Raw genomic sequence first — 55,525 nt, forward strand, 5'->3', positions numbered from 1 at the left:
GGTCGATCTCTTTCGCCCCGCCACGCGATGTGACGGGGCCCGGAAACCGACACGGTTTCCCCGAATGGAATTGCAGCCATGGGCAGCCCTACCCACAGTCATTTTTCGAGACTCCAGCGCGCCTTTTCGCGCGCCCACATCGCCGTCGACTACCGCGACGGCATCTATCACCTGCGCAACGAAGCCGCGCAGGCGACCGTGCTTCTGCCGCAGAGCCTGCCGCTGGAAGAAAAAGCCGTGAACCAGCTGCTGGCCTTCGCCAGCGTGCGCTCGCCCGACGGCGCGCACGGCGTGTGCAAGGCCTGCGCGACGCCGGACTTCCATCCGGGCTCGGTCGCGCCGGTGGGCAGCGTCGTCGCGACCGATGGCGACTTCGTGATCCCCGCCGCGGTCGGCACCGACATCAACTGCGGCATGCGCCTGCTGACCACCGGCCTCACGCTGGACCAGGTGGCGCCGCACAAGACGCAGCTGCTCGCGCGGCTCACGCGCAGCCTGCTCGACAACGGGCGCGACGTGCCGGTGCACACGGCGGCGTTTCGCGCGCTGTTCGACGAAGGGCCGGCGGCGTTCTTGGACGCCGTGCGCAACGACGGGCTCTGGGCGGCCTGCGACCGCGACCGGCTGCAGGCCGAGATCGGCGCGTGCATCGGCCTGGCGAGCTTCGGCGGTCAGTCGCGGCACGCACCGCCGGCCTACACCGGCGCGCGCCACGAGGTGTTTCGCGACCCGTGCCTCGGCACGCCGGGCAGCGGCAACCACTTCGTCGAGCTGCAGGTGGTCGACCAGGTGATGGACCGGCACGCGGCCTACCGCGCGGGGCTCAAGGCCGGCGAAGTCGTGGTGATGATCCACAGCGGCTCGCGCGACATCGGGTTCCATGTCGGCGGCCGCTGGATGGGCCGCGCGCGGGCTGAATGGCCGCAGGGCCTGCGCCATCCGAAGAGCGGGCTGTACGGGCTGGCCGGGCCGCTGGCGCAGGAGTACCTCGAAGCCATGGGCGTGGCCGCGCGCTATGCGTGGGCCAACCGGGTCGTGCTGGCCGAGCTGGTGCGCAAGGACTTCGCCGAGCTGCTGGGCGCCACGGCGTCGACGCTGGTGGTCGACGTGCCGCACAACGTGGTGCTGCGCGAGCACGGCATGAACATCCATCGCAAGGGCGCGACGCCGGCGCATGCGGGCGACCTCGCGCTGATTCCCGGGTCGATGGGCGATCACTCGTACCTTGCGACCGGGCTGGGGCATGAGGACTGGCTGTGGTCGTGCAGCCATGGTGCCGGCCGGCGCATGCGTCGGCAGGAAGTGCGCGCGATGCGGCCTGCGCCCGGCGACACCGAAGCCAGCTGGCAATGCGTGACGCTGCGCGAAGAGCGCCGCATCGAGGAGGCGCCGCAGGCCTACAAGCCGATCGGCGTGGTGATCGAGGCGCAGGAAAGCGCGGGGCTCATCCGCTGCGCCGTGCGGCTCAAGCCCTGTGTCACGTTCAAGGCATGACCCGGGGCGCGTGGCGTGTCAGCCCAGTGCGGGCTGCACGGCGCGCGGCGCGGGCGCCGGCATGCCGGCGAACGCGAAATCGACCTCGGGCGCCAGCCCGCTCACGATGCGCGCGATCGACTTGCCCGAGCCGCAGGCGTGCGTCCAGCCGAGCGTGCCGTGGCCGGTGTTGAGGAACAGGTTCGGCAGCTTGGTCTTGCCGATCAGCGGCACGTTGCTCGGCGTGGCCGGGCGCAGGCCGGTCCAGAACTGCGCGCGCTCGGTGTCGCCGGCGCCGGGGAAGAGCTCCTCGACGCGCCGCACGATGGCTTCGCAACGCACGCGGTTCAGGTCGCGGTCGTAGCCGTTGAGCTCGGCCGTGCCGGCGATGCGCAGGCGGTCGCCCGATTCGGAGGTGTAGCGCGAGAACACCAGCTTGTATTCGTCGTCGGTCAGCGAGACCTGGTGCGCCTTCGACGCGTCCTTCACGGGCAGCGTCACCGAGTAGCCCTTGGCGGGGTAGATCGGCAGGCGGATGCCCAGCGGCGCGGCGTACAACGGACTCAGCGAACCCATCGCGAGCACGAAGGCATCGCCGCGGATGCGCTGGAAGCGGCCTTCGTTGTCGGTCGCCTCGACGTGGTCGATGCTGCCGCCGGCTTCGCGCAGCGCGGTCACCGTGTGGCTCATGAGGAACTTCACGCCGGCCGCCTCGGCCAGCTTCACGAGTTCGCGCGCGAAGCGGTTGGCGTCGCCCGATTCGTCTTCGGCGGTGTACGTGGCGCCGGCGAGTTGGGGGCGGATGTGGGCGAGGGCGGGTTCGATCTTGATGGCCTCGTCGGCGGAGATGACCAGCCGCTCGCAGCCCAGGGCGCGCATCTGCTCGGCGGGCGCGAGGGCGCCGTCGAATTCTTTTTGCGTCGTGTAGAAGTGCAGGATGCCTTGCGTGCGCTGGTCATAGTTCAGGCCGGTGTCTCGACGCAATTGCTGCAACATTTCCCGGCTGTATGTACCGAGACGAACGATCTGTTCGATGTTGTGGCGGGTGCGCGCGGGGGTGCATTCGCGCAGGAACTGCAGGCCCCAGAGCCATTGGCGCATGTCGGCGCGGATGCGAAAGAGCAGCGGCGCGTCTTCCTTGCCGAGCCATTGCAGCACCTTCAGCGGCGCGCTCGGATTGGCCCACGGTTCGGCATGGCTGACCGAGATCTGGCCGCCGTTGGCGAAGCTGGTTTCGGCGGCCGGGGTGGCCTGCCGGTCGATCACGGTCACCTCGTGGCCGAGTTGCTGGAGGTAGTAGGCCGAAGTCACGCCGAGCAGGCCGGCGCCAAGAACGATCACACGCATTGCAAGTACCTTTGAGTTTGCAGCGCTTGAACGGCGGGCGTGGAGTGCTATTGAAAAAATAGCAAGCAACCGGACGACCGATGTCCAAGTTGCCGCTCCCCCTGTCCTCGGTACCTGAGAGATTCACCCTGCTGCACCCGCAGCGGGTTTGCTCCTTCGGTGCGCCACATGGCGTGGCGGCTCTCCAGACGGCCGTATCGATGAGTGCAGTACTGACCCCTTGCCGAAGTTCCTGGGCGTTGCCTGGAATTTCGTCGGGCCGACCTGAGCGTTTATGGGAGTTTGCGCCTTCGGTAGGGCCTCCGTGGAGGCCCGCTCTCCTGCAATTGTTGGCGATTGTAGGCGGGCCCCGCAAGCCGGCCAAGCCCTGTACATCGGCACTTCACACCGATGGGATAATTGAATGTTGATTTTTGGTAAAGCAAACTTTTTTCTACATGCAGGGGACTCCATGATCCTGGTTACCGGCGGCGCAGGCTTCATTGGCGCCAATTTCGTGCTCGACTGGATCGCGCAGGGCAACGAGCCCGTCGTGAACCTCGACAAGCTGACCTACGCAGGCAACCTCGAGACCCTGGCGTCGCTCAAAGGCAACGCGAACCATGTCTTCGTGCAAGGCGACATCGGCGACAGCGCGCTGCTCGATCGCCTGCTGGCCGAGCACAAACCCCGTGCCGTCGTGAACTTTGCCGCGGAATCGCACGTGGATCGTTCGATCCACGGTCCGGAAGACTTCGTGCAGACCAACGTGCTCGGCACTTTCCGCCTGCTCGAATCGGTGCGCGGCTACTGGAACGCCTTGCCGGCCGACCAGAAGGCCGCCTTCCGCTTCCTGCACGTGTCGACCGACGAGGTCTACGGCTCGCTCTCCAAGACCGACCCGGCCTTCACCGAAGAGAACAAGTACGAGCCCAACAGCCCGTACTCGGCCAGCAAGGCCGCCAGCGACCACCTCGTGCGCGCCTGGCACCACACCTACGGCCTGCCGGTGGTCACCACCAACTGCTCGAACAACTACGGCCCGTTCCACTTCCCCGAGAAGCTGATCCCGCTGATGATCGTCAACGCATTGGCCGGCAAGAACCTGCCCGTGTACGGCGACGGCATGCAGGTGCGCGACTGGCTCTACGTGAAGGACCACTGCAGCGCCATCCGCCGCGTGCTCGAGGCCGGCAAGCTCGGCGAGACCTACAACGTCGGCGGCTGGAACGAGAAGCCCAACATCGAGATCGTCAACACCGTGTGCGCGCTGCTCGACGAACTGAGCCCCCGCGCCGACGGCAAGCCGTACAAGGAACAGATCACCTACGTCACGGACCGCCCGGGCCACGACCGCCGCTACGCCATCGATGCACGCAAGCTCGAGGCCGAACTCGGCTGGAAGCCCGCCGAGACCTTCGACACCGGCATCCGCAAGACCGTCCAGTGGTACCTCGCCAATGGCGAGTGGGTGCGCAACGTGCAAAGCGGCGCGTACCGCGAATGGGTCGAGAAGCAGTACGACGCCGCACCCGCAAAGGCTTCCGCATGAAGTTGCTGCTGCTCGGCAAAGGTGGACAGGTCGGCTGGGAGCTGCAGCGCAGCCTCGCGCCGCTCGGCGAAGTGGTCGCACTGGACTTCGACAGCACCGACTTCCACGCCGACTTCAGCCGTCCCGAGCAGCTGGCTGCAACCGTGCTGGCGGTGCGCCCCGACGTCATCGTCAATGCCGCCGCGCACACCGCCGTCGACAAGGCCGAGAGCGAGCCCGACTTCGCGCGCAAGCTCAACGCCACCTCGCCCGGCGTGGTGGCCGAGGCGGCGCAGCAGATCGGCGCGCTGATGGTGCATTACTCCACCGACTACGTCTTCGACGGCAGCGGCACTAGGCCCTGGAAAGAGGAAGACGCGACCGGCCCGCTCAGCGTGTACGGCCAGACCAAGCTCGAAGGCGAGCAGCTGGTGGCGCAGCATTGCGCGAAGCACCTGATCTTTCGCACCAGCTGGGTGTACGCCGCACGCGGCGGCAACTTCGCCAAGACCATGCTGCGCCTGGCCAAGGAGCGCGACAAGCTCACGGTCATCGACGACCAGTTCGGCGCCCCCACCGGGGCTGAGTTGCTGGCCGACATCACTGCGCACGCCATCCGCGCCACCTTGCAAGACCCGACCAAGGCCGGGCTGTACCACGCCATCGCCGGCGGCGAGACCACGTGGCACGGCTACGCGCGCTTCGTGCTCGAGATGGCGCAGCAGGCCGGCGTCGAACTCAAGGCCGGCCCGCAGGCCGTGGAGGCCGTGCCCACCAGCGCCTTTCCGACGCCCGCGAAGCGCCCGCACAACTCGCGGCTCGACACCACCAAGCTGCAGACCACCTTCGGCCTGCGACTGCCGCCCTGGCAGGAAGGCGTGGCACGCATGCTGCGCGAGACGCTCTGACCGACTGATTTTTCCTGCCCCTCACAGAAGAAGACTCCCATGACGCAACGCAAAGGCATCATCCTTGCCGGTGGCTCCGGCACCCGCCTGCACCCGGCCACGCTCGCCATGAGCAAGCAACTGCTGCCGGTGTACGACAAGCCCATGATCTATTACCCGCTGAGCACCCTGATGCTCGGCGGCATGCGCGACATCCTGATCATCAGCACGCCGCAGGACACGCCGCGCTTCCAGCAGCTGCTGGGCGACGGCAGCCAGTGGGGCATCAACCTGCAGTACGCGGTGCAGCCGAGTCCCGATGGCCTGGCGCAGGCGTTCATCATCGGCGACAAGTTCGTGGGGAACTCGCCGAGCGCGCTGGTGTTGGGGGACAACATCTTCTATGGGCATGACTTTGCCCATCTGCTGGGCGGCGCCGACGCGCAGGACGCGGGAGCCACTGTTTTCGCGTACCACGTGCATGACCCGGAGCGGTATGGAGTGGTCGCATTCGATGCACAAGGCAAGGCCAGCAGCATCGAGGAAAAGCCGCTCAAGCCCAAGAGCAACTACGCCGTGACGGGCCTGTACTTCTACGACAACCAGGTCATCGACATCGCCAAGGCCGTGAAGCCGAGTGCACGAGGCGAGCTCGAGATCACGGCCGTCAATCAGGCGTACCTCGATCTTGGCCGGCTCAACGTGCAGATCATGCAGCGCGGCTATGCATGGCTGGACACCGGCACGCATGAAAGCCTCCTTGAGGCCGGGCAGTTCATCGCGACCCTGGAGCATCGGCAAGGGCTCAAGATCGCTTGCCCCGAAGAGATCGCGTGGCGCCATGGGTTCATCGACAACGAACAACTGGCCAAGCTTGCAGCACCGTTGCAGAAGAATGGCTACGGCAAGTACCTCAGTCATTTGCTGGCCGAAGGTGTGCGCTCATGAAGGTCACGCAGACGGCCATCGCCGACGTGTTGCTGATCGAACCCAAGGTGTTCGGCGACGCACGCGGGTTTTTCTTCGAGAGCTTCAATCAGAAGGCTTTCGACGAAGCCGTCGGCCAGCGCGTCGACTTCGTTCAGGACAACCACTCGCGCTCCACCAAGGGGGTCTTGCGAGGCCTCCATTATCAGGTGCAGCAACCACAGGGAAAACTGGTGCGCGTGGTTCGAGGGGCGGTGTTCGACGTGGCGGTGGACATCCGTCGGTCGTCGCCGACCTTCGGGCAATGGGTGGGCAGTGAACTGTCGGAAGACAACCATCGGCAGTTGTGGGTTCCGCCGGGTCTCGCGCACGGCTTCCTGGTGCTCAGCGAGTCGGCTGATTTTCTGTACAAGACGACGGACTACTACGCACCGGCGCACGAGCGCTGCATTGCGTGGAACGACCCCACGTTGGCGATCGAGTGGCCTGACACGGGCATCGCGCCGAAGCTGTCCGCCAAGGACGCGGCAGCGCCGACCTTCCTGAGCGCCGAAATTCCCGGCTGAACACAGGTCGACCAGCAGCCGGTTTGCGGCGTTTTCTTCAGAGCCCTTCCCACGCGGGCCATCTCAAAAATATTCCGATTCCAGATGAGACAACTTGCTGACTTCAACGGGCTGGTCGCGTACGGGTGCCTGTGCAAGGGGATCGCCATCGGTCGTCCGGACGACATCAGGGCCGCGCAGCCGTGAAAAGTTCGCCTTCCATCAAGGAAAAGAAAGAGAGCTTGCTGGACGCCGCAAAAGGGGCGCTTCGCAAGCGGCTGCCGCGCAAGACGCCGCAGCTGGTGGAGCTTTTCGACGCAGCCTGGTACCTCAAGGGGCTGCCGGACCGTGCACTGATCGCCAACCCGTGGGAGCACTATCTGGGAGGGGGATTCCTGAGGGGAAATCCCAATCCCATGTTCGATACCACCTGGTACCTGGATCGCCATCCCGAATTGCGTGCGGCGGAAAAGAACCCGCTGGCCCACTATCTCGAAATTGGAGAGCGTGCAGGGGACGCGCCCAGCGTGAGGTTCGATCCGCAGTGGTATCTGGATGAATACCCCGATGTCGCCGCCACGCAATTGAGCCCGTTGCTGCACTATTTGAAATTCGGTGCGGCCGAGGGGCGTTTGCCGGCACGGCTGGCGCATTTTGATTCTGTTCCCGCCTTGTCCGAATTCATGGGAGCGTTGGCACCTTCCTATGCAGCTCGGCCTTGCTCCATCGATCTGCCGGTTGGCTCGGTATTTTCAGTGGCGTCTCAGGCTGGCGGTGCGGGACGGGTTCTTCATCGCGTTGCGCCCGAGTTTTGCGAGGGCCTCGATGGCCCCCCGGATTATCCGAAGGTCGGATTTGTTGCCGAAATCAATGACACGACCGCCATTGCCGGAACCCGCTATCTGATCGGTCCGACGAATTTTTTGCTGCATGACGAAAATGCGCATTTCCTGTGCAGAGAAGACGCCGCCATCAAATATGGAAAGGCGAAGCGCTCTGCGGAACCTGGACATCTGCACATAGAGGTGAACGCTCGGCAGGCTGCCTGGATAGAGCGCGGGTTTCACATCATGCATGAGTATGAAAATAATTACTTTCATTTCATTGCAGAAACGCTTCCAAGAATGCTGCTGGCGGAAGAGGCTGATGTGCCTTTGAATGTGCCTTTTCTTTGTACAGAAGGTCTTCACCCCAACATCGCGAAGCTGCTTGAGCTGGCCAATCTTGAGCAACGCCCGGTCATCCTGCTGGAGTCGGGGACTTTGTATCGCGTGAAGCAGATGTACTATCCCTCTGACATGACTTCGGTTGTGGATGCCTACCATGGCGGTGAGATGGCTCGCCAGACGGGACTCGATGTCAATCGAATTCGTGCGGGGGTGGAAAGATGTCAACGCGCTTTTGCGACGAAAGATTTTTCGCGAGGGCGAAAGATTTTTGCAGCACGCAATGGCAGCTATCGAAAGCTATTGAATCAGCGAGAAATAGAAGCCCGCGTCGAGAAACTCGGATTCGAGGTGGTGCACACCGATGAATTGGATCTCGAGGCGCAAATCCGGGCCTTCCAGGACGCTGAAGTGATTGTGGGGCCGACGGGGGCGCAGATGACCAACATGGTCTGGTGCAAGCCAGGAGCGAAAGTGGTCGTTCTCGCTTCCGATCATCCCAGCCATCAGCTCTATTTTTGGGAGCTCTTGGGTCGGGTTTCTGGCGCCAAGGTGAAAATTGTGCAGGGGCCGCGCGCACACGTGCGAGATGACATTTACAGCGTACACGATGACTACCATGTCGATGAAGATGCAGTGATTGCTGCAATTTCCGACGGGGAATAAAAGAGCAAAGGGACTGCCGATGAAAGAAACCAAAACTCCTGAATTTTCGCTGGACAATGCTGTAGAAATACTCGACCTGGAGCGGTTGACCGATCCACGGGGAAATTTGACGTTCGTCGAAGGAGGACGTCACATTCCTTTTGATGTTCAGCGGGTTTACTATTTGTACGACGTTCCCGCGGGCGAAGCTCGGGGCGGACATGCACATCATCAATTGCAGCAATTGATCATTGCTGTTGCGGGTAGTTTTGATGTCGTTCTTGACAATGGGTACGAAAGAAGAACAGTTACCTGCAACAGGCCATTCCAAGGGATTTTCATGAAGTCCCTGGTCTGGCGAGAGTTGAACAATTTTTCTTCTGGTGCCGTCTGTCTGGTTCTTGCCTCGATGAGGTACGAAGAATCCGACTACATCAGAAACTACGAAGAATTCATTTCAGTGGCACGAAAAGGTAAATAACATGACTCCATTTTTTGATATTCATGCTGGCCATGCCGAGTTGGCGGACGATTTTCAGCAGGCCTTTTCGAGGGTCATGAACAGTGGCCACGTCATCATGGGCCCTGAGGTCGCGGCCTTCGAGAAGGAGTTTGCGGCCTACTGCGGCGTCAAGCACTGCATCGGCGTGGGCAACGGACTCGATGCGCTGGCGCTGACCCTGCGTGCGCAGGGCATCAAAGCGGGTGACGAGGTCATCGTTCCTTCGCAGACATTCATCGCCTCGTGGCTGGGGGTTTCGATGGTCGGCGCCACGCCGGTTCCGGTCGAAATCGATCCGGCGACCTACCTGATGGACCCGGCCCGGATCAAGGAAAAGCTGACGAGCAGGACCAAGGCCATCATGCCGGTGCATCTGTATGGCCTGCCTGCTGCAATGGATGCCATCAACGCGATTGCGCGACCGCTCGGACTTTTTGTCCTGGAGGATGCGGCCCAGGCGCACGGTTCGACCCACAACGGCAAGCGGGCGGGCTCGCTCGGCGATGCAGCGGCGTTCAGTTTCTACCCGACGAAGAATCTCGGCGCGATGGGCGATGCAGGCGCCGTGGTGACCGACAACGATGAACTGGCGGCCAACCTGCGCATGCTGCGCAACTACGGCTCCAGCCAGAAGTACGTGCACGAGGTTGCGGGCGTGAACTCTCGCCTGGACGAGTTGCAGGCTGCACTGCTGCGCGCGAAGTTGGGCCGCCTCGACGCATGGAACGACCAGCGCCGTGCGCTGGCCGCGAGGTATTCGCAAGGGCTGGAAGGTGTGGGCGACCTCCGCACGCCGTTCGTGCCTGCGGACAGCACGCACGTGTTCCACCTGTACGTGGTCAGCACGGGACGCCGTGCCGAACTGTCGGCCTACCTGACGGCCCAGGGCGTTCAGACGCTCGTGCACTACCCCATTGCACCGCACATGCAGGGCGCCTATGCCGAGCTCGGCCTGCCGGCCGACAGCCTGCCGCTGGCGACCGCCGCGGCGAACGAAACCTTGTCGCTTCCTATCTGGCCGCAAATGAAGCCGGAGCAGGTGGATGCTGTGGTCGGACACATCCGCAAGTTCTTCTCCTGACAGAGCGCGTTGCATGTCTTCGGCGCTGGTCACTGTCGTCATCCCCATCTTCAACCAGGCGAAGTTCGTCGTTGAAACGGTGGACAGCGCCTTGAGGCAAACCCACCGGAATCTTCAGGTGGTCGTCGTGGATGACGGTTCGACCGATGGCGGGGCCGAACTGCTGGCCACCGAGTTCGGCAACCGGATCGTGTTGCTGCAGCAAAGGAATGGCGGTCCCTCGTCGGCCATCAACAAGGGACTTGCGGCGGCCGATGGGGCGTTCATTGCGCTTCTGGGGGGCGACGATGTGTGCGTCGAGGACCGCATCGGCACCCAACTGGAACTCCTGCACGCCACGTCGAACGACATCGTGTTCTCGAAGCCGTTCCTCATCGACGCCGAAGGCGGACCCTTGGCCGACGAGTCGTTTCCGGTGTTCTTCGACGAACGGCCTGTACAGCCGCTGCTGCGTACCTTGTTGCTGGAAGGCAATTTCCTGTGCGCGCCTACCGCGTTCATGCGTCGCGAGGCGGTTCGGAAAATCGGGACGTTCCGCCCCGGCCTCATCCAGTTGCAGGACTACGACTATTGGCTGCGCGCCGCGGCCTCCGGATTGAAGCTCGCAGAAGCAGGGCCGCGTGTTGTTCGCTATCGCCGGCATTCGGCCAACCTCTCGTCGACGCGCGCAAGCTTTGCCTCGACGGCGGAGTCCATCCCGATCTTCAGGTCGCTTCTGGAGACCGGGGCGCCGGCAGAGCTTCGGCGCGCGTTTCCCAGCCTCTTCGAACCGGTGGCCAACCCTGACACGCCATTGACCTCGTTCGACAAGGCGCTCTTTCTCCTGTCTCATCCTCGGGAAGAAATACGCATGATGGGGGTCGAACATCTCGTGACCTTGGCGGAAGACCCAGTCTTCCTGGCCAAGGCCGAGCGTTTCGGCCTCAACCTCACCCGATTCGCCCTGACCGCGGTGTGAGGGGGCGATGCTGAAGAAAACCGCCGTGACCGAGGATGAGCGATCGGCCTGAAGGCGCCGAAGCAGTCTTCAACGTGCTCGCACGGATTGACGGGTTTCTCCGGTGATCGCCGGGCTCCCCAACGCAGGAACAATCTCATCTCATGCTGTCCAGAATCATTCGAAGGTTGACGGGCCGATCCCCCTCGGTGGTGGATGCGCGCCAACCGCTCGGCCCGGCGCCTGTCGCCGCGCCTCCTGAGGCTGTGCGGAAGGTCGACATCTACGCCGAACACGCCAAGTGGATGGCGCTGGCCGGAGAGCGGCGATTCGGCGAGGCCATCAGCCTTTGTCGCACCGTGATCGACGTGCCGGAATCGAATTTCGTGGCGTCGCTTTTTCTGGGGCATGCCTACGCCCAGATGCAGCAGCACGCGGATGCACGGGAGTACCTCCGTGCCGCAGTGGCCTTGAATGGCAACGACTACTACGCCCACCTGTTGCTTGCGCACACCGAGAGCGCCATGGGGCATTCCGGGGAAGCTTTGTCCCTGTACATGAGATGCTGCGAGCTGCCCGCAGAGTCGATCGTCGAGCCGTTCGAGGCTGCGATGAGGATGGCGATGGCGCGGGCAGACAGCGGCGAAGGCGCAGCGCTCTCCAGGCTCTTCGACATGTTGTACGCCAAGGACAAACTGCCATTGCCACTGGCCTTGAAGTTCCTGTTCTTCTGGCGCCGGGATGCCGACTTGGCGCGCATGCTCGAGCAAATGGATGAGGGGGCTGACGAGGGGCAAAAGCCGTCGTTCAGGCGCATCCGGTCCGTGAAGGACTGGGCGCTCGAAAACCGGGAGGGTTACCAGAGCCTCGGAGCGCCGCCTTCGATACGCCTCGTCGCACCGACCGAGGTCTATGCGAGCGACCCGCACGAACAGCAGGTGCTCGCAAGCCAGCCCTATCTCGCCGAACTGCGCAATGCGCGGATCGTCAGCGCGTCCAGTCTGGTCTATGTGGGCGATGACTGCGTGGTGTCCGATGTGCTGGCAGACGAGCTGTATGGAGACCAGGTCAGCCTGGCGTACGACAAGACCGTGCTGGCGCAGCGGCCGGATGCGTTGCTGTTGGCACCCATTGGCACTACTGCGCATCTCGACGAGGGGATCATGTTGTCCGGCCTCGCAAGCAATGCGTATGGCCACTGGTTCGCCGAGTTTCTCCCGAAGCTTCGCCATTTCGAGAAACATCCGCGCTTCTCGAACCTGCCGATCATCGTTGACGCCGAGATGCCTGCATCTCATTTCGACTTCATCGCCGCGCTGGTCGGGAACCCGCTGTATCGCCTGGAGACCGCGCGCGCGCTGAACGTCGGGCGCCTTCATGTGGCGCCGACGACGACTTTCTTTCCGGTCGAGCTGTTTCGCGACCATACGGTCCCCCCGGAGCGCCAGGCGTCATGGTCTGCGGAGTCGATGCAGTACATCAAGGACAAGATGGCAGCGCGGTATCCGCTGCCCGCCCAGCGTTCACGCAGGCTGTTCCTGTCGCGAAAGAACAGTGCCTGGCGGCTGTTGCGCAACGAAGCCGAAATTATCGAGCGGCTGCAGGACCTGGGCTTCGAATCCATCTTCCTGGAGGAGTACGACTTCGCGCGCCAGGTGCGAACCTTCGGCGAAGCCGAGTTCATCGTCGCGCCGAACGGTTCTGCGCTCAACAGCCTCATCTTCGCGGCCACCGATGTGAAGGCATTGATCCTGGGCCAGCAGAACAGCTTCAACTGGGGGGGCTGGCTGGGCCCCATCCTTGATCTCGGCTTCAAGCCCGAGTTCATGGAAGGTGAAGCCACCGAAAGCACCAGCTTCAAGCATTCCGACTATGTCGTCCCGGCGGACAGGGTGCGCACGAAAGTGCTCGCCATGCTGGGCTCCTGAGGTTCAAAAGAAGAAACGCCCATGACCAAGCCTGTGTATGTGACCCAGCCCTATCTGCCGCCGCTGGACGAGTTTCTGCCCTATCTGCAACAGATCTGGGACAACAAGATCCTCACCAACGGCGGGCCGTTCCATCAGCAGTTGGAGAAGGCGCTGTGCGAGTACCTGGGCGTGGAGCACATCGCGCTCTTCACCAACGGCACGATCGCGCTGGTCACGGCGCTCCAGTCGATGCGCATCACGGGCGAGGTCATCACCACGCCGTATTCGTTCGTGGCCACTTCGCACTCGCTGTTGTGGAACGGCATCAAGCCCGTCTTCGCAGACGTCGATCCGCGCACGTTGAATCTCGATCCGGCGCGCATCGAGGCGCTCATCACGCCGCAGACGACGGCGATCATGCCGGTGCATTGCTACGGCCATCCTTGCGACACCCAGGCCATCCAGACGATCGCCGACACCTACAACCTGCGCGTGATCTATGACGCGGCACATGCCTTCGGCGTGCAGGATGAGGGCGGCAGCATCCTGCGACATGGCGACATGTCGGTGCTGAGTTTTCACGCGACCAAGGTCTTCAACACTTTCGAGGGCGGCGCCATCGTCTGTAAAGACGCGACCACCAAGACCCGTATCGACCAGCTCAAGAACTTCGGCCATGTGGGCGAAGTCACCGTGGTGGCGCCCGGCATCAACGGCAAGATGAGCGAGTTCAATGCCGCGTTGGGCCTGCTGCAGTTGAAGCACCTGCACACCGCGCTGGATCTGCGCCGGGCCATCGACGGCGCCTACCGGCGTTTGCTCGCCGGCGTGCCGGGCATCGTGTGCCTTCCCGATGCCGGCGAATCGGTGGCCAACTTCGCGTACTTCCCGATCCTCGTGGGACCGGAGTACCGCCTGTCGCGTGACGAGCTCTATGCCCAGCTGAAGGCGCACGAGGTCCACCCGCGCCGCTACTTCTATCCGTTGATCTCCGAGTTCCCGATGTACCGCGGTCTCCCAACGGCCAGTCGCGACCACCTGCCGAACGCGAGCCGTGCGGCGGACCGCATCCTCTGCCTGCCGATCTATCCGGACCTGGGTCTCGACCAGGTCGAACGTATCGTCGATCTGATCGCGACGCAATGAGCGCGTGTAAAGAACGGAGGAAGGCGCGATGAAGGTCGGGATCATGCAACCGTACTTTCTGCCGTACATCGGCTACTTTCAGCTGATCGCAGCGGTGGACCTGTTCGTGGTGTACGACAACATCAAGTACACGAAGAAGGGCTGGATCAATCGCAACCGGCTGCTGCAGGGTGGCGTGGACGCCATCTTTTCGCTGCCGCTGAAGAAGGACTCCGACGCGCTGGACGTCGTCGAGCGTGAACTGGCCGCGGACTTCAATCGGCAGAAGCTGCTGAACCAGTTCATCGGCGCGTACCGTTCCGCACCGTACTTCGAGCCCTGTATCGAGCTCCTGCGATCACTTGTCATGAACGAGGAAACGAATCTCTTTCGCTACATCCACGGCTCGATCGTCCAGACCTGCAAGTACCTCGGTATCACAACGCCCGTCGAGATCTCGTCCGGCGTACCGGCCGATCATGCGCAGAAGGGGGAGGACCGCGTGCTTGCCATCTGCGAGGCCTGCCATGCCGACACCTACATCAATACCATCGGCGGCCTGGAACTCTATTCGCGCGAGCGCTTTTCCCAGGAGGGCATTGCGCTGCAGTTCATCCGGTCCTTGCCCATTGAGTACAAGCAGTTCGGCAAGGACCCGTTTGTGCCGTGGCTGTCGATGGTCGACATCATGATGTTCAATCCCGCCGACGAGATCAGAGACTCGTTGCTGCCGAAATTCGAATTGGTCTGAATATGTTCAAGTGGAAAAAGCTGGGGAAGATCTTCAGCCCCGGCCCTCAACATGGCCGCGAGTGGCTGAATGAGTTCGCGCAAGCGCCCGCGACTCTGCTATTTGACGACTTCGTGCGCGTGTATTTCTCGTGTCGCCCCAAGGCCGATGCCAAGGGCCAGTACGTGAGCTACTCGGCCTTTCTTGATTTGGACCGGCGCGACCTGTTCAAGGTGCTGAACGTCAGCGCAACCCCGATCCTGCCGCTGGGGCCGCTGGGTGCGTTCGATGAGTTCGGCATCTACCCGGTGTCGGTGGCGCGCGACGGCGCGGCCGTTCGCGCCTACTACGCGGGGTGGACGCGCTGCGAGTCGGTACCGTTCAACGTGGCCATCGGCGGCGCAATCAGCCACGACAACGGGGAAACCTTTACCAAGCTCGGCATCGGGCCGGTGCTGGGGTATTCGCCCAACGAGCCTTTCGTGATGAGCGGTCCGAAGATCCGTCGCTTCAACGATCGCTGGTACCTCTGGTACATCGCCGGGCGCAAGTGGAAGGTGGTCGACGGACGGGCCGAGCCGGTCTACAAGATCCGTATGGCAACGTCCGACGACGGCGTCACCTGGCACAAGGAAGACCGGGACCTCATCGAGAGCCGCATCGAGGACGACGAGGCACAGGCCAGCCCTGATGTGTTCTTTGCCAATGGCAAATACCACATGTTCTTCTGCTACCGGTACAGCGCTGGCTACCGAGGCAAGACCTTCGGCTACCGCATCGGCTATGCCTCCAGCCCCGACTTGCTGCATTGGACGCGCGACGACGACAAGGCCGGCATCGACATCTCCGAGACGGGCTGGGATTCGGAAATGATCAGCTACCCGCACGTCTTCGAGGTGGACGGGCAGATCTACATGGCCTACCTGGGCAACCAGGTCGGCCGCGAGGGCTTCGGGCTCGCAGTGCTCGACGGAAAGCTGGAGTGAGGACATGGCAATGAAGTGGAAGAGGCTGGGCAAGATATTCGACCCGACGCAGCACACGCTCCCCAACGGCTGCGTGCAGTTCGCGCAGTCGCCGCAGACGCTGGTCTTCGACGACTTCGTGCGGATCTATTTTTCGACGCGCGCCGTCGATCCGAAGAACGGCAAGTTCCTGAGCCACGTCGCGTTCGTCGACGTCGGGCCGGACCTGTGCACCGTCCTCCGCGTGGCCGACAAGCCCGTCATCCCGCTGGGCGAATTGGGTTGCTTCGACGAGCACGGCATCTTTCCGATCAACGTGGTGCGCCACGACGGCAAGATCTCGGCATTCACCTGCGGGTGGAACCGGCGAGTGTCGGTGTCGGTCGATACGGCGGTCGGCCTGGCTGAGAGCCATGACGACGGCCTTACCTTCACCAAACTCGGCCACGGCCCCGTCATGGGCGCATCGCTGCACGAACCCTGCCTCGTGGGCGATGCCTTCGTGCTCCTGGTCGATGGCGTGTTTCACATGTGGTACATCTTCGGCACCGGCTGGAAGCAGTACGCCGATGGCGCTGCGCCCGACCGCACCTACAAGATCGGCCACGCCACCTCGACCGACCGGATCCATTGGGCCAAGGAAGAGGCCAGGCAGATCGTCTCCGACAGTCTGGGGCCCGACGAGAGCCAAGCGCTGCCGACGGTCGTTCGCATCGGCAGCCGGTTCCACATGTTCTTCTGCTTTCGCCAGTCGTTCGACTTTCGTGCGACCAAGGGCCGGGGCTACCGCATCGGCCATGCCTGGTCGGACGACCTCTCGAACTGGACCCGCGACGACGATACGCCGAAGCTGGACATCCCGGAAACGGAGTGGGATTCGGACATGCAGTGCTATCCACATGCCTTCACCTTCCAAGGCAAGGTCTATCTGCTCTACAACGGCAACGAGTTCGGGCGCCACGGCTTCGGGCTTGCCGTGCTCGAGTGACGCAGGGCATGACACCGCGGGGGCGTTTCGCGTTGGCGGTCGACCGGGCCTCGGCTGACGAGATCGCCCGGCATCTGCGGGAATGCAGCGACAGCTTCGCGCCGCCGCTCGCCGGGCGCGTGGACATTGCGGCCTACGCCGAAAAAATTGCCGGCAAGGCGGTCCGCTTCGAGGCCTGGGATGCCGCGTTGGGCCTCGTCGGGCTGGTCGCGGTGTACGACAATGCGGGGCCCGACGTCTTCGTGACCAACGTCAGCGTCGCGCCCTCGTGCCGCGGCGCGGGCCTGGCGCAGCGATTGCTGCAGAGCTGCTTCGACCGCATGGATATTCCTCGTGCGAGGCGCTACAGGCTCGAAGTCAATCAGCGCAGCGAGGCGGCGGTCCGCCTGTACGCCCGCATGGGCTTCGTCCCGGCTTCGAAAACGGGCGAATTGATCTGCATGGAGCGCCCGGCGACGGGCGGGGATAAAAAATGAGCACAGAACGCAACTACGACAAAGAGATCGCGGACACGGCCGACCACCAGTATGCGTATGGCTTTGACTTCGACGTCATGCACCCGTACATGCTGCGGTCGTTCGAGCCGTTCATCCGGCCTGGCAAGGTGCTGGAACTAGGCAGCTTCAAAGGCGATTTCACCCGGCGCCTGGTGGCGCGCTTCGACGACGTGACCTGCGTCGAAGCCTCCGAAGTGGCACTCAACGAGGCGAGGAAGCGTCTGGGCGACAAGGCGCAGTTCATCCACTCTCGCTTCGAGGACGCGACGCTGCCGCACCGCTACGACAACATCGTGCTCACGCACGTGCTCGAACACCTGGACGATCCGGTCAAGGTGCTCAAGCGCATCAACGACGAGTGGTTGAGCGAGGGTGGGCGCTTCTTCCTCGTGTGCCCGAATGCCAATGCGCCTTCACGGCAGATTGCCGTGAAGATGGGCCTGATCACCCACAACGCGGCGGTCACGCCCGCCGAGGCGCAGCACGGCCACCTGTGCACCTATTCGCTGGACACGCTGGAGCGCGATGCTGTCGCCGCCGGCCTGCGTGTGGTGCACCGAAGCGGCATCTTCTTCAAGGCGCTGGCGAACTTCCAGTGGGACCGTTTGCTGAAGACCGACATCATTTCCAAGGAATACCTGGAAGGCTGCTACCAACTCGGGCAGGTCTATCCCGACCTGTGCTCGAGCATTTTCCTGATGTGCGAGCGCGGGCCTGAAAAATGAAAGTCTCCTTCGTCGTCGCGGTCTATCAGAACGAGGGCGCGATCTCCAAGACACACGAGAAGATCGCCGGCGTTTTCGCAGACCGCCTCAAGGCGCACCAGTACGAGGTGATCTTCATCGACGATGGTTCGACCGATGGCTCGCTGGAAGAAATCCGCAAGCTCCGCGCGAGCGATCCGAACGTGAAGGGCCTGACCTTCACGCGCAACTTCGGCCAGATGGCCGCGATGCTGGCGGGCTTCAAGGAAGCGACGGGAGACGCGGTCATCAATATTTCTGCGGACCTGCAAGACCCGGTAGATCTGATCCCTGAGATGGTCGACAAGTGGATTGCCGGGTCCGAGATCGTCATCTGCCACCGAACGGACCGTGCGGACACCTGGCTGGCCAAGACGTATTCGAGCCTGGCCTACGGCATGCTGCGCATGGCCATTCCTCAGATGCCGTCGGGTGGTTTCGACTTCGTGCTGATGGATCGCAAGGTGATGGACGAATTCAATGCCATCGACGTGCGCCACCGGTTCTTTCAGGGCGACCTGCTGTGGACCGGCTACCGGACCAGCCTGATTCCCTATGAGCGGCAAAAGCGCACCATCGGCAAGTCGCAGTACAACTTCGGCAAGAAACTGAAAAACTTCCTGGATGCGATGCTGGACGCGTCGTACTTGCCTATCCGGTTCATCTCACTGGTAGGGCTGCTGACTTCCGGCCTGGGCGTGCTCTACAGCCTCAGCATCGTGATCGCATGGGCACGGGGCCACACGCCATTCGAGGGCTGGGCGCCGCTGATGATCGCTGTCTTGCTGATCGGCGGACTCATCATGGTGATGCTGGGCGTGGTCGGCGAGTACGTGTGGCGCATCAACGAGGAAGTGCGCAAGCGGCCGAACTACATCGTCAGGGACCGTTTCTGAAGCCCGGCGCGTGATTCGTCTCAAGACCCTCGCCGCGCAGTTTTCCAAGTTCACCGTCGTCGGGGGGCTGAACTTTCTCTTCACGCTGGTGCTTTTCTACCTGTCAGTGGTGGTGCTGCACATCAATCACCTGATCGCGCTGGTGCTGGTCTCGTTGATCGGCATGCTGCTCACCTACACGCTGAACTACTACTGGGTCTTCAAGCCGAGCGAAAAAGTCACCTACGGATCGCGGCTCGCCAAGTACATCGGTGCGGGCCTGGTATCGGTCGGGCTGAACGTGCTGTTGCTGCACCTGCTCACCTCGAGCACGCACATCGCACCGTTCTATGGGCAGCTGCTGCTGATCCCGTTCGTCGTGCTGTTCAACTTCTTCACGGCAAGGCTCTGGTCGCTGCGGGCCGAGCAACCCTCGGTGCCGTGAAACCCGTGGCCGACAGCAAGAAGCCTGTCCAAGAGGCAGGCGGCCGCGCGACAACCCCGCAGCGCGTGTTGGAAGCGGCGGTTGCAGCACTCGTGCTGGCCGCCGTGTGCGCAGTGGCCGTCTACGCGGTCTGGTCACGCAACCGCGGCTTCGAAATCACCGACGAGGCCTATTACCTCCTGCTCGCGATCCATCCCGCCGAGACCCGGTACTACATCAGCGCTCAGCAATGGGCGATGGCGCCCCTCTGGCAGATCACGGGCAGCCTCGCGTCGTTCCGGATGGCGGGCTTTCTGCTGCTGACCGGCAGCGCGGCGGTGCTCGGCATGGGCGCGCTGACCGCGGCGCGAGGACGCGCTGCGTCCGTCATGCCGCAGTGGCCGGGCCGCATCGCCGTGATCGGCTGCGCCGTTGTTTGTGCGTTGCTGTATGCGATCACCATCAATGTGTCGCCGAGCTACAACCTGCTGGCCTCGGCGGGTGCGTACCTCTCTCTGGGGCTGGTGCTGCTGGCTGGAGACAAGACGGCGGCAGCCGGGCGCGCCGGGATGTTGGGGTTGGCCGGCGTCGCACTCGCGGTGGAGTTCGTCTGCAAACCTTCGTCGGGCCTGGCCACCTTCGTGCTCGTGGTGATCGCCGTGCTGTGGCTGGACCGCTCGGGCGGGCGCAAGACGCTGGCGTTGGCGGCAGTGATCGTTGGCGGGCTGTTCGGGCTTGCCGCGCTCCTCTTCGCGCACACCACGCCCAGTGAGGCGGCGCAAGCTTTCAGCGGTGGCATGGCGCTCTTCAGGATGGTCCAGACCGAGCCCATCCTCACGCGGCTGGGCCGCTACGCCATCGAGTTCGGGGGCTACACGGCCGACGCGATGCGCTCGAATGTGTTTCTCATCGTCGCGGTTCTCGTGTACCTGATCAGAAAAAGCTGGGTGACGATCGGACTCGTGATCGCCGCGCTCGTCCATGCGCTTGTCGCCGCGGAGTATTTTTCGTATGGCATGGCGCAGTACGTCGAGTACATGCAACGGGCATTGGTCTTGCTGGCGCTCATGCTCGCGGTTGCGTGGCAGGCCGTGCCGGTGCGCTCCAGATGGCTCTTCGTCCTGCTGGCCATGCTGCCCTACACCGTGGCGATGGGAACCGGCAACGCGCTCTTCGGCCAGGTGATCATTTCCCTGGCCTCCTGGGGCGCCTTGATGGCGCTCGCCGCGTACGCCAGACCGGTGGCAACAAGGGATGCAGTGGCGTCGATGGCGATCCTGGTCGGGTTCGTCGCGCTGACGAGCGCCCAGATCCTCGTTTCCAAAGCCAAGATCCCCTATAACCTCAACGAACGCATGGACCGGCAATCCTTCGCCGTCACCATCGGCCCGTTGGGTCGGGTGAAGGTGGATGCGGGAACCCGGCAGTTCATGCACGAGATCGATGCGGCCATCGCGAAGTGCCGCATTGCGCCCGGCGCACCGTTCCTGGGTCTGTACAACGTCCCTGGCTTGGCGCTGGCGCTGAACGCGGTGCCTGTGGAGACGCCCTGGTTGAACAACGTCGCCCAGGCTGACGCGGTGCTTGCGTCGAACGAAGCCCTTGCCGACAAGGCTGTGGTCGCGATCCGGCTCAACATCGATGCAAGCCTGCCGCCGCTTCCGGCTGCGTTGAAGGGGTTCCCCGCCAATTTCGAGCACTGCGGGGACACGGTGTTTCCCCACGAACAGCAGAAGATCCAGATATGGAGCGGTCTTCGGCAGAGATGGCCGCCAGACTGACAGTGGGTACCTGCTATTTGGCAGCGAATGCCTCGGCCGCCTGACGTTCGATGTGCTCCAGCGCGGCCGCCAGTTTCTTGGAATCGATGGCGTAGCTGTCGAGAAACAAGCTCGGGTCGGAAACCGTGTGCTCGTCGCCGGGCTGGAACAACGCGTGTTCGCCGACAAGGATCTGATAGCTGCACCCGGCAAACAGTGCCATGTTCGATTGCGAGCAGAAGAGCTGCGTGTAGGGCGACGACAGCGCTAGCACCTGCGTGCCCGGCTGGCAGAAGATCAGGTTGGTGAATGCCGCTCCCATGGCGCCGACGATGGTGCGGGCTTCCGCGAACAGGCGCACCTGCTGCTCGAACGACAGCTGGCCGGTGTCCACGATTTCGTAGCCGTACGACGCGAGCACCTCTTCGACTTCTGGGGTGTTGATGATGTTCCGGCCGGTGCGACGCGCAAGGAAAACCTTTCTGCTGCCGGGGCCCGCCTCTTCGATGCCGAACCGCTGGAAAACGGTGGACCGCATGTGGCCCAAAGTCTTGAAGCAGATGGCCGAGAACTTCCACATCGGCCCGCGCAGGTTGTCGGTCAGGTTCGTGCAGGCAGATACCACGTGAAGTTTTTTTACTTTCAGCAACGTGGAGTCATCGAGCCGGTAAATGGGCCAGTCGGGCAGCATGGTCTGCAGCGACTCGAATTCCTGCGGAAACATCTTGTCGTCGACGATCAGCGGCGTTTTTCTCAGGCGGTCCTGCGTTGACAGAATATGGGATTTCCCGAGGTACTCTATAAGCCAATGGTAGTAGTTTGGACTGCAGCGACCGCTCAGCAATATGGCAGAAGGAATGCTTATTTCCTGTTTATAGCGGAACCAGAAAAGAACTTCGCTCTTTTCATCGAGCGAGACGACGTACGGCCAGATGCCTGCTACAAAACCCTGATGTGGATCTGCCGCTGGCTCGTAAATCACCATGCGATGCTTTGCCACTACCTGGAATCCACCAAGGACAGCGGCGTCATCGATCGTTGCGAGCCATTTGCGCGGAACTTCCGCTCTGCGTAGCGGGCGTTCAGCGTTCGAGCCGATGATTTTCGGTTCTTGAAAATCCATCGGATAGGCGGGTTCGATGTCTTCCAGCTTGTACCCGGCCTTGGGGAGGTCGAAGAATTCGATGGTTTTGAGCTTCGAGAGAAATATCTTTTCTCCTGAATTTCTTGCGCTCAGTTGTCGGGAAATGGCTTTGGATTTTATTTCTTCGAAGATCCCCTTTCGGGCGGACTCAAAGATTGAGTATTTGTACAGCGCGACCTCTGATTCGCGAGCAGCACTGTTTTTGGAGAGTGATGTGAGTTCGAGTTTCGCAAAATAGATCAAACCGCTCATCGCTGCAAAGAAGCGATTGATGTATCTTTTTTCCTTGCGACCTTTCAGTGCGTAGTGAGTGCTTGGGGAAATTCCTTCTTCCCGCACATCGCGGTAGGTTCGAAGGTAGTAGGATTCGTTGAGGCAGAAGCGAATCAGGAATTTCGTGGTGGTGGCGTAAATCCAATCGACGAGTCGTTCGGTGGAGTGATTGGGGTATCGGCCTTCCTTTATTCCGTATTTGAAATAATGGTAATTTGAATCCAGCTCCGCCCTTGCAACATCTTCATATTTTTGCTTATAATATTCCGCATTGACGAATTTTGTTCGAGTGAGGGCGCGTAGCAACAAGGAGCGAAATCGGATCATTGTATGGATGTGCGTGTTGCGGCTCGATTCGGAATCTCGTGAAACTTCATGAAAGCATGGACTCAAAATGACTTCAAATAATTCGGCGTTTATTCATTCTCTTGCCGATGTTCAAGCCAAGGAAATTGGTGATGGAACAAACATATGGCAATTCAATGTTGTTCTCGCGGGTGCGCGCATTGGCGCCAATTGTAATGTGTCGGCACATTGCTTCATCGAGAACGATGTCGTGGTGGGTGACAACGTGACAGTCAAGTCTGGAGTCTATCTCTGGGACGGCATCACGCTCGAGTCGAATGTATTCATTGGCCCCGGCGCCATTTTTACCAATGACCTGTTTCCCCGGTCAAAGGTCTATCCGGAGTCGTTTCTGCGTACGACTGTGTGCCGCGGCGCTTCGATCGGGGCTGGCGCCGTGATCACGCCGGGCATCACCATCGGGCATGATGCCATGGTGGCGGCAGGTGCCGTGGTGACGCGCGACGTGGCACCGTTCTCGCTGGTCGTGGGGGCGCCGGCGCGCCATGTCCGGTTCTTGAATCAGGAATGAACGTCCCGCGCCCGGTCGGAAGTCGAAAAATTCACGAATGAAAAAAACAACGACGGAGCGAATTGCTGTCGCTTTCTTTTACGCGGCGGCCTTGCTCGCCATCAGTTGGTTCCGGGACAGTGCCATACAGCCGAACTTGTGGATCAGTGTTTCGGATTTTTTGAATTTCCCGACCATCAACGATCCAAAAACGTTTGCCCGAGCTGGGCTTGAAGTCGCTGATCAGGGGTGGCTGGCGCAGCCGTCCGCCTGGATCTTCAATCTCTGGCCGCCAGGATTCGTGCTGTTGTTGGGCGGAATTTTCAAGATGCTTGGCACGGAAGCCCCGTTTCTCGTGGTTCTTCTCGGGTTGACCATCGTCACTGGCGTCTTCATGCTGATGACGGTCAGGCGCTACCTTTCATTTTATGTTCCGGCATTCTTGGCCCTGTTGCTGCCGCTGGTCCCATTCCTGTTTCCGGTCACAAGATTTTTTCTTTTGCAACCGGTGGGCCTTTCCTTTGGTGAAGGGTTTTCGGTTCTATTCTTCATCACATTCACATTTCTTCTTCTGATTGCTGCCAGAACCGGGGCCGTGCGCTACGCAGTGGCCGGTGGTGTTTTTTTGGCGCTGGCGGCCTATTTTCGCTCGCAGTATGAACTGATCGCGCTTGTGCTCAGTGTCGGTTTTCTTGGGCTGGTGGTATTGGTGCTGGCGTTGAGTTTTCTTTTAAAGAAAAAATCAATTCGAACAAACGGATCAACTGCGCTGAAGGCGATGGCAATCTGTGTGCTTGCAGCGCAACTCTTGATGCTGCCGTGGCGCATTTATCACTATGTCGACGTCGGCAGATGGGACTGGGTTCAAACGCAAGACATCGTCATTCGAAATGCCTTGATGTCCGAGGAAAAATTGAGGGAGATGGACGGAGACTTTGTTGTGGCGGGCGGGGGGCATTTGGCCTGTAAGTTCGAGCCCGATTTTTGCGGAAAAACAGAGCCCTCCCTTTTTTACAAAGCATTCTTCGACCATTTTGGAGGGTGGGTTGAGTACAAGGCGTCGCTGGCAAGAATCTACTGGTTTCCGACGATTCGCTCCTTTCCGAAGCTTTTGGCGGAGGATGTTCCCGGTGACTATTTGGGAAATTCAGTTGTATTGATTTTGTTTGCGGCCTCATTCTTTTTTCTGTATTTAATTCGAAAATCATCTGATTTTCTTGTCTATTTTTGGGTGCTTTCTTCTTTTTACGCCTGTTTCTTCGTGATATTTGTTTTGGTGCAGTTCGAGGTAAGGTATTTCTTTCTCCCCAAGATTTTTTCGGTCTTTGTAGCGTTGGCTCTGGCGAGCGTGGCCTGGTCTGCGAGAACGAGCAGGGTGCGGTGAATGCTGTGACTCGCCTCGATTAAAATTGGATTGATTTTCAAGGGGGAAGAAGTGAAGGCTGTGATTTTGGCGGGTGGGTTGGGCACCCGCATTTCGGAAGAAACGGGCCTGAAGCCCAAGCCCATGATCGAGGTGGGCGGCAAGCCCATCCTCTGGCACATCATGAAGATCTACGCCGCGCACGGTGTGAACGACTTCGTCATCTGCTGCGGCTACAAGGGCTACGTGATCAAGGAGTACTTTGCGAACTACTTCCTTCACATGTCCGACGTCACCTTCGATATGGTCGGAAACACCATGGAAGTCCACCACCGCAAGGCCGAACCCTGGCGCGTGACACTCATCGATACCGGCGAAGACACCATGACCGGCGGGCGCCTCAAGCGTGTGGCGCCCTACGTGCGGGACGAAGAGCTTTTCTGCTTCACCTACGGCGACGGGGTGGCCGACCTGAACATCACCGAACTCATTGCCTTCCACAAGTCGCAGAAGGTCAAGGCCACGCTCACGGCCACCTTCCCGCCTGGGCGCTTCGGCGCACTCGACATGCAGGGTGACAAGGTGCGCAGCTTCCAGGAAAAGCCAAAGGGCGACGGCGCCATGATCAACGGCGGCTTCTTCGTGCTGTCGCCCTCGGTGATCGACTACATCGTGGACGATGCTTCCGTGTGGGAGCGTGAGCCACTCGAGCGCCTGGCGGCCGAGGGGCAGCTGGCCGCCTTCAAGCACGGCGGCTTCTGGCAGCCGATGGACACGCTGCGCGACAAGACCCACCTCGAAGAACTGTGGGCGTGCGGTCGGGCGCCGTGGAAGGTCTGGGAATGACACCGTCTTTCTGGCGCGGCAAGCGCGTTTTCCTCACGGGGCACACGGGCTTCAAGGGCAGCTGGCTCGCGCTGTGGCTGGGCAAGCACGGTGCCATTGTCCGAGGCTACGCACTGGCGCCGTCCACCGAGCCCAGCCTGCATGCGCTGGCTACGGCGCGCTCGGCCACGGATTCGCTGATCGGCGACGTGCGCGACCTCGGTGCACTGCGCACTGCCCTGCACGAGTTCGCGCCCGAAGTGGTGTTCCACTTGGCCGCCCAGCCGTTGGTACGGCGTTCCTACGTCGATCCGGTGGAGACCTATTCCACCAACGTGATGGGCACGGTGCACTTGCTCGAGGCGGCGCGCGCCTGCAGCAGCGTCCGCTCGATCGTGGTCGTGACCAGTGACAAGTGCTACGAGAACCGGGAATGGCAGTGGGGCTATCGCGAGAACGAACCCATGGGCGGCTACGACCCGTACAGCAACAGCAAAGGATGCTCGGAATTGGTCGCGGCCTCGTACCGGTCTTCGTTCTTCAATGAAGCCCGTCATGGCGAGCACGGCGTTGCGCTCGCAACGGCCCGTGCCGGCAACGTGATCGGCGGAGGCGACTGGTCGGAGGACCGGCTCGTGCCCGATCTGCTGCATGCCTTTGCCGAAGGGCGTGTGGCGGACATTCGCAACCCCCATGCGGTCCGGCCGTGGCAGCACGTGCTGGAGCCGCTTCGGGGCTACATGATGCTGGCCGAGCGCCTGCATGCCGAGGGCCCGGGATGGGCGCAGCCCTGGAACTTTGGCCCGGCGGATTCGGACGCCCGACCTGTCTCCTGGATCGCGGACCGTCTGGTCGATCTGTGGGGCGGCGGCGCGCAATGGCGCAGCAATGCACAAGAAGACCAGCCTCACGAAGCCAACTGGCTGAAGCTCGACTGCTCAAAGGCACGGCAGACGCTGGGGTGGATTCCGCGCTGGGATCTGCGCCAAAGCCTCGGTGCCATCGTCGATTGGCAGCGCGCCTGGCTCGACGGTCGCGACATGACCGACGTTACCCTTGAACAAATCGAAAAATACGAAAGCACCCCCACCCATGACTGAAATCTCCTTCAAGAAAAACGAGCTGCGCAAGAAGATCCTCGCGCTGGTCGGCGAGTACGGCGAGCTGGCGAGTGAGCCCACGCCCTTCGTGCCCGGCGAAACCATGATCCCGCCTTCGGGCAAGGTCGTCGGCGCGCCCGAAATGCAATTGATGGTCGATGCGTCGCTCGACGCATGGCTCACGACGGGGCGCTTCAATACGCTGTTCGAAAGCCGTCTCGCGGGTTATCTGGGTGTGAAGCACCTGATGACCGTGAACTCCGGCTCTTCGGCCAATCTGGTCGCGTTCTCTACCCTGACATCTCCCAAGCTTGGCGACCGCGCAATCAAGCCCGGCGACGAGGTGATCGGCGTGGCGGCGGGCTTCCCCACGACGGTGAATCCGATCCTGCAGTGCGGCGCAGTCCCGGTGTTCGTCGACGTGCACATCCCAACCTACAACATCGATGCTGATCTGCTCGAGGCCGCCATTGGCCCGCGTACCAAGGCGATCATGCTGGCGCACACGCTGGGCAATCCGTACAACCTGAAGGTTGTCAAGGCCGCCTGCGAAAAGCATGGACTGTGGCTGGTCGAGGACTGCTGCGATGCCTTGGGTGCACGTTATGAAGGGCAGCTCGTGGGCACCTTCGGCGATATCGGCACCTTGAGCTTCTATCCCGCCCATCACATCACGATGGGGGAGGGCGGCGCGGTGTTCACCAACAACGACGAACTCCGGCTGATCGCGGAATCCATCCGCGACTGGGGGCGCGACTGCTACTGCGCGCCCGGCAAGGACAACACCTGCAACAAGCGCTTCTGCTGGAAGCTCGGCGATCTGCCCGAGGGCTACGACCACAAGTACACGTACTCCCACCTGGGCTACAACCTCAAGATCACCGACATGCAGGCGGCATGCGCCCTGGCCCAGCTCGACCGGTTGGACGGCTTCGTGGCGGCACGGAAGAAGAACTTCGCCTACCTGACAGAGCGCCTGCGCAGCTGCGAGGAGTTCCTGGAGCTCCCCGAAGCCACGCCGGGCTCCGAGCCGTCGTGGTTCGGCTTCCCGATCACCTTGCGCGAGGCGGCCAACACGCGGCGCGTGGACCTGCTCACTTACCTCGACCAGCAGAAGGTCGGTACACGTCTCCTGTTCGCGGGAAACCTGCTGCGCCAGCCGTACATGATCGGCCGCAACTACCGCGTGGTCGGCGAGCTGAAGAACACCGACCGGATCATGAACGACACGTTCTGGATCGGCGTCTACCCGGGTCTGACCGAGCCGATGCTCGATCACGCCGTCGAAAGCATCGAGACCTACCTCGGCCTGCGCTTTGACTGACCTTGCGCCTCCTGTTCCGGCGTCGGAACTCGATGAGGTGCTGAGGTTGACCGCGCCGAGCGTGTGGGACGTGTTGCGCGGACAGGCGCTGTTCCTGACGGGCGGCACCGGCTTCGTCGGCAAGTGGCTGCTGGAATGCCTGCTGCATGCCGACAGAGCGTTGGGTCTCGGCCTGCGCGTGACGGTGCTGACGCGCGAGCCCGACCGGTTCGCGCAAGGCAGCCCGCATCTCGCGAAGGCGAAGCCGGTCGAATTGCACCAGGGCGATGTCGTCGATTTCGAGTTTCCAGGCGGAACGTTCTCGTCCATCATCCATGCGGCATTGCCGGTGGCTCCACCCGGGGCGGACCTTGGCCGGCTCGAGCACCTGTCCGAGGCGGGAACGCGTCGCGCGTGCGAGTTCGCGGCTGCCAGTGGCGTGCGCCGGCTTCTGCATGTCAGCTCGGGCGCGGTGTACGGCGCCCAGTTGGGCGTGGCGCGGCTCGCGGAATCGCAGCCGTGGCACGAGGCCGATGGTGCGAATGCGTACACCCAGGCGAAGCGCCGGGCAGAAAGCGTCGTGGCGCAACCCTGGCCCTTCGAGGTGGTTGTCGCGCGTTGTTTCGCATTCCTGGGGCCCTATCTGCTGCCTTCGAGCGGCGCTGCGGCGGCCCAGTTCATTGCCCAGGCCGCGAACGGCCAGGGCATCGTGGTGCAGGGAAGCGGCGAGGCGATCCGGACCTATCAGTACGCGGGCGACATGGCGCGTTGGCTGCTGAGCTGCCTGGCGTTGGGCGCACCTGGCCGCGTATACAACGTCGGGGGCGACAACGAGGTGACCATCGCCCAACTTGCCGGCGAGGTGACGCGTGTTGCACGCACGGGCATCCCTGTCCAGGTGGCAGGGCGCGCAGTCCCGGGTCTGGCCGGCCATCGGTACGTTCCGGATGTGAAGCGCGCGGCCGATGAGCTCGGGTTGACGAATGCCGTCGGTCTCGAGGAAGGAATCCGCCGAACCCTCTCCTGGCTTGCCACGCCGGATACCAACCGATCTTTTTCATCATGAGACATTCATTCGACCCTGCCTCCCTGCGCAAGACGGTGCTCGAGATGGCCTACGCAGGCAACGCCGTGCACCTGGGCTGCGCCTTCTCGATCATCGAGCTGTTGTCCTGCCTGTACGGGCGCCACATGCGCTACGACAAGGCCAATGCCGCCGATCCTGCACGCGACCATCTGGTACTGAGCAAGGGCCACGGCGTGATGGCGCAATACGCCTGCCTGTACGAGTTGGGGTGGCTGGACCGCACCGACATCGACAGGTACTTCCACGACGGTTCCCGGCTCAAGGGGCTGTCGGACGCACACGTGCCCGGGTGCGAGGTGACCTCCGGCACGCTCGGTCATGGGCTTTCGGTCGGCGTGGGGCTTGCCCTGGCCGCGTCGCGGCGCAACAGCGGCCAGAAATGCTATGCCCTCGTCGGCGACGGCGAGATCAACGAGGGACCGATCTGGGAGGCCATGCTCTTCGCGGCGCACGCGAAGCTGGACAACCTCATGGTCATCGTGGACGCAAACGGTTTCCAGGCGATGGGCACCACCGACGAGGTGATGCAGCTGGGTGATCTCGGAGCCAAGTTCGCAGCCTTCGACTTCGATGTGCTGACGGTCGACGGCCATGACAGGGAGGCCATCTCTGCGGCGATCACCGACCTGGAAGGGCGCCACAACGGCCGGCCCAAGGCGCTGGTCGCGAAGACGGTGAAAGGCAAAGGTGTCTCCTACATGGAAAACGTGAATGCGTGGCACTACTCGCGCCTGAATCCTGAGCTGTACGCGCAGGCGCTGCGCGAACTCGAGGGAGCATCGGCATGAGGGCCGCGTTCTCCGCAGCCCTGGTCGAGGCGGCTTCCAGGGACGAGCGCGTGGTGCTCCTGACAGGAGACCACGGCTACGCCTTGTTCGACGAGTTCCGCAAGCGCTGCCCGGACCAGTACATCAACGCCGGCATTGCCGAGCAGAACATGGTGGGCGTGGCCGCTGGGCTGGCCAAAGCCGGCTTCCGGCCGATCGTCTATGGCCTGAGCGCCTTCGTGCCGGTGCGGGTCCTCGAGCAGATCAAGATCGACGTCTGCTACGAGAAGCTGCCGGTCATCTTCACCGGTGACGGTGCCGGGCTGGTGTACAGCACGCTGGGCACCAGCCACCAGAGCTTCGAAGACATCGCCTGCCTGCGCGGGGTGCCGCACATCGACATCATGTCGCCGTGCGACGCGCACGAACTCACGGCCTGCATGTCGACGGCATTGGCGCTCGAAAGCCCGGTCTACATGCGCATGGGCAAGGCCGACCTGGGCGCCGTGCATGTCCAGGCGCCTTCGCTGGTGCGCGGTGAGCTGGTCCGTGTGCAGGAGGGGAATGCCCCGGTGCAGCTGATCGCCACCGGCTCCATGGTCAAGGCCGCATGCGCGTTGGGTGCCGAGCTCGGTGTGCCGGTCTGGAGTGCGCCCTGGATCAAGCCGCTCGATGCCGGGCAACTGAGTTCGCTTGCCGCGCAAAGCCGGGCCATCGTCACGCTGGAAGAGCATTCGGCGGCTGGTGGACTCGGTGCCGCGGTGCTGGAGGCGATCTCCGAGACGACGCCCGTCCCGGTGCTGCGCATTGGTGTGGGCGAGCGTTTCTCTGAAACCTGCGGCTCCTATGCCCATGCCATGCGCGAGCATGGACTCGACCTGGTGTCGGTGCGCGCGCGGGTGGCGCCTTTCGTCGGCAAGTGGAAAATGTCCTGAGATGCTGAATTCGCAGCTGCTGCGTTTCCTGTTGGTCGGTGGACTGAACACCGTGGTGGGCTACGCATTGTTCGCTGCCTTCGTGTGGGCGGGACTTGCGTACCCGCTCGCCATCGGACTGGCGACCGTGCTCGGCGTGGCGTTCAATTTCCAGAGCACAGGGCGGCTCGTCTTTGGTGGCGCCCCCTTGTCGCAACTCGGCCGCTTCGTCGCGGTGTATGTTGTCGTCTACCTGATCAATGTCGGCTCGGTTGCCTTGCTGCTGCGCGCCGGGCTCAGTGTCTATGTGGCGAACGCGATGGTCATTCTTCCATTGGCGCTGATCGCCTTTGTGCTCCAGCGCCGCTTTGTTTTCTCTGCTTCATGAAACACATCACCGTCGTCACCCCCTGCTACAACGAGGAAGAGAACGTCGAGGAGGTGTACCGCCAGGCGCGCGCCGTCTTCGAGACGATCGAGGGCGTGACGTATGAGCATCTGTTCATCGACAACTTCTCGTCCGACCGAACGCCGGAAATCCTGCGCGCGATGGCCGCTGCCGATCGCAACGTCAAGGTGATCCTGAACGCACGGAATTTCGGGCACATCCGCTCGCCGTACCACGGGTTGCTGCAGGCGCGCGGTGATGCTGCGATCCTGCTGGTGGCCGATCTCCAGGACCCGCCGGAGTTGATAAAGGCCTTCGTCGAGCACTGGCACAACGGTGCCAAGCTCGTCGTGGGGGTCAAGCCGACCGCCGACGAGTCGGGCCTGATGTTCGCGATCCGCCGCGCCTACTACCGGACCGTGACGCGCATTGCCGACGTCAAGCTGATCCAGAACTTCACCGGCTTCGGCCTGTACGACAGGCAGGTGCTGGAGGAGCTTCGCCGGATCGACGATCCCTACCCCTACCTTCGCGGCCTGGTGTCGGAAGTCGGCTTCGAGGCGGTGCAGGTGCCCTACAACCAACCGCGCCGCAAGCGCGGCATCACGAAGAACAACTTCTACACGCTCTACGACATCGCGATGCTGGGCATCACCTCGCATTCGCGAGTACCGCTGCGTATCGCCACGATGGTGGGCTTTGCGCTGTCGGGTGTCAGTCTTGGCGTGTCGCTGCTCTATCTGATCCTGAAGATGCTGTTCTGGAGCGAGTTCTCGATGGGCACCGCGCCCATCCTGATCGGTATGTTCTTCTTCGCCTCGGTCCAGCTCTTCTTCATCGGCCTTCTGGGCGAGTACGTCGGCGCCATCTTGACGCATGTGATGAAGCGCCCGCTGGTGGTAGAGCGGGAACGCCTGAACTTCGACAACTGAACGGCGGAGCAACCACCCCGCGCCACAAGGGCCCGGGGCGGTTCGATCCGCTTCAGCGCTCCTCGATGATCCGCCCGTGTTCGAGGTGGATGACGCGGTTGCACTCCTTGGCGATCAGCTCGGGCGAATGCGAGGCCAGCACCAAAATGCCGGATTTCGAAACGACGTCCCGCATCCGCTTCTCGGCCTTCTCGTTGAAGTCCGCATCGCCCACCGACAGCCATTCGTCCATGAGCAGGATGTCCGCCTCGACGCTGGTCGAGATGGAAAAGGCCAGGCGCATCATCATGCCGGTGGAATAGGTTCGCACGGGCATGTTGACGTACTCGCCGAGACCGCTGAATTCGCAGATGGACGGGATCTGCCGCTCGATCTCCTTGCGGCTCATGCCCATCACAAGGCCTCTGAGCATGATGTTCTCGATGCCGCTGGCGTCCGGCTCGATGCCCAGTGCCGGATCGATCAGGCTGGCCACGCTGCCCTGGCGGACCATTTCCCCCGAAGAGGGTTCGTAAACGCCTGCCAGCGTGCGCAGCAGGGTGGACTTGCCGGAGCCGTTGTGGCCAATGAGGCCGAGCCGGTCGCCGCTTTTCAGCTCGAGGTTGATGCCGTTCAGCGCCTGCACCACGGTGACGCCGGTTTCCTTGCCGAAGCGCCCGCCCGTGACCGACGCAGCGATCGTCTTCTTCAGCGAAGAGGCGCCGGCGCCATAGATGGGGAAGCTGACGCCGACGTTTTTGAGAGAGATAAGAGCCATGATCAGAGCCAGTAGACGACGCGGCGGCGGTATTTGGCGAACACCAGGGTCGCGGCGACAACGGTTACCGCGGTCCAGCCCAGGATGCCCCACCAGCTGTGGGCATGCGCCACGCCACCCATCAGCGGGGTGCGCAGCAGGTCCAGCATTTGCGCGAAGGGATTCCAGAGAATGTATTTGGCGCGCCCCGGAAGATTTTCAGGAATCCAGAACACGGGGGTCAGGAACATCAACATCTGCATCACGCTGGTGACGATCTGGGTGACGTCCCGGTACCGCGTGCAGATCAGGCCCAGCAAGAGCCCCAGTGCATGTGCGTTGATCACAGCGATCAGGAACGCAGGAATGACCAGGAGCGCAGACCAGCCGAGCGAGACACCCGCCCAGAGCGCGACCGGGATGTACAGCACGATCTGGTGTGCAAACTGGATCAGGTTGCGCGAGATGCTGCGCCAAACGAACAGACTGACGGGGAAGTAGCCCTGCTTCAGGTAGTTGGTCGAGCTGACGAAGGCATTGCACGCATCCGTCACCGTGCTGGAGAAGAAGCTCCAGAAGATGATGCCGAGCGCCAGGTGCGGAAAGAACTTGTCCAGCGGGGTGCCGAACAGGGAGCTGTACAGCGGCCCCATGCCGCCGATCATGGCCCCCATGCTGAGCGTGAGCCACAGGGGGCCGAGCATCGAGCGCCGGTAGCGCAGCACGATATCGAACCAGGCAAGCGTCCACCAGATGTCGGTCCGGCGTGTACCTTCCCACCAGTCAGCGAAGACGCTGCGGTGCAGATTTGAGTGAACTTGGCTCATGTGAGTCCGGAAATGTGTGCCCGAGGGGCGGTGCCGCCCTTGTCCGGGCGGTTGTTGAAACCGGCTTCGTCGAGCGCCAGTTTTTCGCTGCCGATGCGTGTCAAGAGATGTTTTCCTTTTTCATGGATGAACGGCGGGGGAGCCAGTCATCGCGAAGCTTGCCAAGGCCGGGAACCTGTCCCTCGGCCGTGTGACGGAAGGGGCGCATGTTCGGTTTGGTGTGAAGTGGGCGATAATTTTACCGGCGCTGATTCGGCGACCCGATTGGAACACCGGCCATCGGCACCCGTGAACAAGTAAAAAAGCGTCCGCAAAGACATCTGACGGGCCGCGCGCACTCGACAAAGCGAGCAACCCATGAGTATCACCCGTCCCCTTGAAGTTTCCGTTGCGCTGTGCACGTACAACGGCGCACGCTTCCTGCGCGAGCAGGTTCGCAGCATCTGCCTTCAGAGCCGTCCGCCGGTCGAGATCGTCCTGTCCGACGATGCCTCGCGCGATGGTTCGGTCGATGTGGTGCGTGCCGCCGTTGCTGAATGCGCCGCCGAGCGGCCACAACATCCCGTGGCGTTGCGGATCTTCGAGAACACCACGGCGCTGCGCGTCGTCAAGAATTTCGAGCAGGCCATCAGCGCCTGCACCAGCGAATTGATCGCGCTGAGCGACCAGGACGACGTCTGGATGCCCGACCGCCTTGAAAAAATGGTGGCTCGCTTCGAGCAGGACGACAGCCTGGTGCTGCTGCACACCGACGCGCGCCTGGTGGACACGGACCGCCACGACATCGGTCATACGCTGTTCCATGCCTTGGAGGTCTCGCCTTCGGAACTGGCGCGTGTCCACGCCGGTAATGCCTTCGACGTGCTGTTGCGCCGCAACCTCGTGACCGGTGCCACCACGGTTTTCCGTCGCTCGCTGCTCGCCGATGCCTTGCCGTTGCCGGTGGAGTGGGTGCACGACGAATGGCTGGCCATCATCGCGTCGACGACGGCGCGGGTCGACCTGCTGGAGGCGCCCCTTATCGAATACCGCCAGCACGAATCCAACCAGATCGGCGCCCGCCGCGACACCTTCAGGGAAAAGGTGCGCAAGGCGCTCGCCTCGCGGGGCAACACGCACGTCGAGCGCGCGATCAAGGCCGAGCTGTTGCTGGAGCGCCTGCTCCAGCTCGGCGATCGCGTGCCCCCCGAGATCATCGACAAGGTGCGCAGCAAGATCGTGCACCAGCGCTTCCGCGCCGCCTTGCCCGCCTCGCGTCTGGCCCGGTGCGTGCCGATCCTGCGCGAGGCCATGACCGGTCGCTATGACAAGTTCGGCCGCGGGGTGCGCGGCGTGGTCCGCGATCTTTTCGAATCCGTCTGACACAACAACAATGAACCCAACCAACGTCCCCACGAACCCTTCCCGGCCCGGCGAGCCGACGGCCTGGCCGAACGTCGTGGTCATCATCCCGTTCTACAACGGAGCCGATTTCATCGAGCGCTCGGTGAAGAGCGTGTTCGAGCAGTCGGTGCCCGCGCACGAGGTGATCGTGGTCAACGACGGCTCCCGCCCGGAAGAGCGCGCCGCGCTCGACGGGCTGGCGGCCCGCTATCCGTTCCGCATCCTCGACAAGGAGAACGGCGGCCAGGGCTCGGCGCGCAATGCGGGCGTGGCGGCGTCGACCTCCGAGTACATCTGCTTCCTGGACCAGGACGACTTCTACCTGCCGAACCACATCGAGACGCTGGTGTCGTCGATCCCGTGGGACGACCGCCTGTTCGGCTACATCTACGCCGACCTGTACGAGGCGGACGGCGACGGCAATGTGATCCGCACCGGCGTCATCAAGGACCACGCGCAGCACCCGAAGCGCAGCATCTTCGACCTGCTGCGCTACGACATGTTCGTGCTGCCCTCGGCCGCGTTGGTGAGCCGCAAGGCCTTCGATGCGGTGGGCGGCTTCGATTCGCAGTTCATGGGCTACGAGGACGACGACCTGTTCCTGCGCATCTTCCGCAAGGGCTACAGCAATCACTTCGTGGACAAGGCGGTGACGGTCTGGTGCATCCACACGGCCAGCACCTCGTTCGGCATCCGCATGGTGCGCAGCCGCTTCAAGTACTTCAAGAAGCTGCTGCAAATGTTCCCCGACGAGCACCAGCGCGGCCGCTACTACCTGCGCGAATACCTGATGCCGCGCTTCCAGCTGTTCTTCGTGAACGAGGCGATCGAGGCCATCAAGAAGGACGACCAGTACCGCGGCGAGATGACGGCGGTGCTCGATGACTACGCGGCCATCGTCTTCGCGAACCCGTATGTGGGCCGCAAGAAGAAGCTGCGGTTGTGGATCACGCTGTTCCTGCTGCGCCGGAGCACGCCGGGCATGGTGCGCTTCATCGGCGCGTTGACGAAGCTGCCGGGCATCCGCAGCCTGCGCAAGGTCTACAAGTCCTGATGCGCGCCGCGGCGGCCCGCAGGCCGCCGCAGCCTGGTCCTCAGCGGGCCGGCGCCGACGTCATCGCCGGGTCCATGTAGGTGGCGTGCGAGCGTACGTACTCGGCGCGCAGGTGGCCCGCGTCCTTGTAGATCGGCGTGGCGTCGGCATCGGCGCGGGTGCACCAGTCCTTCTGGCACAGGCTCGGGATCGGGTCGATCACGATGGCGCCGCTGCGTTGCGCGATCTGCCGCATGCGCTCGTGCAGCGCCTTCTGCCGCGGGTCCCAGGGGGCGGTGGGCGACATCTTGCCCACTTGCATGTCGCCCAGGCGGCCGCCCTTGATGAACTCCTCGGGGCCGAAGCCCTCGCCGACCGGGTTGTCCAGCAGCAGATAGACCTGCTTGTGCTTGGCCAACGTGGTCAGCACGGTCTCGAGCATGTTGAGCGAGAAGTCCACGCCGCCGCCGCCCATGAAGCGCCGCTTGTCCTTGCCGTCGAAGAAGTAATAGCGGTCGGCCGCTGCGTTCTCGGCGTTGGGCTTCCCGGTCTCGGTGAAGTAGCAGTTCCAGCAGCCGCCGAAGACGACGGCGTCGAACCGGTCGCTCATGGCCAGCCGCATGCCGCCGTCGCGGCGTTCGCCGCAGAGGTTGTTCTGCTCGTCGACCACGTTGGGAATCGGCGGGCAGGCGCCCCACGTCACGAAAGAGAGCGAATCGAGGGTGCCCGGCGAGGTCTTGGAGAGCTCGACGGCGCGCGGCCCGTACTGCTCGACGTGGCTGTCCCCGAAGAACAGCACCCGTCGCTTGCCCTGCCCGATCTGCTGCAGCACCTCGCCGTCGACCTTGATCGGGCTCAGGCCATCCGGGTAGGCCCAGTCCTTGGCGGCGGCGGCGGTCTTGTTGAAGTACGGATCGCTGTGGCGGCCCACGTAGTAGCGCGTGGTCGCCAGCAGGCCGAGCACGACGAAGCCGATCATCACGGCCACCAGCCCCGCCGTCACCGTCGGGTTCTCGCTGCGGCGCGTGTAGCGCTCGACGAACCGGTAGGTCAGCCACGCGAGCACGAACGACGCCACCAGCATCAGCGCGCGGATGCCGTCCGATGGCAGCTTGCCCTCGAGGATGCGTGCATAGGCCAGCAGTGGCCAGTGCCAGAGGTAGAGCGGGTAGCTGATCAGGCCGACCCACACCATCGGCTTGGAGGCCAGCACATAACGATTGAGCACGCCGCTCGGCCCGGCCGCGATGCAGAAGAAGGCGCCCACCGACGGCAGGATGGCCCAGAACCCCGGGAAGGCCTTGCCGCCGCGGATGTAGCACAGGCCCAGCACGATCAGCACGAGGCCGGCGATCGACTGTGCGTGGCGGCTCCAGCCCGGCTGCGGCGGCGGGCGGTGCAGCCGCGCGTAGGCCAGCATGCCGCCGATCATCAGTTCCCAGAAGCGCGACAGCGGCGAATAGAACGCGGCCGTGCGGTGGCTGTGGATGGTCGTCACGTTGAGCAGGAACGACATTGCCGCCACCGTGCCGAGCACTGCGAGCATGCGCCACTTGCGCTTCCAGGCCAGGCCCAGCAGCACGGGCCAGAAGATGTAGAACTGCTCCTCGATGGCCAGCGACCACAGGTGCAGCAGCGGCTTGGTCTCGGCGGCGTTGTCGAAGTAGCCGGCCTCGCTCCAGAAGGCGAAGTTCGACACGAAGCCCGCGCCCGCGGCAACGTGCTTGCCCAGCTGTTCCCATTCGTGCGGCAGCAGGGCGAACCAGCCGAAGGCCATGGTGGCCAGCAGCACCAGCGCCAGCGCCGGGAAGATGCGCTTCACGCGCCGCGCATAGAACTCGCGGTAGCTGAAGCCGTCGCCCTGGAAGCTGCCCAGGATGATGGTGGTGATCAGGAAGCCCGAGATGACGAAGAAGATGTCGACGCCGATGAAGCCGCCCTTGATCCACTGCGGGAACGCGTGGTAGCCGAGCACCGAGAGCACCGCGACGGCGCGCAGCCCGTCGATGTCCGGGCGGTATTTCGGGTGAACCAGGTGGGCGTGTTCGGGGAGGGAGGTCGGGCTGCTCGTGGTCGTCATCGTCGGTGCTGAAAGCGGCGCTTGCGGGCTTTTCGTGCGGGGCTTTTCGGCCCCGATTGTCCTCGCAAACGCCGCCGTGCCTTTTCAGGCAGCGGCGCGCTGCAGCCGCCAGTAGCGCCAGAAAGCGCCCGACAGCCACACCTTGAGCAGGCTGGTCACGTGCCAGTACAGGTACTTCTTGCTGCGGTGGCTGGCGCGCTGGGCATCGTGGCGCGCGCGCAGGTCTTCGGTCACCTGGAGCTTCCAGCCGGCCAGCCGGGTGCGGGCGCAGATGTCGAAGTCTTCTCCGTACATGAAGAAGCGCTCGTCGAAGCCGCCGATGCGGCGGTAGGCCTCGCTGCGAAACAGCATGAACAGGCCGGGAATCCAGGCCGGCACGGCCGGCGGCTGGTAGCCGGGCTTCTTGCGGCCCAGGATCTCGAAGGGGGTCAGCAGCGCGCGGTGCGGCTCGGGCTCGGGCCGGCCCGACTCCAGGATGCGCGGCGTCATCAGGCCGGCGTCGGGTGCGGCCTGGACGAGCATCGGGGCGAGCACGTCGGCGTCGAAGCGGATGTCGGGGTTGAGCACCAGGAACCAGGGCGTGTCGCAGCGCGCGAAGGCCTGGTTGTGGTTGGCGCCGAAGCCCAGGGGCGCCGCGTTCTCGATGCGCTCGATGGGAAAGCCCCAGGGGCGTCCTGCGAGCAGATCGGCCTCGGGAATGTTCAGCGTGAGCACGACCTTGGCGATCGAGCCTCGGCTGTGGCGGTCGAGCTGCTCGAGCAGCGGCAGCACCAGCGCGAGCTGGCCGTGGCTCACGATCGACAGGGTGACCGGGGCGTGGGGTGAAGAAGGGGGCGTGGGCATGGTCTAATTTCGCTCGGGAATTCTAGGGTTCCCCCAACCCCACTCATGATTGCCCTGATCATCCTCAGTTTCTTCGTCTCCGCGATCGCGGTGCAGCTGTTCATGCGCCGCGCGCGCAGACACGCGCGCCGCTACGGCGCCGACATGCCCCAGCGTTTCCACAAGGGCCACGTGCCGCGCCTGGGCGGGGCCGGCATCATGCTCGGCATGAGCGCGGCCTGGCTGGGCGCCGGCCTGATCGAGCCGCTGAACATCGCCTGGCCGCTCAAGTCCTCGATGCTCACGCTGGTGTGCATCCTGCCCGCCGTGCTCGGCGGCATCGTCGAAGACGTGACCCAGCAGGTCAAGGTGCGCTACCGGCTGGGCCTGACCATCGGCTCGGCGCTGCTGGTGTGCTGGGTGCAGGGGCTGGGCGTGGCGCGCACCGGCTTCGAGACGCTCGACGGCTGGCTGGCGCTGCTGCCCTATGCCTCACTGGTCTTCGCGGCCCTGGCCATCGGCGGCCTGCCGCATGCCTTCAACATCATCGACGGCTACAACGGGCTGGCCGGCACCGTGGCCGTGCTCGTGTGCCTGGCGATCTCGCACGTCGCGCTGCAGCTGGGCGACCGGCAGCTGGCCGCGATGGTGATCTGCCTGGTCGGCGCCACCTTCGGCTTCCTGGTCTGGAACTACCCGCGCGGCAAGATCTTCGCCGGCGACGGCGGCGCCTACGTCTGGGGCATGGTGATCGCCGTGGCCTGCGTGACGCTGGTGCAGCGCCACCGCGTGGTGTCGCCATGGTTCCCGATGCTGCTGCTGATCTACCCGGTGTGGGAGACGCTGTTCTCCATCTACCGCAAGCTGGCCCGGGGCCAGTCGCCGGGCACGGCCGACGCGCTGCACTTCCACCAGCTGATCTTCCGGCGCATCGTGCGCGTGGCCTTCGCGGACGACGAGGCGCGCCAGCTGCTGGCGCGCAACAACCGCACCTCGCCCTACCTGTGGATGTTCGCCGCGCTGTCGGTGGTGCCCGCGGTGCTGTTCTGGAACAACACCTTCGTGCTGATGCTGTTCTGCCTTCTGTTCGTCACGACCTACGTCGGGGCGTACCTGATGATCGTGCGCTTCAAGGTCCCGCGCTGGCTGCGGCCCTGACCGCCGGCGCCGCCTTGTTGCGAGAATTCTTCCCATCGTCCACCGCTTTGGAGCCTGACCGCCCATGACCGACCCCGTCCTCAACATCCCTCCGCGCGACAAGGCCGAGATCCTGGCCCAGGCGCTGCCGTACATCCGCAAGTTCCACGGCAAGACCATCGTCATCAAGTACGGCGGCAACGCCATGACCGACCCCGCGCTGCAGGCCGACTTCGCCGAAGACGTGGTGCTGCTCAAGCTGGTCGGCATGAACCCGGTGGTGGTGCACGGCGGCGGCCCGCAGATCGAGGCCGCGCTGAACAAGCTGGGCAAGAAGGGCAGCTTCGTGCAGGGCATGCGCGTGACCGACGCCGAGACCATGGAAGTCGTCGAATGGGTGCTGGCCGGCGAGGTGCAGCAGGACATCGTGGGCCTGATCAACCAGGCCGGCGGCAAGGCCGTGGGCCTCACGGGACGCGACGGCGGCCTCATTCGCGCGCAAAAACTCAAGCTGGCCGACCGCACCGACCCCAACCTGCACCACGACGTGGGCCAGGTCGGCGACATCGTTTCCATCGACCCCAGCGTGGTCAAGGCGCTGCAGGACGACGCCTTCATTCCCGTCGTGAGCCCCATCGGCTTCGGCGAGGAGAACGAGAGCTACAACATCAACGCCGACGTCGTCGCCGGCAAGCTGGCCACGGTGCTCAAGGCCGAGAAGCTCATGCTGCTGACGAACACGCCCGGCGTGCTCGACAAGAACGGCAACCTGCTCACCAACCTGAGCGCGCGCGAAATCGACGACCTGTTCGCCGACGGCACCATCTCGGGCGGCATGCTGCCCAAGATCGAAGGCGCGCTCGACGCGGCCAAGAGCGGCGTGAACGCGGTGCACATCATCGACGGCCGCGTGCCCCATGCGATGCTGCTCGAGATCCTGACCGATCAGGCCTACGGCACGATGATCCGGGCGCGTTGAGCGCCCTCCGCGTGCCTTCCGTCGGCGGAAGGCGCGCGCTCACTGCGCTGTGCGAGAATCAATTGATTACATCTTTGCACGCGCTCCCATGCAGAACGAAGAGACAGCTGCCCCCGGCGTAGAGACCCCGGCCGACACGCCCGCCGCCGCACCGACGCGCAAGCGCCCCAAGCCGGGCGAGCGGCGCGTGCAGATCCTGCAGGCGCTGGCCGCCATGCTGGAGCAGCCCGGTGCCGAGCGGGTCACCACCGCCGCGCTGGCCGCGCGGCTCGAGGTGAGCGAGGCGGCCCTGTACCGCCACTTCGCGAGCAAGGCCCAGATGTTCGAGGGCCTCATCGACTTCATCGAGCAGAGCGTCTTCACGCTGGTCAACCAGATCCTCGAGCGCGAAGGCGCCACCGGCAGCCAGCAGGCGGCCCGCATCCTCGTGCTGCTGGTGCAGTTCGCCGAGCGCAACCCCGGCATGACGCGCGTCATGGTCGGCGACGCCCTGGTGTTCGAGAACGAGCGCCTGCAGCAGCGCATGAACCAGTTCTTCGACAAGATCGAGGCCACGCTGCGCCAGGTGCTGCGCGGCGCGGCCGCCGCCGACGGCTCGGCCACGCCCAGCGTCGACGCCCAGGTGCGCGCCGCGGCGCTCACGGCCTTCGTGGTCGGGCAGCTGCAGCGCTTTGCGCGCTCGGGTTTCCGCCGCGCGCCGTCCGAACACCTGGAAGCCACGATCGCCCTGATCGTTTGACGGCCTTGCCGGCAAGTCCGGCGCCGTAACGCTGAACTCGACGCGGCCCCTTGCGGCGCGTACGATCGATTTCCTCCCTTGCCGCCACGCGGTGCCGCGGTGACAAGCCCGTTTCGCATGACCTCTGGATCGGAGGCTCGCATGAGTGCTTGTCCTTCCCGCCGCCGCTGGCCTTCCGGGGCGCGCCATGCCTGACGCCGCCGCTGCCCGCCCGGCCCCTCTCCTGCACGCCGTTGCGCTCACCGCCGTCGCCATGGTCGCGTTCGCGGCCAACTCGCTGCTGTGCCGACTCGCGCTGCAGCACGGCGGCATCGACCCGGCCAGCTTCGGCAGCATCCGGTTGGCGTCCGGGGCGATCACGCTGGCGCTCGTCGTGCGCTTCCGGGCGCAGCCGTCCACTCTCGGGCAGACCGGCTGGCTCCCGGCCGTCATGCTGTTCGCGTACGTCGCGTTCTTCTCCTTCGCTTACCTCAGCCTCCCGGCGGGCACGGGCGCGCTGATCCTCTTCGGCGCGGTGCAGCTCACGATGCTGGGCGCGGGCCTGGGCGGCGGCGAGCGCTTCGGGGTGCTGGCGTGGTGCGGCTTCGTCCTTGCGGCCGCCGGGCTCGTCTACCTGGTGTCGCCGGGCGTTGCCGCGCCGCCGCTGCTGGGCGCCGTGCTGATGGCGGTGGCGGGCGTGGCGTGGGGCGTGTATTCGCTGCGCGGCCGGGGCGTGGCCGACCCGCTGGCCGCGACCGCTCGCAACTTCCTGCGCGCCGTGCCGCTGGCCCTGGCGCTGAGCCTGGTGTTCGCCACGCGCGCGCACGCCGATGCGCGCGGCGTCGCGCTGGCCGTGGCCTCCGGTGCGCTGACCTCGGGGCTTGGCTACGTCGTCTGGTACGCGGCGCTGGGCCGCCTGTCGGCCTTGCGGGCGGCGACCGTGCAGCTGTCGGTGCCGCTGCTTGCAGCGTTCGGCGGCGTGCTGTTCCTGTCGGAAGCGATCACGCCGCGGCTGGCGCTCGCCTCGGTGGCGATCCTCGGCGGCATCGCGCTGGTGCTGAGCCAGAAGTCGCGCCAGGCGGCGCGGCGTTAGGCGACGGCCACGCCCACCTTCGCGCCGGCGGCGACGATCTCGCCCCAGGTCGCGTCATCGACCCATACCCCGTCGCGCCGGCGTGCCGCGCGCGCCCGGCGCTCCGGCTCGCCCGCGATCTGCACGGCCTCGAAGCCCTGGCCCGGCGGACTTTGCCGCAGCCAGCCGATGAACTCGCGTGCCTCTTCGTCGAAGGCCTTCTGCGTGCCGAGCTTCACGGGGTCGATCAGCACCGTCAGCATGCCGTTGAGCACCGTGCGCGCCGTGTCCGCCGGCCGGTGCCAGGTGCCGCCGCCCGTGAGCGCGCCGCCCAGCAGCTCGCACGCCACCGCCATGCCGTAGCCCTTGTGTTCGCCGAAGGTCATGAGCGCGCCGAACAGGCCGTTGCCCTGCGGCACCACGACCACGCCCGGGTCGTTGGTGGGCGCGCCGCGTTCGTCGATCAGGTAGCCGTCGGGCACCTGCTCGCCCTTGTTGTGGGCCACGCGCATCTTGCCCTGCGCCACGCGGCTGGTCGCGTAGTCGAGCACGAAGGGCTCGGCGCCCGCCAGCGGAATGCCGATGCAGCACGGGTTGGTGCCGAAGCGCCCGTCGCCGCCACCCCAGGGCGCCACCACGGGCCGCGAGAGCACGTTGACGAAGTGCATCGCCACCAGCCCCTGGGCCGTCGCCATCTCGGCGAAATGGCCGATGCGCCCCAGGTGGTGCGCGTTCGCGAGCGTGAAGATGCAGCTGCCGTGCTGCTTCGCGCGCGCGATGCCGAGCTCCATCGCCTGCACGCCGACGATCTGCCCGTAGCCGTGCTGGCCGTCCAGGCCCATCAGCGTGCCGATGTCGAGGTTGACCTTCACGGCGGCGTTGGGCACGAGGCCGCCCTCGGCCACCGCATCGATGTAGCGCGGCAGCATGCCCACGCCGTGCGAGTCGTGCCCGCTCAGGTTGGCCAGCACGAGGTTGGCGGCCACCTGCTGTGCTTCGGCGGCGCTGCTGCCCGCGGCTTCGAGGATGCGGGCGACGTTGGCTTGCAGGCCGTCGGCCGGCAGGGTTCTGGACATGGATCAGGCTCCTCGTGCGTTCAATGGGATGGCATAGCCGAAGGGGAGGGCGGGCCTCACATCACCGCGCCGACTTGCCACGGCACGAACTCGTTCTGCCCGTAGCCGTGCTGCTCGCTCTTCGAGTGCGCGCCCGAGGCCGTGGCCAGCACCAGTTCGAAGATGCGCTGGCCCATCTCCTGGATCGAGGCCGTGCCGTCCACGATCTCGCCGCAGTTGATGTCCATGTCTTCTTCCTGCCGCTGCCACAGCGCCGAGTTGGTCGCGAGCTTGAGCGAGGGCGAGGGCGCGCAACCGTAGGCCGAGCCGCGCCCGGTCGTGAAGCAGATCAGGTTCGCGCCGCCCGCCACCTGGCCCGTGGCGCTCACCGGGTCGTAGCCCGGCGTGTCCATGTAGACGAAGCCGTGCGCAGTGACGGGCTCGGCGTATTCGTACACCGCTTCGAGGTTGCTCGTGCCGCCCTTGGCGACCGCGCCCAGCGACTTCTCGAGGATGGTCGTGAGCCCGCCCGCCTTGTTGCCGGGCGAGGGGTTGTTGTTCATCTCGCCCTCGTTGATCTCTGTGTAGTGCTCCCACCACTTGATGCGGTCCACGAGCTTCTGGCCGACCTCGCGCTTCACCGCGCGGCGCGTCAGCAGGTGCTCGGCGCCGTACACCTCGGGCGTTTCGCTCAGGATGGCCGTGCCGCCGTGCGCCACCAGCAGGTCGACCGCCGCACCCAGCGCCGGGTTCGCGCTGATGCCCGAGTAGCCGTCGGAGCCGCCGCACTGCAGCCCGATGGTGATGTGCGCCGCGCTGCACGGCTCGCGCTTCACCGCGTTGGCGCGCGGCAGCATCTCGTTGATGAGCGCCACGCCTTTCTCGACCGTCTTGCGCGTGCCGCCCGTGTCCTGGATGTTGAAGGTGCGGAAGTTCTCGCCCTCGGCCAGGTGGCCGGTCGCGAGCCAGGCGTTGATCTGGTTGGCTTCGCAGCCGAGCCCCACCACCAGCACGCCCGCGAAGTTCGGGTGCGTGGCGTAGCCCGTGAGCGTGCGCTCCAGGATCTGCATGCCCATGCCCTGCGTGTCCATGCCGCAGCCCGTACCGTGCGTGAGCGCGACCACGCCGTCGACGTTCGGAAACGCCGCCAACGCCTGCGGATTGGTCTTGCGCGAGAAGTGGTCGGCAATGGCGCGCGCAGCGGTGGCTGAGCAGTTCACGCTGGTCAGCACGCCGATGTAGTTGCGCGTGGCCACGCGGCCATCGGCGCGCTTGATGCCCATGAAGGTGGCCTCGCGCTTCGCGGGCGCGGGCTTCACGTCGGCGCCGAAGGCGTAGTCGCGCTCGAAGTCGCCCTTGTCGGGGCCCATGTCCAGGTTCTGCGTGTGCACGTGCTCGCCGGGCGCGATGGGCTTGCTCGCGAAGCCGATGATCTGGTTGTAGCGGCGCACCGGTTCGCCCTGCGCGATGGCGCGCATGGCGACCTTGTGGCCCGGCGGGATCAGGCCGCGCACGGCCACGTTCTCGACGAGCGTGCCGCCCAGCAGTTGCGAGCGCGCGATGACGACGTCGTCGGCGGGATGGAGTCGGATGTAGGGAGTCATCGTGGGTATCGTTCTCGGAGCCGGCGCGGGTGCGCCGGCGGTGGTCGTTACTGCATGATCTTCGGCAGCCACAGCACGGTGGCAGGCCAGTAGGTGATGATGCCCAGGCTCAACAGCAACGGCACCAGCCAGGGCAGGATCGCCATCGTCGTGCGCTCGATGCTGAGGTTGGCGATGCGCGCCAGCACGAACAGCACCATGCCCATCGGCGGATGCAGCACGCCGATCATGAGGTTGAGCACCATCACCACGCCGAAGTGCACCGGGTCGATGCCCAGCTGGTTCGAGATCGGCAGCAGGATCGGCACCAGGATCGTGATGGCCGCCGTGGTCTCCAGGAAGCAGCCCACGAACAGCATCAGCAGGTTCGCGAGCAGCAGGAACACCCAGGCTTCCTTGGTGAAGTTGAGCACCCAGCTCGCGATGTCGGCCGTGACGCCGGTGGCCGTCAGCATCCAGCCGAAGATCGAGGCGGCCGCCACGATGAAGAGCACCGTCGAGGTCGACTCCACCGTCTCCAGGCAGACCTTGACGAACATCTTCCACTGCAGCGTGCGGTACCAGAAGAAGCCCAGCACCATCGCCCACACGCAGGCGGCAATGGCGCCTTCGGTGGCGGTGAACAGGCCCGTCGCCATGCCGCCGATGAGCAGCACCGGCGTCATGATCGGCAGCACCGCCTCGAACTTGAAGACCTTGTCGGCCGCGAAAAGGATCACCAGCGCAATGGCCACCGCCGGTTGGGCCGGCGCGCCGAACTTGTCGACTGCGAACCACAGCAGCGTGGGCCACAGGCACACCACCAGCAGCTCGACCAGCGCCTTCATGAGGCGCGGCCACTGGAACTTCACGTCCGCGCCCCAGCCGTTCTTGTGCGCGTAGTAGGCCACCGTGAGCATCATGAGCAGCGTCATGATCAGCCCCGGCATCAGCCCCGCGATGAACAGCGCGCCCACCGACACGTTGGCCATCATCCCGTAGATCACGAAGGGCAGGCTCGGCGGAATGATCGGCCCCAGTGTGGCCGAGGCCGCGGTCACGCCGACCGCGAACTCGGTCGAGTAGCCGTGCTCCTTCATCGCCTTGATCTCGATCGTGCCCAGGCCGGCCGCGTCCGCGATGGCGGTGCCGCTCATGCCCGAGAAGATCACCGAGCCCAGGATGTTCACGTGCCCCAGGCCGCCCTTGAGCCAGCCCACCAGCGCGAGCGCGAAGTTGTAGATGCGGTTGGTGATGCCGGCGTTGTTCATCAGGTTGCCGGCGAGGATGAAGAAGGGAACGGCCAGCAGCGGAAAGCTGTCGACGCCGCTCACCATGCGGTGAATGACGACGAAGCCCGGCAGGTTGCCGCTCCAGAGGATGTAGACCAGCGAGGCACCGGCCATGGCCACGGCGACCGGGATGCCGGCGCTCATGAAGAGCAGGAAGGCGATCTTCAGCATGTTGTTGTCGTTGTGGGGTGGGGTTGCGACCTCAGCGGTCGTCGATCGTGGATTCGGGCCGCTCCAGCACGCAGTAGCCGCGGCGCCAGTGCACCACGCTCACCTGCACCGAGCGCACGCACATGGCGACGAAGCCCAGCAGGCACACGCCGTAGACGATGTTCATCGGCAGGTCGACGATGGTCATGCTCGCGTTGTTGCCGATCTTGAGCATCATCTGCACCGTCATGACCACCGCTGCCGCGAAGAACGCGGTGCGCAGCACGTCGACCAGCAGGCCCAGCGCGCGGCCCATGGCCGGCGGCATGTGGCGGTAGAAGAAGTCGACCTGGATGTGGTTGTTGCGCGCCACGCCGATCGACGCGCCCACGAACACCGTGCCCACCAGCAGGTAGCGCGCGATCTCCTCGGTCCAGGAGGCCGAGTCGTTCAGCACGTAGCGCGTCACGAACTGGTAGAGCACCGTGAGGCCCAGCACCCAGAAGATGCCCAGGGCGGCCCAGGCCTCCACGGTGGTGCCGGACAGGTCGACGGCCTCGTCCTTGGCGTGGAATTCGCCGTCGTCGCCCAGCAGCTTGTCGTCACTCATCGTGTGGCCTTACTTGATCGCGATGATGCGGTCGTAGTCCTGCTGGCGGTAGCCGTGGTCGGTGGGCTTGGTGTTCTTGAGCACGGCCTCGCGGAAGGCGCCCTTGTCGACCGTGATCACGTTGTTGCCCTTCTTCTTGAACTCCTCCACCAGCCGGGTCTCGGAGGCGATGATCTCGCGGCCGGTTTTCTCGGCGGCTTCCTGCATCACGTCGTTGAACATCTTCTTCTCGTCGGCGCTGAGCTTGGCCCACAGCTGGCCCGAGACCACGGTGAGCAGCGAGTCGACGATGTGGCCGGTCAGCGAGATGTTCTTCTGCACCTCGTAGAACTTCTTGGCCTCGATGGTGGGCAGCGGGTTTTCCTGCGCATCCACGGTGCCGCTTTGCAGCGCGAGGTAGACCTCGGCGAAGGCGATCGGCGTGGCGTTGGCGCCCAGCGATTTGGGGAAGGCCAGGTAGGCGGGCGCGTCGGGCACGCGGATCTTCAGGCCCTTCATGTCCTCGGGCTTGCTCACCGGCTTGGCCGCGCTCGAGGTGACGTGGCGCGCGCCGTAGTAGTTGAGCGCCGTGATGTGGTTGCCGGTCTTGTCGTCGTAGCCCTTGGCGAGTTCCTTGAACACGTCGCTCCTGGCGTACTTCAGCTGGTGCTCCGCGTCGCGGAAGATGAACGGAAAGTAGGTGATGGCCAGCGGCTTGTAGCTGTTGCCCGCGAAGCTCGCGCCGGTCAGCACGATGTCGACCGTGCCCAGCGTCAGGCCCTGGTTGATGTCGGCTTCCTTGCCCAGGCTGGAGGCTGGGAACACCTGGATGTCGTACTTGCCGTTGCTGCGCTTCTTGATCTCCTCGGCCGCCCACACCGAGTACTTGTGGAAGGGCTCCGAGGTCTCGTAGACGTGCGCCCACTTGAGCTTGGTCTGCGCCGAGGCGATGCCCGTCGCGCCCAGCGCGCCGGCCGCGAGGGCGCAGGCGGCCAGGGCCTTGAGGGCGGTGCGTTTGCTGTTCTTGCTGCTGCTGATCATGGGGTGTGTCTCCGTTGTAGTGAACTGGCAGGAAGGCTGGCGAGAAATCAGGCGGGCTTGGCGCGGCGCCAGCTCGCGCTGAAACGGTGGTGCGAGTTGTCCATGTGCGTGTGCATCGCGCTGCGCGCGGCGTCGGCGTCGCGCGCGGCAATGGCGTCGCGGATCGCCTCGTGCTCGGTGATGGCGGCGCGCCACGAGGTCACGGTCTCGAAGTAGCCGCCCAGCCGCGTGAAGATCGGCCCGCGGCGCGAATCCCAGAAGCCCTGCACCGTCTCGACCAGCACCACGTTGCCGCTGGCGCCGACGATGGCCAGGTGAAAGGCGCGGTCGCCGTCCAGCGGCATGACGTTGCGGTCGGCCATCTCGCGCATGGTGGCGATGGCGCGCGTCATCGCGTCCACGTCCTTGCGCTTGCCCGAGAGGGCGGCGATGGCGGCGGTCTCGCCCTCGATCACGCGGCGCGCGCGGATCAGCTCCAACGGCCCCCACTCGGTGGGCGCCACCGGTGCGCTCGCGCGGTGCGAGCGGTCGAGCACGTACACGCCCGAACCGGTGCGCACTTCGACCCAGCCCTCGACCTCCAGCGCGATGAGCGCTTCGCGCACCGACGGCCGGCTCACGCCCAGCTGCTTGGCCAGATCGCGCTCGGCGGGCAGGCGCGCGCCCACATCGAACTCGCCCTTGGCGATCAGCCCCCGGAGCTGGTCGGCAATCTGGCGATAGAGGCGTTGGGGTTCGACGGTCTGGAGCGGCACAGGAGCAGGGTGTGGGTGCGGGCGAGGCGGTGGATCGGCTTAAGGGTTGTCCTGAATTGGACAAGTGGTAAGGCCAATTCAGAATACGGCGATTCACAGATGTCACCCATCGGGCCTAACCCGAACCCACCCCGCATCCGCAGAACACCCCAGGAGACACCGACCATGAGATTGAAGGGAAAGACCGTGCTCGTCACCGCCGCCGGCCAGGGCATCGGCCGCGCCAGCGTGCTGGCGCTCGCGGCCGAGGGCGCCCATGTGTGGGCCACCGACGTCAACGAGCAGCTGCTGTCGGCCTATGCCGGCGTGGCGAACGTCACGGCCCTGAAGCTCGACGTGCTCGACAAGGCGGCCATCGGCGCGGTCGTGGCGCAGCTGCCCACGCTGGACGTGCTGTTCAACTGCGCGGGCGTGGTGCACAACGGCACCATCGAGCAGGCCGGCGACGACGACCTCGACTTCGCCTTCCGCCTCAACGTGCGCGCGCAGATGTGGACCATCCAGGCCGTGCTGCCCGGCATGCTCGCGGCCGGGCGCGGCAGCATCATCAACATGGCCAGCGTGTGCTCCAGCATGAAGGGCCTGCCCAACCGCTTCGTCTACGGCACCACCAAGGCGGCCGTGCTCGGCCTCACCAAGAGCGTGGCGGCCGACTACGTGGCCCGCGGCATCCGCTGCAATGCCGTGTGCCCGGGCACGGTCGACACGCCCTCGCTGGGCGATCGCATCAACGCCAACGCCGACCCCGAGGCCGCGCGCAAGGCCTTCGTGGCGCGCCAGCCCATGGGCCGGCTCGCGCAGGCCGAGGAGATCGCGCCGGTGGTCGTCTTCCTGGCGAGCGACGAATCCATCTTCGCCACCGGCCAGTACTTCACGGTCGACGGCGGCATCACGATATGAACCGGCTCGATTTCGAAGGCCGCCACGCCGTGGTCACCGGCGGTGCCACGGGGCTGGGCTTCGGCATCGCGCAGCGGCTCGTCGCCTCGGGCGGCAGCGTCACGCTGTGGGACCGCGACGAGGCCGCCGCCGGGCGCGCGGCCGAAGCGCTGGGCGCCAAGGCCTTCGCGTTGAAGGTCGACGTGACGCAGCAGCCGTCGGTCGCGAAGGCCGTGGCCGCCACGCTCGCGCACGCGCCGCGCATCGATGCGCTGGTCAACAGCGCCGGCATCACCGGGCCCAACGTCAAGCTGTGGGACTACCCGGTGGACGACTGGCGCCAGGTGATGGAGGTCAACGTCAACGGCGTGTTCCTGTGCTGCCGCGAGGTGGTGGCGCAGATGCGCAGGCAGGGCACGAAAGGCGAAGGCCGCATCGTCAACATCGCCTCGGTGGCGGGCAAGGACGGCAACCCCAACGCCAGCGCGTACAGTGCGAGCAAGGCCGCCGTCATCGGGCTCACCAAGTCGCTCGGCAAGGAGCTGGCCGACACCGGCATCCGCGTGAACTGCGTGACGCCCGCGGCGGTGAAGACCGCCATCTTCGACCAGATGACCCCCGACCACATCGCCTTCATGCTTTCGAAGATTCCCATGGGCCGCTTCGGCACCGTGGAAGAGGTGGCGGCGATGGTCGGCTGGCTCTGCACCGACGATTGTTCGTTTTCCACCGGCGCGGTCTTCGACCTCTCCGGTGGCCGCTCCACCTACTGACCCCATTCCCTATTTCAATGCACTGAAAGGAACGCATGAAACTCGTCCGCTACGGCAACCCCGGCAAAGAGAAGCCCGGCCTCATCGACAACGAAGGCAAGCTGCGCGACCTGAGCGCCGTCGTCAAGGACATCGGTCCCGACCAGCTCGGCGATGCCGCCCTTGCCAAGCTGCGCAAGACCAAGGTCGACAAGCTGCCGCTGGTCAAGGGCAAGCCACGCTTCGGCAGCCCCGTGGCCAACGTCGGCAAGTTCATTGCCATCGGCCTGAACTACGCCGACCACGCGGCCGAGTCGGGCCTGCCGGTGCCCAAGGAACCCATCGTCTTCATGAAGGCCACCAGCTGCATCCAGGGCCCGAACGACCCGGTGATGCTGCCCAAGGGCTCGGTCAAGTCCGACTGGGAGGTCGAGCTGGGCGTGGTCATCGGCACGAAGGCACGCTACGTCTCGCAAAAGAGCGCACTCGACTACGTGGCCGGCTACTGCACCATCAACGACGTGAGCGAGCGTGAATACCAGATCGAGCGCGGCGGCACCTGGGACAAGGGCAAGGGCTGCGACACCTTCGGCCCCATCGGCCCCTGGCTCGTCACGCGCGACGAGATCGAGAACCCGCAGAAGCTCGCCATGTGGCTCGACCTCAACGGCCAGCGCGTGCAGACCGGCAGCACCAAGACCATGATCTTCAGCGTGGCCAAGCTCGTGAGCTACGTGAGCCAGTTCATGACGCTGATGCCCGGCGACGTGATCACCACCGGCACGCCGCCCGGCGTCGGCATGGGCATGAAGCCGCCGCTGTTCCTGAAGAAGGGCGACGTGATGACGCTGGGCATCGAAGGCCTGGGCGAGCAGCGCCAGGACGTGGTGCCCTTCAAGCTCTGAGCACGCGCACCAGCTCGTCGTACACCAGCCGCACGCGCGCCGGCACCGGCGCGCGCTGCGGGCGGTAGACGTGGATCGGCCAGGGCTCGGGCGCCTCGGCTGCCAGCACCTCCACCAGCGCACCCGACTGCAGCCACGGCTGCGCCAGCGGCCCGATGAGCTGGCCGAAGCCGATGCCCGCCAGCACCGCGGCGCATTCGGCGTCGATGTTGTCCGTCACGAACGCGGGCGACGACACGGTGAACACCCGCTTCTTGCTGAAGGCCCACGGCCAGGGCCGGCCCGAGCTGTGGTCGATCAGCGCCGTCACCGGAAGCGCGGACAGCGCATCGACGGTGCGCGGCGCACCGACCCGCTCGATGAGCGCGGGTGATGCCACCACGCACAGCGACATCTTTCCTACACCCCGCGCCACGAAGCGCGCGTCGCGCATCGGGCCGACGCGCACGCCGAGGTCGATCTGCTGGTCGACCACGTCGGCATGCTGCTCCGACAGCCGCAGGTCGAGCACCAGCCCGGGATGCTGCGCCAGCAGCGGCGCCAGCGCCTGCGGGATCAGCCGGGCGTACACATGCGGCGCCGTGACCCGCACCGTGCCCGTGTGCTGCGACAGCGCGCGCCGGTCGATGCGATGAAAGAGGTCGTCCACGCCGCCCACGGCCACGCGGGCGCGCTCGGCGAGCTGGCGCCCGAAATCGGTGAGCTGCACGCCGCGCGTGCTGCGGTGAAAGAGCGGTTCGCCCAGCTCTTCTTCGAGTTCGCGCACCGCGCGCGTCACCACCTGCGGCGACACCGACAGGCGCACGGCCGCCTCGCGGAAGTTGGCGGCATCGGCGGCGGTGAAGAACACGCGCAGGGCTTCGAGGCGGTTGGACATGGGGTGTTCCTTTTTGAGGAATTCTGAAGTCGCCAGAGTTTCATTTACTGGAACGCGTGGATTTTCCACACTGCATGCACTTCTTCAACACATCCCAAAGGAAATTCCATGACCTCCATTCAAGACAACATCCAGGGCAAGGTCGCCATCGTCACCGGCGCCAGCAGCGGCCTGGGCGAATCGACGGCCCGCCACCTGGCCGCGCGCGGCGCCAAGGTGGTGCTCGCGGCCCGTCGCACCGACCGGCTCGACCAGGTCGTCGCCGAGATTCGCGAGGCCGGCGGCGACGCCATCGCCGTGGCCACCGACGTGGCGAAGCGCGCCGACCTGGAAAAGCTCGCGGCCGCCACCGTCGAGGCCTTCGGCCGCATCGACGTGCTGGTCAACAACGCGGGCGTGATGCCGCTGTCGCCGCTGGACAAGCTCAAGGTCGACGAGTGGGACCGCACCATCGACGTCAACATCAAGGGCGTGCTCTACGGCATCGCCGCCGTGCTGCCGCGCATGCAGGCGCAGGGCAGCGGCCACATCGTCAACGTCGCCTCCATTGCCGGGCTGAAGGTGTTCACGCCCATCGGCACGGTCTACAGCGCCACCAAGCACGCGGTGCGGGCCATCTCAGAGGGCCTGCGCGTGGAGGTGGGCAACAGCGGCGTGCGCGTGACCATCGTGTCGCCCGGCGCGGTGGACTCGGAGCTGAAGTTCGGCAGCAGCGACGCCGAAAGCGCCGCCGGCGTGAAGGCCTTCTACGACGCCAACCAGATTCCGGCCGACTCGGTGGCGCGCGCCATCGTCTACGCGGTGGAGCAGCCGGCCAACGTAGACATCAACGAGGTCGTGCTGCGGCCGGTGTCGCAGGAGTTCTGATCCCGCGGGGCAAGGGTGCGGCCCCCTGGCGGCCGCCCCTTGCTTTGGCTAACCTTTATTAACCCAGCGCCACCCAAGGTCATTTGCGGTCAAAAGTGCAAAGCCCCTGCAAAATAGAACGACCGTTCGTTTTATTCGGAGCTTTCACGATGTCTGCCACCGCCGTTCCCGCCAAGCCGGCCCGCGCCGCCCCCAAGGGCCAGCAGACCAAGGCCATCATCGTCGACGCCGCGCTGGCGCTGGCCGCGCAGATCGGGCTCGAGGGCCTGTCGATCGGCGCCGTGGCCGAAATCACCAAGATGAGCAAGTCGGGCGTGTTCGCCCACTTCGGCTCGCGGGAGGAACTGCAGATCTCGGTGGTGCGCGAGTACCACGCGCGCTTCGAGCAGGAGGTGTTCTTCCCCGCCCTGCAGGCCCCGCGCGGCCTGCCGCGCCTGCGCGCCATGTTCGCCAACTGGATGAAGCGCACCTCGACCGAGATCGACTCGGGCTGCATCTACATCAGCGGCGCCTCCGAGTTCGACGACCGCCCGGGCCCCGTGCGCGACGCGCTGGTCGAGTCGGTCAGCATCTGGCAGGCCGCCGTGCTGCGCGCCATCGTGCAGTCCAAGACCGAAGGCCACCTGCGCGCCGACGCCGACGAGCGCCAGGTCGGGTTCGAGATCCACGGCCTGATCCTCGCGCTGCACTACGAAGCCCGCTTCCTGCAGGTGCCCGGCTCCATCGGCCGCGCCAACGTCGGCTTCGACAACATCCTCGCGCGCGCCGCCACGCCGGACGCGCCGCCTGCTTCCAATGCCGCCGAGTCCGCGCCCGCTGCGCGCGGCACGCGCCGGCTCAAGACCGTGCGCTGAGCGCCACGGTTGCCCGTTTCGTTTTTCCGTTTTCGTTTTTTCCAATCTATCTAGCTTCGACCAGGAGAGTCCCGGATGCCTACCTACAACCCCCCCGTGCGTGACATGCAGTTCGTGCTGCACGAAGTGCTCAACGTCGCCGAGGAACTCAAGGCACTGCCGGCCCACGCCGAGACCGATGCCGACACCATCAACGCCGTGATCGAAGAGGCCGGCAAGTTCGCGGCCGAAGTCACCTTCCCGCTGAACATCAGCGGCGACGAAGAAGGCTGCGTGCTCGACAAGGCCACGCACGAAGTGAAGACGCCCACGGGCTTCAAGGACGCCTACGCCAAGTACGTCGAAGGCGGCTGGCCTGCACTGTCGTGCGACCCGGCCTTCGGCGGCCAGGGCCTGCCGTTCGTGGTGAACCAGTGCCTGTTCGAAATGCTCAACAGCGCCAACCAGGCCTGGACCATGTACCCGGGCCTCTCGCACGGCGCCTACGAGGCACTGGCCGCGCACGGCACCGACGACCAGAAGAAGACCTACCTGCCCAAGCTCACGAGCGGCGAGTGGACCGGCACCATGTGCCTGACCGAACCCCATTGCGGCACCGACCTGGGCCTGCTGCGCACCAAGGCCGAGCCGCAGGCGGACGGCACCTACCGCATCACCGGCAGCAAGATCTTCATCTCGGCCGGCGAGCACGACATGACGAGCAACATCATTCACCTGGTGTTGGCTCGCCTGCCGGACGCGCCCAAGGGCAGCAAGGGCATCAGCCTGTTCGTGGTGCCGAAGTTCCACGTCAAGGCCGACGGTTCGCTGGGCGAGCGCAACCCGATCTTCTGCGCCGGCCTGGAGCACAAGATGGGCATCCACGGCAACGCCACTGCGCAGATCGTGATCGAAGGCGCCACCGGCACGCTGGTGGGCGAGCCCAACAAGGGCCTGGCCGCCATGTTCGTGATGATGAACGCCGCCCGCCTGGGCGTGGGCAACCAGTCGCTCGGCCTGACCGAAGTGGCCTACCAGAACGCACTGGCCTACGCCAAGGACCGCATCCAGATGCGTTCGCTCTCGGGCGTGAAGGCCAAGGACAAGGAAGCCGACCCGATCATCGTGCACCCCGACGTGCGCAAGATGCTGCTCACGGCCAAGGCGTACG

Annotated in this window: 54 protein-coding genes and 2 riboswitches (1 of these 56 cut by a window edge); of the genes, 41 read left to right on the forward strand and 13 right to left on the reverse strand. The window is 64.5% G+C overall.

Going from position 1 to position 55,525, the window contains the following annotated elements; all coding sequences use genetic code 11:
* Positions 1 to 78: 78 nt before the first annotated feature.
* Complete coding sequence (locus ACAM42_RS03670; RefSeq protein WP_369631153.1) at positions 79 to 1,494, forward strand: RtcB family protein; 1,416 nt, start codon at positions 79 to 81, stop codon at positions 1,492 to 1,494.
* Between the two features lie 18 nt (positions 1,495 to 1,512).
* On the opposite strand, the gene ACAM42_RS03675 is transcribed toward ACAM42_RS03670, so the two are convergent.
* A complete protein-coding gene (locus tag ACAM42_RS03675) occupies positions 1,513 to 2,820 on the reverse strand; it encodes a D-amino acid dehydrogenase (RefSeq protein ID WP_062471173.1) in 1,308 nt (435 codons plus the stop codon).
* Between the two features lie 91 nt (positions 2,821 to 2,911).
* Positions 2,912 to 3,018: riboswitch (glycine riboswitch) on the reverse strand.
* 44 nt (positions 3,019 to 3,062) lie between these two features.
* A riboswitch (glycine riboswitch) is annotated at positions 3,063 to 3,153 on the reverse strand.
* A gap of 118 nt (positions 3,154 to 3,271) precedes the next feature.
* Here ACAM42_RS03675 and rfbB point away from each other — a divergent pair.
* From rfbB to ACAM42_RS03765, 18 genes are all read left to right on the forward strand, one after another.
* Complete coding sequence (gene rfbB, locus ACAM42_RS03680; protein WP_095743503.1) at positions 3,272 to 4,351, forward strand: dTDP-glucose 4,6-dehydratase; 1,080 nt, start codon at positions 3,272 to 3,274, stop codon at positions 4,349 to 4,351.
* Complete coding sequence (gene rfbD, locus ACAM42_RS03685; RefSeq protein WP_369631154.1) at positions 4,348 to 5,238, forward strand: dTDP-4-dehydrorhamnose reductase; 891 nt, start codon at positions 4,348 to 4,350, stop codon at positions 5,236 to 5,238. Before rfbB ends, rfbD begins: the two co-directional genes overlap by 4 nt.
* Before the next feature lie 39 nt (positions 5,239 to 5,277).
* Positions 5,278 to 6,165, forward strand: a complete 888-nt coding sequence (gene rfbA / locus ACAM42_RS03690; protein WP_095949492.1) for a glucose-1-phosphate thymidylyltransferase RfbA — start codon at positions 5,278 to 5,280, stop codon at positions 6,163 to 6,165.
* Complete coding sequence (gene rfbC, locus ACAM42_RS03695; protein ID WP_070060261.1) at positions 6,162 to 6,710, forward strand: dTDP-4-dehydrorhamnose 3,5-epimerase; 549 nt, start codon at positions 6,162 to 6,164, stop codon at positions 6,708 to 6,710. Before rfbA ends, rfbC begins: the two co-directional genes overlap by 4 nt.
* A gap of 182 nt (positions 6,711 to 6,892) precedes the next feature.
* Positions 6,893 to 8,521 (forward strand): DUF563 domain-containing protein, encoded by a 1,629-nt coding sequence (locus ACAM42_RS03700; protein ID WP_369631155.1) that lies wholly within the window; start codon positions 6,893 to 6,895, stop codon positions 8,519 to 8,521.
* 19 nt (positions 8,522 to 8,540) lie between these two features.
* Entirely contained in the window at positions 8,541 to 8,981 is a 441-nt protein-coding gene (locus ACAM42_RS03705) for an FdtA/QdtA family cupin domain-containing protein (RefSeq protein WP_083259083.1), read from the forward strand.
* A 1-nt stretch (position 8,982) separates the two neighbouring features.
* A complete protein-coding gene (locus ACAM42_RS03710) occupies positions 8,983 to 10,083 on the forward strand; it encodes a DegT/DnrJ/EryC1/StrS aminotransferase family protein (RefSeq protein WP_070060258.1) in 1,101 nt (366 codons plus the stop codon).
* 13 nt (positions 10,084 to 10,096) lie between these two features.
* On the forward strand, positions 10,097 to 11,041 hold the full coding sequence (locus ACAM42_RS03715; RefSeq protein ID WP_369631156.1) for a glycosyltransferase family 2 protein: 945 nt from the start codon (positions 10,097 to 10,099) through the stop codon (positions 11,039 to 11,041).
* Between the two features lie 143 nt (positions 11,042 to 11,184).
* Complete coding sequence (locus ACAM42_RS03720; protein WP_369631157.1) at positions 11,185 to 12,948, forward strand: glycosyltransferase 61 family protein; 1,764 nt, start codon at positions 11,185 to 11,187, stop codon at positions 12,946 to 12,948.
* A 21-nt stretch (positions 12,949 to 12,969) separates the two neighbouring features.
* Complete coding sequence (locus ACAM42_RS03725; RefSeq protein WP_369631158.1) at positions 12,970 to 14,076, forward strand: DegT/DnrJ/EryC1/StrS family aminotransferase; 1,107 nt, start codon at positions 12,970 to 12,972, stop codon at positions 14,074 to 14,076.
* A gap of 28 nt (positions 14,077 to 14,104) precedes the next feature.
* Positions 14,105 to 14,806: a WbqC family protein gene (locus ACAM42_RS03730; RefSeq protein ID WP_369631159.1), complete on the forward strand. Its 702-nt coding sequence runs from the start codon at positions 14,105 to 14,107 to the stop codon at positions 14,804 to 14,806.
* 2 nt (positions 14,807 to 14,808) lie between these two features.
* Positions 14,809 to 15,771: a hypothetical protein gene (locus tag ACAM42_RS03735; RefSeq protein WP_369631160.1), complete on the forward strand. Its 963-nt coding sequence runs from the start codon at positions 14,809 to 14,811 to the stop codon at positions 15,769 to 15,771.
* Between the two features lie 4 nt (positions 15,772 to 15,775).
* Positions 15,776 to 16,738 (forward strand): hypothetical protein, encoded by a 963-nt coding sequence (locus ACAM42_RS03740; protein ID WP_369631161.1) that lies wholly within the window; start codon positions 15,776 to 15,778, stop codon positions 16,736 to 16,738.
* Positions 16,735 to 17,214, forward strand: a complete 480-nt coding sequence (locus tag ACAM42_RS03745; protein WP_369631162.1) for a GNAT family N-acetyltransferase — start codon at positions 16,735 to 16,737, stop codon at positions 17,212 to 17,214. The genes ACAM42_RS03740 and ACAM42_RS03745 overlap by 4 nt, the downstream gene beginning before the upstream one ends.
* Positions 17,211 to 17,960 (forward strand): class I SAM-dependent methyltransferase, encoded by a 750-nt coding sequence (locus ACAM42_RS03750; RefSeq protein ID WP_369631163.1) that lies wholly within the window; start codon positions 17,211 to 17,213, stop codon positions 17,958 to 17,960. The genes ACAM42_RS03745 and ACAM42_RS03750 overlap by 4 nt, the downstream gene beginning before the upstream one ends.
* A complete protein-coding gene (locus tag ACAM42_RS03755; protein WP_369631164.1) occupies positions 17,957 to 18,874 on the forward strand; it encodes a glycosyltransferase family 2 protein in 918 nt (305 codons plus the stop codon). The genes ACAM42_RS03750 and ACAM42_RS03755 overlap by 4 nt, the downstream gene beginning before the upstream one ends.
* A 10-nt stretch (positions 18,875 to 18,884) precedes the next feature.
* On the forward strand, positions 18,885 to 19,298 hold the full coding sequence (locus tag ACAM42_RS03760) for a GtrA family protein (protein ID WP_070060248.1): 414 nt from the start codon (positions 18,885 to 18,887) through the stop codon (positions 19,296 to 19,298).
* A gap of 5 nt (positions 19,299 to 19,303) precedes the next feature.
* Entirely contained in the window at positions 19,304 to 21,058 is a 1,755-nt protein-coding gene (locus ACAM42_RS03765; protein ID WP_369631165.1) for a hypothetical protein, read from the forward strand.
* Positions 21,059 to 21,071: 13 nt separating this feature from the next.
* Here ACAM42_RS03765 and ACAM42_RS03770 read toward each other — a convergent pair whose 3' ends face one another.
* The gene (locus ACAM42_RS03770; protein ID WP_369631166.1) at positions 21,072 to 22,781 is read right to left on the reverse strand and encodes a DUF563 domain-containing protein; all 1,710 of its coding nucleotides are present in this window, start codon (positions 22,779 to 22,781) and stop codon (positions 21,072 to 21,074) included.
* Positions 22,782 to 22,848: 67 nt separating this feature from the next.
* Between ACAM42_RS03770 and ACAM42_RS03775 the strand changes: the two genes are divergently transcribed.
* From ACAM42_RS03775 to ACAM42_RS03820, 10 genes are read left to right on the forward strand one after another with little or no spacing between them, the layout of a single operon-like run.
* Complete coding sequence (locus tag ACAM42_RS03775; protein ID WP_095743519.1) at positions 22,849 to 23,331, forward strand: acyltransferase; 483 nt, start codon at positions 22,849 to 22,851, stop codon at positions 23,329 to 23,331.
* Between the two features lie 37 nt (positions 23,332 to 23,368).
* Positions 23,369 to 24,694, forward strand: a complete 1,326-nt coding sequence (locus ACAM42_RS03780; RefSeq protein WP_369631167.1) for a hypothetical protein — start codon at positions 23,369 to 23,371, stop codon at positions 24,692 to 24,694.
* Positions 24,695 to 24,745: 51 nt separating this feature from the next.
* Positions 24,746 to 25,519 carry a glucose-1-phosphate cytidylyltransferase gene (gene rfbF / locus ACAM42_RS03785; RefSeq protein WP_095743521.1) on the forward strand — a complete coding sequence of 258 codons (774 nt, stop codon included), beginning with the start codon at positions 24,746 to 24,748 and terminating at the stop codon, positions 25,517 to 25,519.
* On the forward strand, positions 25,516 to 26,598 hold the full coding sequence (gene rfbG, locus ACAM42_RS03790; RefSeq protein WP_369631168.1) for a CDP-glucose 4,6-dehydratase: 1,083 nt from the start codon (positions 25,516 to 25,518) through the stop codon (positions 26,596 to 26,598). Before rfbF ends, rfbG begins: the two co-directional genes overlap by 4 nt.
* Positions 26,591 to 27,922, forward strand: coding sequence for a lipopolysaccharide biosynthesis protein RfbH (gene rfbH, locus ACAM42_RS03795; protein ID WP_070060241.1), 1,332 nt, complete (start codon positions 26,591 to 26,593; stop codon positions 27,920 to 27,922). Before rfbG ends, rfbH begins: the two co-directional genes overlap by 8 nt.
* Entirely contained in the window at positions 27,915 to 28,967 is a 1,053-nt protein-coding gene (locus tag ACAM42_RS03800) for an NAD-dependent epimerase/dehydratase family protein (protein ID WP_369631169.1), read from the forward strand. Before rfbH ends, ACAM42_RS03800 begins: the two co-directional genes overlap by 8 nt.
* Positions 28,964 to 29,776, forward strand: a complete 813-nt coding sequence (locus tag ACAM42_RS03805; RefSeq protein WP_369631170.1) for a transketolase — start codon at positions 28,964 to 28,966, stop codon at positions 29,774 to 29,776. The genes ACAM42_RS03800 and ACAM42_RS03805 overlap by 4 nt, the downstream gene beginning before the upstream one ends.
* Positions 29,773 to 30,690, forward strand: a complete 918-nt coding sequence (locus ACAM42_RS03810) for a transketolase family protein (protein WP_095743524.1) — start codon at positions 29,773 to 29,775, stop codon at positions 30,688 to 30,690. The genes ACAM42_RS03805 and ACAM42_RS03810 overlap by 4 nt, the downstream gene beginning before the upstream one ends.
* A gap of 1 nt (position 30,691) precedes the next feature.
* Entirely contained in the window at positions 30,692 to 31,057 is a 366-nt protein-coding gene (locus ACAM42_RS03815) for a GtrA family protein (protein WP_070060237.1), read from the forward strand.
* Positions 31,054 to 31,989 carry a glycosyltransferase family 2 protein gene (locus ACAM42_RS03820; RefSeq protein WP_369631171.1) on the forward strand — a complete coding sequence of 312 codons (936 nt, stop codon included), beginning with the start codon at positions 31,054 to 31,056 and terminating at the stop codon, positions 31,987 to 31,989. Before ACAM42_RS03815 ends, ACAM42_RS03820 begins: the two co-directional genes overlap by 4 nt.
* A gap of 52 nt (positions 31,990 to 32,041) precedes the next feature.
* Here the strand turns inward: ACAM42_RS03820 and ACAM42_RS03825 are convergent, their stop codons facing one another.
* Positions 32,042 to 32,746 (reverse strand): ABC transporter ATP-binding protein, encoded by a 705-nt coding sequence (locus ACAM42_RS03825; RefSeq protein WP_070060235.1) that lies wholly within the window; start codon positions 32,744 to 32,746, stop codon positions 32,042 to 32,044.
* Between the two features lie 2 nt (positions 32,747 to 32,748).
* Entirely contained in the window at positions 32,749 to 33,552 is an 804-nt protein-coding gene (locus ACAM42_RS03830; RefSeq protein WP_070060234.1) for an ABC transporter permease, read from the reverse strand.
* Positions 33,553 to 33,909: 357 nt separating this feature from the next.
* On the opposite strand from ACAM42_RS03830, the gene ACAM42_RS03835 reads away from it, so the two are divergent.
* Positions 33,910 to 34,914, forward strand: coding sequence for a glycosyltransferase family 2 protein (locus tag ACAM42_RS03835; RefSeq protein ID WP_369631172.1), 1,005 nt, complete (start codon positions 33,910 to 33,912; stop codon positions 34,912 to 34,914).
* Positions 34,915 to 34,924: 10 nt separating this feature from the next.
* Complete coding sequence (locus ACAM42_RS03840) at positions 34,925 to 35,989, forward strand: glycosyltransferase family 2 protein (protein ID WP_369631173.1); 1,065 nt, start codon at positions 34,925 to 34,927, stop codon at positions 35,987 to 35,989.
* A gap of 40 nt (positions 35,990 to 36,029) precedes the next feature.
* On the opposite strand, the gene ACAM42_RS03845 is transcribed toward ACAM42_RS03840, so the two are convergent.
* Positions 36,030 to 38,048: an acyltransferase family protein gene (locus tag ACAM42_RS03845; RefSeq protein WP_307635971.1), complete on the reverse strand. Its 2,019-nt coding sequence runs from the start codon at positions 38,046 to 38,048 to the stop codon at positions 36,030 to 36,032.
* An 84-nt stretch (positions 38,049 to 38,132) separates the two neighbouring features.
* Positions 38,133 to 38,891: a glycosyltransferase family 2 protein gene (locus ACAM42_RS03850; protein ID WP_307635970.1), complete on the reverse strand. Its 759-nt coding sequence runs from the start codon at positions 38,889 to 38,891 to the stop codon at positions 38,133 to 38,135.
* A 45-nt stretch (positions 38,892 to 38,936) separates the two neighbouring features.
* Between ACAM42_RS03850 and ACAM42_RS03855 the strand changes: the two genes are divergently transcribed.
* The 4 genes from ACAM42_RS03855 to ACAM42_RS03870 all read left to right on the forward strand — a co-directional run bounded on the left by ACAM42_RS03855 (position 38,937) and on the right by ACAM42_RS03870 (position 42,797).
* On the forward strand, positions 38,937 to 40,028 hold the full coding sequence (locus tag ACAM42_RS03855) for a glycosyltransferase family 4 protein (RefSeq protein ID WP_062471143.1): 1,092 nt from the start codon (positions 38,937 to 38,939) through the stop codon (positions 40,026 to 40,028).
* A 64-nt stretch (positions 40,029 to 40,092) separates the two neighbouring features.
* Entirely contained in the window at positions 40,093 to 40,986 is an 894-nt protein-coding gene (gene argB, locus ACAM42_RS03860) for an acetylglutamate kinase (RefSeq protein WP_307635969.1), read from the forward strand.
* A gap of 88 nt (positions 40,987 to 41,074) precedes the next feature.
* Entirely contained in the window at positions 41,075 to 41,725 is a 651-nt protein-coding gene (slmA, locus tag ACAM42_RS03865) for a nucleoid occlusion factor SlmA (protein ID WP_062471138.1), read from the forward strand.
* Between the two features lie 187 nt (positions 41,726 to 41,912).
* Positions 41,913 to 42,797, forward strand: a complete 885-nt coding sequence (locus ACAM42_RS03870; RefSeq protein WP_369631174.1) for a DMT family transporter — start codon at positions 41,913 to 41,915, stop codon at positions 42,795 to 42,797.
* Here ACAM42_RS03870 and ACAM42_RS03875 read toward each other — a convergent pair.
* The 6 genes from ACAM42_RS03875 to ACAM42_RS03900 are packed head-to-tail and all read right to left on the reverse strand — an operon-like array spanning position 42,794 to position 49,241.
* Positions 42,794 to 43,852 (reverse strand): malate/lactate/ureidoglycolate dehydrogenase, encoded by a 1,059-nt coding sequence (locus ACAM42_RS03875; protein ID WP_070060228.1) that lies wholly within the window; start codon positions 43,850 to 43,852, stop codon positions 42,794 to 42,796. The genes ACAM42_RS03870 and ACAM42_RS03875 overlap by 4 nt on opposite strands.
* Positions 43,853 to 43,908: 56 nt before the next feature.
* On the reverse strand, positions 43,909 to 45,435 hold the full coding sequence (locus tag ACAM42_RS03880; protein ID WP_369631175.1) for a UxaA family hydrolase: 1,527 nt from the start codon (positions 45,433 to 45,435) through the stop codon (positions 43,909 to 43,911).
* A 47-nt stretch (positions 45,436 to 45,482) separates the two neighbouring features.
* Entirely contained in the window at positions 45,483 to 46,877 is a 1,395-nt protein-coding gene (locus tag ACAM42_RS03885) for a TRAP transporter large permease (RefSeq protein ID WP_095743531.1), read from the reverse strand.
* 31 nt (positions 46,878 to 46,908) lie between these two features.
* Positions 46,909 to 47,466, reverse strand: coding sequence for a TRAP transporter small permease (locus ACAM42_RS03890; protein WP_070060225.1), 558 nt, complete (start codon positions 47,464 to 47,466; stop codon positions 46,909 to 46,911).
* A gap of 9 nt (positions 47,467 to 47,475) precedes the next feature.
* Positions 47,476 to 48,486 carry a sialic acid TRAP transporter substrate-binding protein SiaP gene (locus ACAM42_RS03895; RefSeq protein ID WP_307582850.1) on the reverse strand — a complete coding sequence of 337 codons (1,011 nt, stop codon included), beginning with the start codon at positions 48,484 to 48,486 and terminating at the stop codon, positions 47,476 to 47,478.
* 47 nt (positions 48,487 to 48,533) lie between these two features.
* Positions 48,534 to 49,241 carry a FadR/GntR family transcriptional regulator gene (locus ACAM42_RS03900; RefSeq protein ID WP_062471117.1) on the reverse strand — a complete coding sequence of 236 codons (708 nt, stop codon included), beginning with the start codon at positions 49,239 to 49,241 and terminating at the stop codon, positions 48,534 to 48,536.
* Between the two features lie 165 nt (positions 49,242 to 49,406).
* On the opposite strand from ACAM42_RS03900, the gene ACAM42_RS03905 reads away from it, so the two are divergent.
* The 3 genes from ACAM42_RS03905 to ACAM42_RS03915 are packed head-to-tail and all read left to right on the forward strand — an operon-like array spanning position 49,407 to position 51,777.
* On the forward strand, positions 49,407 to 50,141 hold the full coding sequence (locus ACAM42_RS03905; protein WP_062471114.1) for an SDR family oxidoreductase: 735 nt from the start codon (positions 49,407 to 49,409) through the stop codon (positions 50,139 to 50,141).
* Positions 50,138 to 50,893, forward strand: a complete 756-nt coding sequence (locus tag ACAM42_RS03910; protein ID WP_070060223.1) for an SDR family NAD(P)-dependent oxidoreductase — start codon at positions 50,138 to 50,140, stop codon at positions 50,891 to 50,893. The genes ACAM42_RS03905 and ACAM42_RS03910 overlap by 4 nt, the downstream gene beginning before the upstream one ends.
* Positions 50,894 to 50,928: 35 nt before the next feature.
* Complete coding sequence (locus ACAM42_RS03915) at positions 50,929 to 51,777, forward strand: fumarylacetoacetate hydrolase family protein (RefSeq protein WP_159278639.1); 849 nt, start codon at positions 50,929 to 50,931, stop codon at positions 51,775 to 51,777.
* Here the strand turns inward: ACAM42_RS03915 and ACAM42_RS03920 are convergent.
* On the reverse strand, positions 51,767 to 52,654 hold the full coding sequence (locus ACAM42_RS03920; protein WP_369631176.1) for a LysR family transcriptional regulator: 888 nt from the start codon (positions 52,652 to 52,654) through the stop codon (positions 51,767 to 51,769). The two genes, ACAM42_RS03915 and ACAM42_RS03920, sit on opposite strands and share 11 nt — an antisense overlap.
* A 108-nt stretch (positions 52,655 to 52,762) precedes the next feature.
* Here ACAM42_RS03920 and ACAM42_RS03925 point away from each other — a divergent pair, with 108 nt between their 5' ends.
* The 3 genes from ACAM42_RS03925 to ACAM42_RS03935 form a co-directional block, all read left to right on the forward strand.
* Positions 52,763 to 53,521 carry an SDR family oxidoreductase gene (locus ACAM42_RS03925; protein WP_070060220.1) on the forward strand — a complete coding sequence of 253 codons (759 nt, stop codon included), beginning with the start codon at positions 52,763 to 52,765 and terminating at the stop codon, positions 53,519 to 53,521.
* Positions 53,522 to 53,670: 149 nt separating this feature from the next.
* Positions 53,671 to 54,375: a TetR/AcrR family transcriptional regulator gene (locus tag ACAM42_RS03930; protein WP_070060219.1), complete on the forward strand. Its 705-nt coding sequence runs from the start codon at positions 53,671 to 53,673 to the stop codon at positions 54,373 to 54,375.
* Between the two features lie 75 nt (positions 54,376 to 54,450).
* Positions 54,451 to 55,525: the 5' portion of an acyl-CoA dehydrogenase C-terminal domain-containing protein gene (locus tag ACAM42_RS03935; RefSeq protein WP_070060218.1), read on the forward strand. Its footprint extends 722 nt past the window's final position; only the first 1,075 of its 1,797 coding nucleotides appear in the window; the start codon lies at positions 54,451 to 54,453; the stop codon falls past the right edge of the window.

The sequence above is a fragment of the Variovorax sp. V35 genome (assembly GCF_041154465.1).
GTDB lineage: Bacteria > Pseudomonadota > Gammaproteobacteria > Burkholderiales > Burkholderiaceae_C > Variovorax > Variovorax boronicumulans.

Coding starts and splice junctions, on each gene's coding strand:
- ACAM42_RS03670 (WP_369631153.1), top strand. CDS start 79: ATGGGCAGCCCTACCCACAGTCATTTTTCGAGACTCCAGCGCGCCTTT.
- ACAM42_RS03675 (WP_062471173.1), bottom strand. CDS start 2,820: ATGCGTGTGATCGTTCTTGGCGCCGGCCTGCTCGGCGTGACTTCGGCC.
- rfbB (WP_095743503.1), top strand. CDS start 3,272: ATGATCCTGGTTACCGGCGGCGCAGGCTTCATTGGCGCCAATTTCGTG.
- rfbD (WP_369631154.1), top strand. CDS start 4,348: ATGAAGTTGCTGCTGCTCGGCAAAGGTGGACAGGTCGGCTGGGAGCTG.
- rfbA (WP_095949492.1), top strand. CDS start 5,278: ATGACGCAACGCAAAGGCATCATCCTTGCCGGTGGCTCCGGCACCCGC.
- rfbC (WP_070060261.1), top strand. CDS start 6,162: ATGAAGGTCACGCAGACGGCCATCGCCGACGTGTTGCTGATCGAACCC.
- ACAM42_RS03705 (WP_083259083.1), top strand. CDS start 8,541: ATGAAAGAAACCAAAACTCCTGAATTTTCGCTGGACAATGCTGTAGAA.
- ACAM42_RS03710 (WP_070060258.1), top strand. CDS start 8,983: ATGACTCCATTTTTTGATATTCATGCTGGCCATGCCGAGTTGGCGGAC.
- ACAM42_RS03715 (WP_369631156.1), top strand. CDS start 10,097: ATGTCTTCGGCGCTGGTCACTGTCGTCATCCCCATCTTCAACCAGGCG.
- ACAM42_RS03720 (WP_369631157.1), top strand. CDS start 11,185: ATGCTGTCCAGAATCATTCGAAGGTTGACGGGCCGATCCCCCTCGGTG.
- ACAM42_RS03725 (WP_369631158.1), top strand. CDS start 12,970: ATGACCAAGCCTGTGTATGTGACCCAGCCCTATCTGCCGCCGCTGGAC.
- ACAM42_RS03730 (WP_369631159.1), top strand. CDS start 14,105: ATGAAGGTCGGGATCATGCAACCGTACTTTCTGCCGTACATCGGCTAC.
- ACAM42_RS03735 (WP_369631160.1), top strand. CDS start 14,809: ATGTTCAAGTGGAAAAAGCTGGGGAAGATCTTCAGCCCCGGCCCTCAA.
- ACAM42_RS03740 (WP_369631161.1), top strand. CDS start 15,776: ATGGCAATGAAGTGGAAGAGGCTGGGCAAGATATTCGACCCGACGCAG.
- ACAM42_RS03750 (WP_369631163.1), top strand. CDS start 17,211: ATGAGCACAGAACGCAACTACGACAAAGAGATCGCGGACACGGCCGAC.
- ACAM42_RS03755 (WP_369631164.1), top strand. CDS start 17,957: ATGAAAGTCTCCTTCGTCGTCGCGGTCTATCAGAACGAGGGCGCGATC.
- ACAM42_RS03770 (WP_369631166.1), bottom strand. CDS start 22,781: ATGATCCGATTTCGCTCCTTGTTGCTACGCGCCCTCACTCGAACAAAA.
- ACAM42_RS03775 (WP_095743519.1), top strand. CDS start 22,849: ATGACTTCAAATAATTCGGCGTTTATTCATTCTCTTGCCGATGTTCAA.
- ACAM42_RS03780 (WP_369631167.1), top strand. CDS start 23,369: ATGAAAAAAACAACGACGGAGCGAATTGCTGTCGCTTTCTTTTACGCG.
- rfbG (WP_369631168.1), top strand. CDS start 25,516: ATGACACCGTCTTTCTGGCGCGGCAAGCGCGTTTTCCTCACGGGGCAC.
- rfbH (WP_070060241.1), top strand. CDS start 26,591: ATGACTGAAATCTCCTTCAAGAAAAACGAGCTGCGCAAGAAGATCCTC.
- ACAM42_RS03805 (WP_369631170.1), top strand. CDS start 28,964: ATGAGACATTCATTCGACCCTGCCTCCCTGCGCAAGACGGTGCTCGAG.
- ACAM42_RS03810 (WP_095743524.1), top strand. CDS start 29,773: ATGAGGGCCGCGTTCTCCGCAGCCCTGGTCGAGGCGGCTTCCAGGGAC.
- ACAM42_RS03815 (WP_070060237.1), top strand. CDS start 30,692: ATGCTGAATTCGCAGCTGCTGCGTTTCCTGTTGGTCGGTGGACTGAAC.
- ACAM42_RS03820 (WP_369631171.1), top strand. CDS start 31,054: ATGAAACACATCACCGTCGTCACCCCCTGCTACAACGAGGAAGAGAAC.
- ACAM42_RS03825 (WP_070060235.1), bottom strand. CDS start 32,746: ATGGCTCTTATCTCTCTCAAAAACGTCGGCGTCAGCTTCCCCATCTAT.
- ACAM42_RS03830 (WP_070060234.1), bottom strand. CDS start 33,552: ATGAGCCAAGTTCACTCAAATCTGCACCGCAGCGTCTTCGCTGACTGG.
- ACAM42_RS03835 (WP_369631172.1), top strand. CDS start 33,910: ATGAGTATCACCCGTCCCCTTGAAGTTTCCGTTGCGCTGTGCACGTAC.
- ACAM42_RS03840 (WP_369631173.1), top strand. CDS start 34,925: ATGAACCCAACCAACGTCCCCACGAACCCTTCCCGGCCCGGCGAGCCG.
- ACAM42_RS03845 (WP_307635971.1), bottom strand. CDS start 38,048: ATGACGACCACGAGCAGCCCGACCTCCCTCCCCGAACACGCCCACCTG.
- ACAM42_RS03850 (WP_307635970.1), bottom strand. CDS start 38,891: ATGCCCACGCCCCCTTCTTCACCCCACGCCCCGGTCACCCTGTCGATC.
- ACAM42_RS03855 (WP_062471143.1), top strand. CDS start 38,937: ATGATTGCCCTGATCATCCTCAGTTTCTTCGTCTCCGCGATCGCGGTG.
- argB (WP_307635969.1), top strand. CDS start 40,093: ATGACCGACCCCGTCCTCAACATCCCTCCGCGCGACAAGGCCGAGATC.
- slmA (WP_062471138.1), top strand. CDS start 41,075: ATGCAGAACGAAGAGACAGCTGCCCCCGGCGTAGAGACCCCGGCCGAC.
- ACAM42_RS03870 (WP_369631174.1), top strand. CDS start 41,913: ATGCCTGACGCCGCCGCTGCCCGCCCGGCCCCTCTCCTGCACGCCGTT.
- ACAM42_RS03875 (WP_070060228.1), bottom strand. CDS start 43,852: ATGTCCAGAACCCTGCCGGCCGACGGCCTGCAAGCCAACGTCGCCCGC.
- ACAM42_RS03880 (WP_369631175.1), bottom strand. CDS start 45,435: ATGACTCCCTACATCCGACTCCATCCCGCCGACGACGTCGTCATCGCG.
- ACAM42_RS03885 (WP_095743531.1), bottom strand. CDS start 46,877: ATGCTGAAGATCGCCTTCCTGCTCTTCATGAGCGCCGGCATCCCGGTC.
- ACAM42_RS03890 (WP_070060225.1), bottom strand. CDS start 47,466: ATGAGTGACGACAAGCTGCTGGGCGACGACGGCGAATTCCACGCCAAG.
- ACAM42_RS03895 (WP_307582850.1), bottom strand. CDS start 48,486: ATGATCAGCAGCAGCAAGAACAGCAAACGCACCGCCCTCAAGGCCCTG.
- ACAM42_RS03905 (WP_062471114.1), top strand. CDS start 49,407: ATGAGATTGAAGGGAAAGACCGTGCTCGTCACCGCCGCCGGCCAGGGC.
- ACAM42_RS03910 (WP_070060223.1), top strand. CDS start 50,138: ATGAACCGGCTCGATTTCGAAGGCCGCCACGCCGTGGTCACCGGCGGT.
- ACAM42_RS03915 (WP_159278639.1), top strand. CDS start 50,929: ATGAAACTCGTCCGCTACGGCAACCCCGGCAAAGAGAAGCCCGGCCTC.
- ACAM42_RS03920 (WP_369631176.1), bottom strand. CDS start 52,654: ATGTCCAACCGCCTCGAAGCCCTGCGCGTGTTCTTCACCGCCGCCGAT.
- ACAM42_RS03925 (WP_070060220.1), top strand. CDS start 52,763: ATGACCTCCATTCAAGACAACATCCAGGGCAAGGTCGCCATCGTCACC.
- ACAM42_RS03930 (WP_070060219.1), top strand. CDS start 53,671: ATGTCTGCCACCGCCGTTCCCGCCAAGCCGGCCCGCGCCGCCCCCAAG.